Here is a 57,671-nt window from a genome sequence, read left to right as displayed (position 1 = left end):
GCAAACAAACTGAGCAAAATAAACATAAGCCCTCGCATCCAGCACTAAAAGACAAACTCAATAATTTAAAAGTGATGGTCATCGACAACGAAGTACAGATTTTACAAGCCATGGAAAACATTATTGTCAGTTGGGGGAGCCACGCCACCAGCGCCGATTCCACTAAGAAAGCTCTCAAACTTATTCAAGACGGTTACCAACCAGACATTATACTTGCAGATTATAGAATGCCGGGTGACATAAATGGTTGTGAACTGATAAAGCTTATTCAACAACAAGTCGGTGATATTCCTGGGATAATTTTGACCGGCGATACAGGTAACGACGTCATCGCTGAAATCAATGCAGCCAAACAAGTCAGGCTAACCAAACCGATTAAACCCGCACAATTACGCATAGCTATGAGTCATCTTATTCATTAGAAAACGTCTAAATAACACAAATATACAAAATTCAAACCTTACTAAAATTATAATTCTCTACCTCAAAATCATCCTTTCGGTTGATAGGCATTCTTTGAAAAATCAATAAAAATGCCCGTGATTTAATTTCAGTTTTGCGAAAATCGGATAGTGGCTTGATTTTGAAATAGTTATCATCCGCTCAAAACTTACTCTTGAAATCTAAATATTGGTTTGATTGTTGTTGCTATGTCGACAACTGTCATTACAACCTTCAACAATTATCAAGTCCTCAATATATAGGTAAAACGGATGAAAAAAGTACTGCTTGGCTTAGGTTTATTATGCACATGTAGTTTTGCTAATGCTGCATTGGTTACTTACAACGACTATACCCTCGATGAAGCTACTAACATTGTCACCAGCGGCGGTTTGGAATGGTTACAGTGGGATGAAACAAGAGGTCTGTCTATTGATTCCGCATTAGCAATTTATGCCTCACAGGGCTGGGGCGTTGCTTCCAATGTGCACATGGCAGGATTGTTCAATGCCTTTGGTTTTGGCGCAAGCACGCCTTGGGACGACAATGAAAATACATCACAAACCCAAGTGACGCCATGGAACTCGGGAGATGATATCAATAGCGACCCGATTGAACAGTTTTTAACCTTATTCAGCATTAGCTTTTTATATGGGGGCGATCCTTCACTTCCTTCAGATCCTGTCGATGCCACTGGCGCATTTTTTGGACTAGACACAGACTCTGACGGAAAGACTAACGTTGCAGAGCTTCGCAGTGATTATACCGTTGACGATTACCCGGACTATACCAAAGTAAACGGATACGCAAGGTTACTTAGCGATACCCAAGGGGGAGCATTCGGTCCATCAGAATATTATGGCGTTGCATTGGTACGCGCCATTGCCCCGGTAAATGAAGTTTCAGCGCCTGCTAGTGCCTTATTGATGGCATTAGGATTATTTGGGCTAGTGATCCGTCGTAGACATACAACTTGGAATACCAAGCGTTAATAATCATTGTCTGTTTTTTCAGATTAAATTTAGATGATATAACAAATATTTTGCCTCTAAAATTAATTTTGAATTGCAGAAATAGGACTAACTTCAGTTAAACTAAGGAAAATTTAATGAAAAAATTAATAGTAATATGTTTGGGGTTATTTATTACCTCAGCCAATGCCACTCTGATTGATTTTGAATCTACGACGAATCCCTCTAGTTGTAATATAGGTTTTGGGGGAACCGTTGATGGGTTTACATTAAGTAATCGTTCCGGACCAGGCGCAGGCGTTAGTTCTGGCGGGTTTAATAATACTAGCACGTGTTTTTTTACTACACCGACGGCGAATAGCGGTGATAAATTTATGCTGAATGCGCCTGATTCATTTGCTGAATTTACCCGAGATGTAGGTAACTTTTCACTTAACAGTTTGTTTGTTCATGCCGATGCTAGGCTGGGTGACGCTACTGTGCTTTTCCAAGGTTTAGATGGTGTAGGCGGTAATGTGCTTTATTCTCTATCGGTCGACATCACTGCATCTTGGCAACAAGTTGTTTTTGCTGGCTGGGACAATGTGAAAACTTTCTCATGGAATTCAGTCTCCCCCAATGATTCTGCTATTGCTATAGATGATTTTGACTTCGGCGAAGCTTTGATTGTTGATACGCCAGAAGTCTCAGAGCCTGCTAGTGTTTTGTTGATGGCATTAGGTTTATTCGGCCTCGTGATGCGTCGTAAATATAGCGTTTAATATACCGCTCGTCTTAAAAAAGTGCTCATGCTTTACCAGACAGCATGACTCATATAATCAAGGGGGTTTGAAAGCGCCCTTGATACCATTACTCATACAACGACTTAATCCAAACACATTTTAAGTGACAACTAATTTCACCTAGCGTGGTATTCCAAGTAGTTACTTGGAAAAATGCAGCCAACTTTATCCTCGTAACACTCTCCAGCGAACGCTATTCCCTAACCATGTATTTTTACGTCAAATAAAAATGACTGAATACGCTGCAGAATAAATCCAATTCAAGATTAAAGATATTTAACTAGGGTTTGCGAAAATCGGATAGTAGAGCAATTTAAAACTTTCTATAATCACCGAAAATAATATTTTGAAAACAAAATATTAGGCTAAATCGCCACGCAAAAGCACGCTAGATCATGGAGTTTGTAGCTTATTTTATTAACGTTGGCCGTTCAAATAATTGAATTGGTTAAAAAGGAATATCAAATGAAATCTAATTTTCTAAAAACACTATTCGCAGGCATTATTTTATCTACCAGTTGTGTGCTCAATATCGCTAACGCAGGGTTAATAACCAGCATATCCTCAGGGGCTGCCACCCATGAGTTTATTAGCAGTGTTTACTACACAGCTGGGACTATAGCAGAAAGTGGCATCACATATTCATCCACATCCTCATATTCACTATATGGATATGAGGGTGCATATAAGTTCAACCCCAACGGAACTTGGAATTCAATGGATATGATAGGGCTAAATGAATCAATCGGTGATCTGACCATAGAATTTGACTCCGCGGTAAGCGAAGTTTTAGCATTTGTGAATTATAACCCGAAATGGGGCGGGATCCCGATAATGAGTATTTTTGATGAGAGTTTTACTCTGATAGAATCTCACACATTAAACTTCGACACTGGAGCGGCAGATAACTCAGGGTTCGACCTCGGGTTCAACAGCGCATCCAACACCATAAAATACATACAATTTAGCAACGCCTTCATTGGGTTCAATAACTTGCGGTCATTTGCTATTCAAGCACCCACGAGTGATGTTTCTGCTCCTTCTAACACGGCTATTTTTGCATTTGGCTTGATGGGGTTAGGTTTACGTAGGTTTAAAAAACAAGCGTAATTTTAAGGGCGCGTAGCAGCGCTGCGTCCTGATGGTTTTTGGCTAGAATCTCTTCTAGCCAGATACTCTTTTTAAAAAGTAGATCCAGACCTTTACCTAAAGACCAGCTGAAGCTGTTCTATATTTATCCTGTCAATATGGAACAGCAAAAAAGAGTACCCATAAAATGGCTTATTGTGCTCAAACTTTAATTGCGGGAAAGGCAATGGCAAAGCCTCCAGAGGTTTTACTAAAGAGTTAAGAACAGTTCTTTTTTTTCGATGAGAGATTAACATGGCTGTCCTGTTTATTTTGGCTGTCCTGTTTATTTTGGCTGTCCTGTTTATTTCTGTTTATTTTTTCTGATTTTAGTGATCCTAAGCGCAGAGGATCTGCCAACAAGTGTCAGCGCTAAGTTCTATGGCCCCCCTTGAATTGAGTGAGAAGGCCCCAAATTCTTATGGTGAGACATTTATAGTGCAATTGTGCTTGAGCGACTTGAATATTGGTGGCATCCACCTTCGCTATAAATACAACTGACTAAATATGACAGGAGAGAAAATGATTACAGATCAAAAAGTAGTATCTTTGAACTACACAGTGAAAGACACCGAAGGCCAAGTTGTTGATAGCTCAGAAGGGGCTGCACCACTGGTATATTTACATGGCCAAGGCAATATTATTCCCGGTTTAGAAGCTGCACTTGTGGGTAAAGCCCCTGGTGAAGAGTTTGATGTAACCGTTGAACCGGCCGATGCCTACGGTGAATACAATGAAGAAATTCTACAAGTTGTGCCTCGCGAGGTATTTGAAGGCGTTGAAAGCATTGAAACAGGCATGGTTTTTACTGCCCAAGCTCAAAACGGCCCGGTTCAATTGACGATCGCTAAAGTTGACGGTGATGAAATCACAGTCGATCCTAATCACCCGTTATCAGGTAAAATACTGCATTTTTCAGGCTCGGTAATTGAAGTGAGAGAAGCGACTGAAGAAGAACTCACTCATGGCCATGTTCATGGTGAAGGCGGCCATCAACACCAAGAACAAGCAGCAAGTTAAGTTAATAAGACCAGCAAAAATGGCCCGGAGAGAGTTTCATTCCGGAAAAAAGGGGGAGTGAATAGTAATAAAATTCACTCCCCCTTTTGTATTTCGCGGATTGCAAATACCCAGTACAATCCACAATTAAATATTTCAACGTTTACAGAGTAAAGAGTCTTCTTCAGCTCTCTGGAAGAAGAGCCTGATGTTGCTATTTTTGGTGGCAATTGAATCGAGAACTGAATCGAAAAATTGAACCGAAGAAAGCTGAAACACCCATGGAAGTAATAAATGCCTACAGAAACACGCAGCTTTTTAATCACCAATTCCGATAATAGCCTTAAAGATAAAACGGGCAAGGTTTTTACAGTGCCGACAGGTTGGGAAAATTTACCTGCCGGAGATGCCTCGGTTACACGCAAGTTAAAATCCTTAGGGCCGACTTGGACAGTTCAGGAAAAAAAAGGCCGCAAGGCATTTTCTCACGGCGTTTGGGCTGCAAAAGAACAGATTGAAGAAGCGATAACACTTGTCGAAGCGCAACGAGCCGATCCCAAACATCAAAAGAAATTAGCCCAGGCCAAAGTTCACCGCGAAGCAAAGGAAACGGTCTTCGGCGAAGACTTTCAACAAGAGATCATGCAATTTCTCAACTTCGACCCAAAACATCAGCTTTTGGTTGAGCAGTTGTCAAAGTTGGTAAAAGAACATGCGGTGCCCGTGGGCAGCGGTACAGTAGCCCGTAGCTCATCAGTCACCTTGGAAGATAAGGCGGCCATGGCAGTCATGGCCTGGATGCGACATCAAACCAGTGCTTATGATTCAACACCTGTTCCCAGTGTTAAGGGCGCAAGGCGCGAACTAAGGCGACAGATAGCCCGTCAATCGGAACGAATTCTAGCAAAGTACCGCAGTGGAGCTGATGTCGATTTTAAGGCTTGCCCACTTTATACGGTATTACATACAAAATAAGTGAGATGTAACTATGTCAGAAATCTATACCGCCGAGGATGGCAAAGTACGATGTGCTTGGTGTCAGGCAACGCCTCAGTATGTTGCGTATCACGAAAACGAATGGGGCTACCCCGTTACCGATGATCAACGACTCTTCGAAAAGATTTGTTTAGAAGGATTTCAGTCAGGCCTGAGCTGGCTAACTATTTTGGTAAAGCGTGACAATTTCAGAGCCGCCTTTGCTAATTTCGATTTTAATCTTGTGGCTAAATTTACCGATGACGATGTTGAGCGTTTAGTGCTAAACGCAGGCATAGTGCGGCATCGCGGCAAAATCACTGCCACCATAAACAACGCCAAGCGGGCGCAACAAATGATGGCGGAATTTGATTCATTAGCTCATTACTTTTGGCAATTTGAGCCAAAGCGAGATGAAACTATTGCCCCAGGGTTTATGGCCACATGCGAAGAATCTGTCGCGTTATCTAAAGACTTAAAAAAACGCGGTTGGAAATTTGTTGGCCCCACTACTATGTATGCTTTTATGCAAGCCATGGGTATGGTGAATGATCATGCTGATGGTTGCGCTTTGAGGGTAAAGGCGATGCAGCTAAGGGCGGAGTTGGTTCGGCCTTAGCTTGGAGCTTTGCTTAAAATAACGGACCTACTTATTCAGTCCTAAGAATTACAACGCTGCAATATGCGATAAGGTTTCGGGATGAGATTGTACTAATTTCAACTAGGTTACCGCTTGTCCATTGGGCGCACTGCGCCCTTGCTCCCAATTTTCTAAAGTGCGCACTGATGTGTGTAAGTAATTAGCAAATACGCCACGAGACATATTAAATTTTTCACGAATAGACAAAATTTCATTGGGTAAAATTACCAGTTCATCAACAATTTTAACCTCGTGGGTTTTTAAGGTTAGTTTCCCTTCGCTATGTTCTTTTGCCTCATTAAGAGAAGTTGCTAGTTCTGCAAAGGTATTGTTTTAAACATGGGTGGCTTTGTAATTATTGTAATTAGCTGTCAGCCACTTCTCTCCTATTACTCAACTGTTTTCACATAATTCAGAACAAGCGCCTCCCGCTGTTGTGCAAACCAGCTCTGAATATTGCTTATGATGATGAACGGCTTTTATTCAAACAGACTTATCTGTGGCGGTGCTCGACTTTGTCACTGCTTGCTACCCCGCCTCTTTATGCTAAATCCCGTAGAGTTCCTTCAAATGTGCCATAAAACCCGGCCTGTCAGCTGCGGCATCGGCGCGGATGGTTTTGACGTGAGGTCGCTCTTCCATGCGTGCACAGTAGTCGCTCAGGCCGGGCACTGCAGCCAAGGGATCTTTGTTAAAGAACCGGTTGCCCACGTTGCGGACGACGGGCAAGTTCAGGATCGCGGCGATATCGGCCAGCGTAAATTGATCGCCATAAGCAAAGGTTTCAAAGCTGGATAATGTCGGCAGCGCAGCGGCTGCTTTAGTAAGACCTGATTCTACTTCCTTAAGCACCGCCGGATCCGCTTGTCTGCCGCTTAGCAGGTTCGGAATCAATCGGCGTGCCACCAGCTCAAAATACAGCTCTATGAACAGCGAAAACTCCTGTACTTTGGCAACACCAAACGGCGTGTCGGGTAACAGGGAAGGTTCTGGATGCGCCCGCTCGATGTATTCAAGGATCGCCAGGGACTCGCTGATAAAGCCTTCCGGTGTCTCAAGGCAAGGTACTTTGCCCAAAGGGCTCTTCTGCAGATACTCAGGCCTGTATTTCGGACCGACGCCGGTATAGGACACGACCTCTTCAAACGGCAGGCCTTTTTCAAGCAGGGCGAGCTTGGGTACGTTGTAGTAATTACTGGAAGAGAATCCGTGGAGTTTTAGCATCTTTGTTTCCTGTCAAAAAAGACACAGTGTAACAAATTTCTCAGAAACTTCAGGGGCAGTTTACCTATTTACCCCGTAGCGCTGAGGATATCAGCCCCTGTATATTTGAAGTCTTTTACGTTGCAATATTCCCAGCAACCTCCTGCGAAAAAAACCAACAAGAGAGCAGTTTGTGAACCGGATCCCAAGAATCGCCTGCGAAACTGCTTTTGTCAAAGCTCGAAGCGCTGTTAATAGCCAACCCATATTTATAGCCCTGTTCGCCACTATTATCCAACTGCAGCAATCGAAACAGAGCTGCAACTATGTATGTTTTTATGCAAGCAATGGGTATGGTGATGGCTGCGCTTTAAGGGTAAAGGCAATGCAACTAAGGGCGGAGTTGGTTCGCCCCCCTTTTATCTACAGAGCGCTTCGGTGCTTAATAGCACTCGTTCTTTTGATTTATTCATTGAATAGCAAAAATAAGAAACAAGTGGGGAAATATCCTACTTAATGATTTAATAGGTAGTCATAAAGCCTTATTAAACTTACGCACTCACAGCCATGAATGAAGATATTATCATTGCGCTTCCTTCTCTCATTCACCGGATCGGGGGCGAGACCGCTAAACAAGCTAAAGCAATTGCATTACAGTATGAATGCGAATTAAAACGAGTACGTCGCTCAAGAAATTGGAGTGTAACGGGTGATGCGATAAAGATTCAAACTTACGTCGTGCAGCTAAAAGCACATCAAATGATTTCACATAAGTTAAATAAACAAGGTGATGGTGAGTTTCATTACCTTATCAGGAAGATTGAAACTGCTTTATTGGGACATGCTGATAAATTAGAAACATTAGAAGCAAAGTTGATTCGATTGATCACGCAAACCCCAAGTATTACGTTATCAAAATTGGTATTACTTACCCATTGCACCGAGGCAGAGGCAAGAGTTGCTCGCTTTGAGGCTGAAAGCTGGTAATGATATACCCAGCAGTCTTGTTATTAGATAAAACGGCTACTGGCTCATCTATAAATTAATCCATCGGCTTTTTTCTTAACTCAGAAACCGAAACCGTTTTTTCGGCCAAAATTAATTGCACTGACATATACGCACCTAAAGAACATAACAATAGACTTAATTACGTACTAAATTTTGTACTTTACAACTTGAGTTTGGTTGTTAATGGCTTTGATGACGATTGACTGGAACGTGAAAAAGGGGTCGTAGTGCAGAGTTAAGTAGCGTAAGCCTGAACCTAATTATCATGTCTGTCCTGTTTATTGGATTTACGATCCTACTGATTACTTACGTCATTCCGGTGTGCTTTTAGGCCGGAATCCATTCTTTTATAAACAACCACTTTGATGACAGTCCTGTTTATTGATTCAACTTTGTTCTGACCCCGATAGTTTTCCTGCCCAGTTAATTGTAAGTGACCAGAGTATTTTCTAGCCCCATCAGAACAGGCAATGCATTTGCATTACCTGTTCATTCATACTAAAATAAAAACTCTTAATAGAAGTAAAAGATAGAGGTTGTTATGGCTCAAGTTGCTTTAGAAACTGAATCAACACTCACAGACCGTTTTCAAACTACAGTGCCTAGTTCTGTTCGTCAGGCGTTACACTTAGGAAAGAAAGACAAAATAAAATATGCAATTCAGTCTGATGGCAGCGTTGTTATCTCGCGTGCAGCAGCACAACAAAACGACCCGATTATTGGTGAATTCTTAGCATTTATAGCGCGTGATATGCAGGCTAACTCTGGAAAGATTGAACCGTTATCAGCAAGTATGCGCGAAAGTGTCGATGCATTGGTTCAAGGTGTTGATATAGACTTAGATGCTCCGTTATTGGATGAGGACGAGTAAGTTTGCAAAAAACAATACCAATGGTGGTAAATGGTTGGACACTTTACACTCATCCATTGTTTAAAGAGCAGTATTTGAGTCTTAAAACACAAGTTGAGGCTCTACGTAAAAATGACCCTAAAGGTTACATTAAGAAAAATGCCACTAAACGATTAGCCGCTATTCAAAGGTTAATCTTCGAATTAATACCACACGACCCTACCAGTTCTGAATTTCGTCAAGGAAGTACATTAGGTTATGCTAACAAGCATTGGTTTAGGGCAAAGTTCTTCCAACAATACCGTTTGTTTTTCCGCTTCCACTTGGAGTCGAGAGTGATCGTTTATGCTTGGGTAAATGACGATAAAAATAAACGAGCTTATGGTAGTAAGACCGATGCTTACAAAGTATTCGAAAAGATGCTGAAGTCTGGTACTCCACCTGAAAAATGGGATGATCTTTTAAAAGCAGTCAAGGACAAAATACTCACCCCATAAGCACAGCGATCGCTTTTCCCCAAGGAAGTCCTCTGGATCGTATTTCAGATAACTTTGCATTCAGGCGCGAACTAAGGCGACAGATAGCGCGTCAGTCTGAGCTAATTTTAAATAGAGGTTTATGCCCTGACGGGCACCCGCGTCCTTGCGGGTTTTTGACTTGAATCCCTTCAAGCCAGTCACTTTTCTATGTGTTAATTAAAAGCATGTGCTTTGCACACAGGCATCCATGCCTTTCTTCAAACAGCATCCTTGCTGTCTGACTTACTTTCTTGCTACAGCTCAAGAAAGTAAGCAAAGAAAGCCGCTCTCTACTAAAGTTCTTAACCGCACAAAAAGGCTTATTTTAGGGTCGCTACAGAATGTGTCCCTCCAGCTTTCACTCAAATGACTTCCCTGTCATTTGCCCCTAAAATAAGCCTTTTTGTGCTGAAACTTTAAATGCGGGAAAGCTGTGGCGGAGCCACCAAAGATAAAAATCGGCGGAGCCGAAGCTTTAGTTTTTTCTTTGCTTTACCCTCGACTCAAGGCTCGCCGACTATTAGGTGAATTTAGTGGGATAATTTGCAGGGATGCAAATTAAGTTTGTCGTTGCCTGGAGCAAGTACAAACGACCTGCTAAATTTGCCTAATAGTTGGATGAAGAGCATTGCCATCGAGCGGCACTTTTTGCTTACTTTATGCTGCTGCAGGCAAAAAGTAAGTCGTACAGCAAGGATGCTGTGTGAACAAAGCCATGGAGGGCGGTAAGCGCTAGCGCATGTTTTACTCTGTATAAAAAATTAAAAGCACGCTTCGCGCCATCGTCCTGATGGTTTTTGACCCGAATCCCTTCGAGCCAGTTACTCTTTTTTCAGCAGCAAAAAATAGAGTAACCAGAAAAATGCCGCTCGCCAGATATGTTCTTCATCCAATTATTTTTGATATTTCAATACGATCATCCCAAACCGATGTAACCACTTTGATTGAGTCAATCACACATCCCTGATGATCGGCACCCAATCTCGACTTCCTTGTCGAGCTGTTCAACTGGGCGAAGCGGTGCTTCTAAAAAGTCCAGTTTCACCCATGTAAATTGCCCTACAAAATATCAAAAATAATCGGCGAACATACATGCGAGGGGAAATCAAAAGACAAGAGCATCGGCGAGGCCGACTTTAGTCACTATGATGGCTGTCTTAGATAATAATTTTCAACGAACCTGACCCCGCAGGTCCAATTATCTGGTGAATTTCGCAGGGCAATTTACAGGACGTAAATTGAGTCACAGAGTGCCGGGAGCACATTGTGACGACCTGCTAAATTTGCCAGATAATTGGCGAACATACATGCGAGGGGAAATCAAAAGACAAGGGCATCGGCGAGGCCGACTTTAGTCACTATGATGGCTGTCTTAGGAAATGATTTTCAACGAACCTGACCCCGCAGGTCTATGGCTGTCTTAGGAAATGATTTTCAACGAACCTGACCCCGCAGGTCTTATTAGATAAAACGGCTACTGGCTCATCTATAAAATAATCCATCGGCTTTTTTCTTAACTCAGAAACTGAAACCGTTTTTTCGGCCAAAATTAATTGCACTGACATATACGCACCTAAAGAACACAATAATAGACTTTATTACGTACTAAATTTTGTACTTTACAACTTGAGTTTAATTAATTTTCAACGAACCTGACCCCGCAGGTTAAACACTCACAGACCGTTTTCAAACTACAGTGCCTAGTTCTGTTCGTCAGGCGTTACACTTAGAAAAGAAAGACAAAATAAAATATGCAATTCAGTCTGATGGCAGCGTTGTTATCTCGCGTGCAGCATCACAACAAAACGACCCGATTATTGGTGAATTCTTAGCATTTATAGCGCGTGATATGCTGGCTAATCCTGGAAAGGTTGAACCGTTATCAGCAAGTATGCGCGAAAGTGTCGATGCATTGGTTCAAGGTGTTGAGATAGATTTAGATGCTCCGTTATTGGATGAGGACGAGTAAGTTTGCAAAAAACGATACCAATGGTGGTAAATGGTTGGACACTTTACACTCATCCATTGTTTAAAGAGCAGTATTTGAGTCTTAAAACACAAGTTGAGGCTCTACGTAAAAATGACCCTAAAGGTTACATTAAGAAAAATGCCACTAAACGATTAGCTGCTATTCAAAGGTTAATCTTCGAATTAATACCACACGACCCTACCAGTTCTGAATTTCGTCAAGGAAGTACATTAGGTTATGCTAACAAGCATTGGTTTAGGGCAAAGTTCTTCCAACAATACCGTTTGTTTTTCCGCTACCACTTAGAGTCGAAAGTGATCGTTTATGCTTGGGTAAATGACGATAAAAATAAACGAGCTTATGGTAGTAAGACCGATGCTTACAAAGTATTCGAAAAGATGTTGAAGTCTGGTACTCCACCTGAAAAATGGGATGATCTTTTAAAAGCAGTCAAGGACAAAACACTCTCCCCATAAGCACAGCGCTCGCTTTTCCCCAAGGAAGTCCTCTGGATCGTATTTCAAGATAACTTTGTATTCAGGCGCGAGCTAAGGTGGCAGATAGCGCGGCAGTCTGAACGAATTTTGGCGAAGTATCGTAGGGTGTCGGCTTTATAGGGCTTTGTATGGGTAATGGGATTGTTTTAAGGGCGTTGACCACGCAACCCTCTTTATTTTTTAAAATCAAAAGCACGCTGCGCGCCATCGTCCTGATGGTTTTTGACTTGAATCCTTTCAAGCCAGTCACTTTTTCTTCTGCAGCTAAGAATAAAGTAACCAAAAAGAAGCCGCTCGCCAAATTATGTTCTTCATCCAATTATTTGATGAATTTAGCAGGTCGTCACAATGTGCTCCCGGCACTCTGCGACTCAATTTACCTCCTGTAAATTGCCCTACGAAATTCACCAAATAACTGGCGAACATACATGCGAGGGTAGATCAAAAGACAAGGGCATCGGCTGCGCCGATCTCTGATTTAGTGGCTCTGCCACTACTTTTAGTTCTTCTAACTATGGTGACTGTCTTGTTAATTGCTTGTCAGATAGTTTTAAGAACTGGCTGCATACTTTCCCCAACGCTTTTCCCAGTATAGGGGGAACGGCATTTCCAACTTGTGTATATTGCGGCACTTGATACCTTCGCATGTGCCCGCCAGTTGTAACCTTAGAGCGAAAAACAAACCAATCTGGGAATGATTGAAACCTAGCCATTTCTCTGACTGTCATTGTTCTCTGAGTTTCATCATCATAATGGCAAGCATCATCAGGTATTGATAATGCTGCTGGTGCAGGCTTGTCCGCAACTAAGGCTTTTTGGGTTTGTTTTTTAGTTTGTAATGACGCCAATAGTTTGCGCAAAACTTTAGGCGCAGGCCGCTCAACCCGTTCACCAAGTTCAGTTAGCAGCCAGTCTTGATTTGCGAGAATAACTAAGGATTCATTACTAATCAGAATATCGTCGCCAGTTTTAAGGAATGACTTAATCTCTCTTTTTACATTGTTAGACTCCAATTTATTTAGTACCTGATAGAGTCTAAACCGAGCGCGAACTCGATTACTATTACCGCGATGTTCTTGATTTGACGGTTTACCATTTATTGTTAATCGTTTTTCCCATTCTTTATGTCTGTGAGCTTTAGCTTCAGTTGATTTGTAAGCCTGACCGTTGATAGAGTTGACATAATCGCTGGGCTTGCCTACTTCTTTATTCAAATCGTCAATGGCTTCTTTTGTGGTTATCAGTTTATTTGTAGCCGATCTCATAGCTACAATAGATTCAAATATTGTAGAGTTATAGATTGGAGAGCCATTTTCTACATCATGGTACTTAAGGTGGCCATATTCGAGTTCGCCACCTTCTTTAGATACCAATTTAAAGAATTGGTGAGAATTTTCTAGGGCTTCGCTTAATGCGTTATCAGTATTATTTTTAAGTATTTGGGCAAATACATTTTTTCGGAACGCCAGCATAATAAAGCGTGGGCGATTCTGTGCTGCTCCAGCATACTTTGCGTTTACATGCAGGCATAATGGTACATACCCTTCTAAGGCAAAGGCTTTTGCTACTTCGTACCAGGCGTAGTATTTTTCACCATCAATATTAAATGCTCGGAGAATTCCAGTTACATTTTCAAGTAACGCCATTTTGGGTTTAACTTGCCGTACAAACTCGGCAAAAGCCCATGGGAGGGAGTTCCTCTGGTTTGAGTGCTGTCGCATACCAGCCATGCTAAAGCTCTGGCAAGGAGGGCCTCCAGAAACAAGATCGACCTCACCATCACCTAAACCTTCTCTTAAAGCTTTTTTGAATTTAGTTTTTTTCAGTAAAACATTGAGATCTAAAATACTGCCAATCAATAAACTTCCACGCAATTTTTCTGGATGATTTTCTAATCCAACTAAATCGGACTCTCTATTCTTTAGGCCCGCAGCATTGTAGGGGTTCTCCTTTAGTCGAGCTTCTGAATTATCACGGTGATGCTCGCTACTAATCCAATAAACAGGATCGTCGTCTCTAATACCGTTATCTTCAAGGTTTAACCCAAGGTGGTTATAAGCAAAAGTCTCTCCTGCCATAGGGGATAATTCATTTGCCAGTAATAAGTCAAAGCCCTCGGATTCTAGTCCAAGGGATAGACCGCCGCAGCCGGCAAATAGCTCTATGTGGTTCATGTATTGCTAACTCATTATTTAATGCGAAGATGATAAATTATGTCAGGCTAAAAGTCCAGGTAGTTATTTTACAGATAACCTGCCCCTGTATTCCTACCTGGTTACCATTCAGTACTTTAGAATAGCACTGTATATATAAACAGTTAATTTTTATTTAGTCGATAATGATAACATCTTGAAAATTTTAGGAAAATTGTATTTATAGAAAAGTCATATTAGTATCGTTGCCTGTTAAATAAATCATAATTTAAGGGAATTTAATGATTGAGTCTTACCGAAAAGCGGCTGTTGAGTCTGCAATGTCGACAAATAGTGCAAAGAATTCATTTCCGCACTGGGCTAAGTATATTTCCACGATTACTAACGACAGGCTCTCCGGTAGGATTATCTTTGATCTCGGTGATCATCTAAGGGAGATTTTTAACGCCTCATCTCAAGGAAATACTCGAGTAGGTGAAAATACTAATTCAAGCGTATCGGCCGGAGGGGCTGCATGGGAGAGTTTGGTCTGTTGGTATTTGAACCTATGTTTAATTGGTAGCAATGTTGTTGTTATAAAAAGTAAAAAAGATTTATTACCTCGCTTTATAACTGATGCTATTGCCGTCAAATATAATAACTTCAAGTCGAATACCGAAGCAGACTTAATCTATATTGCTTTTCCAAAGGTGCAGGATTGGCCAGAAAAAGGTGAAAAGGAGCTTTTTTCAACATATTTCGACCGTGTTTTGTCAATTGTATTTTCTATGAAAGATATATCAATTGGCGTTATCCAAACAAAGACTAACTGGAATGATAACGCACAGATACCCATGCTCTGGGATATGGTTTATTCAGCAAAAGGATTTGGCAGGAATGTAACTGTTGGTTCAAAGGGCCGCTCTATAGAATCATTTGCCAGTTTTACTTACTCATTTGTCACAGTACCTTCACAAAAAGACATAGATAAAAACTATAAGGTTACTAGTACCTCAGTGAATAGAGTACGGAATATAAGTGGAGGAAATTATTGGGGACTGCCCACTAAAGATGGTGTGGCTGATTCACTAAATGAATTCATCGGTAGAAATTTAAGTGATTATATCCCTGAGGCAGATTTAATTGGTTGGCTTGATAAACAAGTTGCGTTGCTAGAGACCGATTATTCATACTTTGGTTTGCAAAAAGAGCATTCAAAATATTTAATTCAAAGCTAATATTTTAACTAATCATGCGATTGACAAAATAGTCACTATACAATGACGGATCTAATAAACATGAATACACGAAAGCTTACTCAAGTCGAAACTACAAAAACTGAAATTTTAAAAGGTTTATCCATAAATTATGAGCTACTTTTCGTAACAGCAACTGGCCTTACAAAAAATATCTTTGACGCAACAGAATCCATTTCTAATTTACTGAATCAAGAACAAGTGCACAATTTTGACCTTCAGCCTTTTGGAACTAACTATAAGGTGATGTTCCCATGCATCATATTGAGCGGTGGTATACGTGAAGAGACAAAGGTTTCGTTATATCGTGCAAATCAGAGGGGAGATAAACGTTTTTGGCCAGGAAGATTCAAAGACTACGCGGAACCTAACCAGATTTTCGCTCTATTTATTGCAAATAGTACCATCATACTTTTAAACCTATCAGAAGAGCAGAAACTTGACGTAAATGAGGGATCTTATTTATCTGAAATATTAGACAGTATTAATGTTGAACCAAATGAATTCCTAGGTACAGACAATGTCGTGAAAGAGACCGAAGTTGAAGAAGCTATTAGTAGTGAAATTGATGAACCATCTCGATTCGAAGTTTCTAGCTATGGTTGGGATAGCGATGTTGAAGGGCTAGTGAAACGAATGAATCGAGGCGACATCAAACTGCCAGGATTTCAACGTGGATTCGTGTGGAGTAACACTGAGCAATCTAGATTTATTGAATCACTGATTCTTGGCCTACCTGTTCCAAATATCTTTCTAGCAAAAGATGGCGATTCAAAAACAATGAATATCATCGACGGACAACAACGATTAAAAACACTCCAGAGATATTTGGCTGGTAAGTTTCCAATTTCCAACAGTAAGAAAATTCATGAGGATCTCCGTGGATGTTACTTTAACCGTGAAGTAGCTAAAACAATAAAATCTAAAGTACTTGAAGATGCAGATGAAAGGACTTTAACCGATTCTATATTGCACAGCATTGTGATAAAACCGGACCCTTCCTCAGATAGCCCTGATTACGGATATGAGTATAACAAAGCAGTCATACAAATATTCAGAAGGTTAAATACCAGCGGAAAGGCATTGCAGCCGCAAGAAGTTAGATCGTGCATATTCTATGGCCCATTTGATACTCACCTTCATAATATGAATAAATATGATTCATGGCGCAGTTTGTTTGGTGCAGAGCATAGTCGGTATAAAGACGTTGAAACTATTTTGAGGTTTTTGGCTTTGTATGAAAACGTTGAAAATTACAAGGCACCTATGCCCAGTTTTCTTGATAAATATATGGAAGAAAACCGTAATATGATAGCTGACAAGATGTTAGAGCTAAGTGAACTCTTTAATAAAACCACCACCTTACTTCTAAAAGCATGTGGAGAGTCATTATTTAAAACTAGTGGAACTCTTCTTCTATCCAAGTTCGACGCTGTAACTGTAGGTTTTGCTAAGGTTATTGCTTCAGGAAGAACTTTTAATGATACAGAAATAAGATCCAAGATAGAGCAATTACTAGCTGATACCAACTATATTAGCTTTACCAATGAATTCATCAATGACACTGGAAATGTAATCGGTAGAGTTAAAACTGCAATCAAAATATTTGAAGCATAGAGTTATGGCATCTCATTCTCGTCATGCTGGCCATGATAAATATAAATCTAGAATAGATAGTTTGATTAAGTCATATATTGCTGAAGACAGCAGTCCTGAATCTCAGGCACACAGTGCAAAATATCTTGCAGTTTTAGTATCAGGCTATTTAGAACAGGCTATTAAAGAATTATTGCTGCACTATGCTTCTAAGGGGGCCAGACCTCAGATATCGAGATATATAGAAGAAACGTGGCCAAGATCAAGAAATATGAATACTAAAAATATTAATGATATTTTGGCTCAATTCAATTCTAAATGGAGTGAAGAGTTTTCATCTTGGCTGGAGCAAGAAGATAATAGAAAAAGGAATATAAATTCAATTGTGCGTTGGCGTAATGGCATTGCCCACGGGCAGGAATCAAATACAACGGGCGTTACGCTTGTTTCTGTTCGTACAGCTTTTACCACTATTGTTGGCTTGGTTACATTAATTGACGCCATGGTGAAACAGTAGGATTAAATCGAAGCATGCGAGATCAGGTGCGTTGAAAAATAGAATCAGGTGAGGAATTGAATCACCATATTTAAGCGACAATTCCTTTACCCGATTAAACGCAAGGTGTACTAACTACAAATCACTTGCCATAAATATTCATATCCATCGAACGTAAACAGTTGTTTTTAGTGTTTTTATTGAACAACCGAGATTTCTATTTTTACCATAAAAAGCAAAGCAGTTATTTTTTGAAGGTTTTTAATCCCTGTGAGCACAGCTCCTCATCACTTCTCAAAATTAAGATTTTTTGATTAAAACCGTGACCAACTTCTCAAAAAAGTAAATTATTGAGAAGTTGATATTTAAGAAAAATTAACAGAGCAGCCATCATATGACTTGAGCACATAAAATAAAGCTTTCAGTGCGATAAGGTGAAAGCTTTCTACTTTCTCTTCAGCCAATACCCTGGTCGTTTGCTATTGTGCATAATCGCGACGATGTAAATATGTTTTGATTGGATTTGATAAATAACAGAGAAAGGAAATCGTGAAAGTAAAAATCGGTGGTGGTTTGCCCCAAACTTAGGCCAAGTTTGAGGGAGGGATGCTATCGTCTCGAACGCAGATTCTAACTCTGCAATAAAATCATTACCCAACCCTTGTGCTTGAAGTTGGTACCAATCGTATGATGATTGCGTATCATTTTTAATGTCGGGATGGAACGACAGCGTGAACATATTATTTTACGATCTGACTTTTTATCTGCTCCCAACTCACCGCTTTCACTTCACCAGTAACTAGCTCTTTGCTTCGCGCTTGCGATAGAGCTAACCAAGCTGAATCAACATCATCATTTGGTTTTTCTTCAAGTGAAGACAATAAGCAATGTGCGGCTAATGCTTTTTCACTGGATGTCATATGTTCTATATTTTCAAGTACAGACTTCAAAGCTTCAGACATATTTTTACCTCCACTAACAATAAAATAAGTTTATCACTGAATTGCCATTTTTGAATAAAAAAGGTGACTAAAAAAGAACCTGCTGGCTCAAATGAAGAACTTAATATTCATATCCATCAAACGTACATTGTTGTTTTTGATATTTTTATTCTACAACCGAGATAAATACTTTCCCCCAGAAAAGCAACGTAGTTATTTTTAGGGCGTTTTATTCACTATGAGCGCAGCTCATGCTTTGGCGGCAAAGCCGTTACTCTCAAATCTCAAAAACCATCACGGACGATGGCGCGAAGCGTGCTTTTGATTTTCAGTTTTAAAAAAGAATAAATTCCAGTACGCGCAGCGCATGCCTTGGCGGCAAAGCCGTCACTCTCAAATATCGAAAACCATCAGGCGACGATGCCGCGAAGCGTGCTTTTAAACTTCCCCAAAATAGAAATTGTTGTAACAACGCGACATCAATGCATCTAATGATTTGCTAATTCTTGGTACATAGCGGGATTGTCTTTGATTGTAGCCAGAACTTTGGCAGCAAGGCCCGTTGGGTTTCGGCGTTTTTTCTCCCAACTTTTGATAGTGTCAACGCTAGTGCCTAGTACTGCCGCAAACTCTACTTGAGAAACGTTAAGTTGGGCACGAATAGCCTTAACATCAGCAATCTCATAAGATGTCACACGAGAGGCTTTCTTGTTTCCTTGTTCAACTGCCACCGCTTCTTCAAGAGAGGCTTTCAAATCATTAAAAATGCTCATTTACTTTCCCCTTTCAACAATTTCACAAGTTTTTTCAACTCGGCTTTTTCTCCCCTGCTTAAGGTGTCTTTAACATTTTTAGGATAGGCCAAAATCAAATGTATCTTTTCAACATGAGCTAAAAAATAGATCACACGAACACTCCCGCTTTTTCCTTGATTACCTACAGCCATTCGTACTTTTCGTAGACCACCAGTATCTTTAATCAAATCACCTTTTTCTGGCTGTGAAATAAGCTCCACTTGAAGGTTTTTTAGTTCATCGTCTGTAGCAATATCTCTGATCTGCTTAGTAAAGATAGAAGTTTCAACAAAATCAATTGCATGACTCAATAGGTATCCTCCTATCCTGAATCGACAAACACGAGGTGTACACTGTACACTGTACACTGCAAATAAAAAGCATACAACTGATAAGTTCCCAACCTGCGGGTTCAGCTTCGTTGAAAAATAGAAATCAAATGAGGAATCGAATCACCAAGTTTAAGCAACAATCCCTTACCCTAATTAAACGCAAGGTGTACTAACTCCAAATCACTTGCCATAAATATTCATATCCATCGAACGTAAACAGTTGTTTTTAGTGTTTTTATTGAACAACCGAGATTTCTATTTTTACCATAAAAAGCAAAGCAGTTATTTTTTGAAGGTTTTTAATCCCTGTGAGCGCAGCTCATGCCTTGGCGGCAAAGCCGTTACTCTAAAACATCAAAAACCATAATGACGATGGCGCGAAGCGTGCTTTTAAATTATCAGCGATAAGTTTAGCTACGTGAGCATTTGGGCAATGAGATTTCGAATACTATTTAACGATTATGGGTCAGGAGTAACCCTCTTTTATGGGCGTGACTTTAGCCGAAACTGGCAAATCTTTAGTTAGCAGTGGAGTAATGACCAAAGGATGCATAGGCTTACCAAAATAATAGCCTTGTGCAAATTTGCAGCCTAATTCATGAAGTATTTCTGCTTGTTCTGAAGTTTCTATACCTTCGGCAATAACTTCTTTATTTAAATTGACGCAGAGTAATAACATACTTTTTATCACTGCAACGTCGCGGTAGTCTGTGGTGATATTTGTAATAAATGAACGGTCTATTTTAATGAAGTTTACATCCAGTTTTTTCACATATGCGAGCGAGCTCATGCCTGTCCCAAAATCATCGATTGACAATTTCACTCCTACTGCGCGTAACTCAGGAAATACTCTCTGGGCGACGTTTAGATCTAACATGGTTCCACTTTCTGTTAGTTCAATTTCGATGAGTTCAGCAGGAACTTGGTGGCAGCTTAACTGCTCTTTTAAATAAGGAATAAATTCGTCATCTCTAAGATTATACGGAGATAAGTTAACCGCTACGCTGATGCGGACACCTTGGTTCAGCCATAAGCGACATTGTATAATGGCCTGTTTTAAAACGTAGCGGGTAAACTCGTGAATAACAGTGCTTTGTTCAATAATATCGATAAACACACCAGGTGCTAGTAAGCCTTTTTCTGGATGCTCCCATCTAACCAACGCCTCCACCCCAACTATTGTTCCTTGCGGTAAGCTAACTTTGGGTTGGTAAAACAAAACAAATTGATTTTGCTGCAGTGCATTATTTAATTGCCCTCTTAATGATACCCAAAGCGCTGACTTGGAATTAAGGGTTTGATCGAATAATTGATAACCCAGCCGCAGTTCTTTAGCGTGGTACATTGCAATATCTGCTCGCTTTAACAACTCGTCTACTTTAGTCCCGTGTTGCGGATAACAAGCAACGCCTATGCTAGCACCAATTTCAAACTGATTATTATTAACTAATAGAGGTTGGCGGCAAGCAGCAACAATATCTTGGGCTAAAATCTCTGCTTCAACACTGTCGATTTCTTGGTGCCAAATAACAAACTCATCACCTCCGTACCTTACTACTTGCGCCTTAGCTCCGGCTAATTCAGTGAGGCGTTTGCCAATAGACACTAGCAAGTCATCTCCCGCTGCATGGCCCATAGTGTCATTCACGTCCTTAAACTTATCTAGGTCTACTAACAACAATGCGCCTTTACGTTGTTTAAAGGGAATCCTGGAGGCTTCAACTTTACTTAGAAAATCATTTAACATCGATACTAGGTAATATCGGTTAGGTAAACCCGTCAAGTCGTCATGGCTAGCCATATAAGCCAACTTTTTATTATTTTTCTCGAATCGGTTGGTAATTAAGGCGGACATAACAAGTGCTGCCCATACAGCCAGCCAAAAAGTTAAAAACGCGGTAATGGAAAGTCTATTAGCAACATAATCTAAGGCAATATTTAGAGTTTTAGCCTTATGCAGTAACAAAACCGATAGGCCAGTATCAGTATCTGCTTTGTAAACCCACAGCAAACGCTCTTTCTGATACTCAGTGAAGCCGCTGCTATCAACACCAGCCTCTATAGCCAAAGCAATTTCTGCAGGATATGTCCATTCTGGGTAACTTCTAATTTTAACGTGCTGCCCAACAAACCAGATTTCTATACCAACAACTTCTGGATCTAAAGATTGAAATAGGTGACTGTTGTAAAGTTTTTTACTTTGGAGGGGATCTTTAGTTGACTGAGTAGCTAGAAAGGGTATTTGGTAAATTAGCTGCTTCGCCAGCTTATTAGTGTTTTCAAGCTCCATAGACTCGCCTAAATCACAAGCCAATTTATAGGCAACAGAGATAAATATGACAGATACAGCAACAGCTAGCCCAACAGAGCCAAAAAGCAAACGCCTGCGTAAACTTGTATCTAATTTGATAGGCCCGTTAGCTCGCATATCAAAAACAGATGCTTATTTGAAATCTGATTTACAAGTATTGATATTGGCAAGTTGATAAATTGGACACCAGCCAATTGTTGTGGATATTAAATTCAAAATGGAAAAAATCAGAATAATTGATTGTAGGAAAACATCACCTATTGATTCCCAAAAAAACACACAATACAAAAGCAGTGCCACGCTTAATAAAGCTCTAATAATACGATCGACATTACCACAGTTAGCTTTTAGCAAATTCATCATTAACCTTCCTAACTACATCTGAGTTTATTACCTAAATTCAGAATTGGATTATGTAAAATATATTATTAGATTAGCACACCAGAACAATAAGCAACTAAAATTTACTCTTATACTTTAGTATAAACCACTATTTTTCAATTGCTTAGGTAATAAATACACACCGACTCACATGATATTTATTGGTTTACTCCAGTAGATATATGAAGATCTTGGGCAATAGAATAGATAATTAAATTAACTTTATTAAATATTAGGTTTGTTGAAGCAGGGTTTGAACCTACGACCTTTCGCGGATAAGAAAATTAAGACAAATTAACAAGACAGCCATAATAGTGAATCCATTATATCCACAAAACTAAATATTTTTGATTGTGTAGCCACTACTTTTGCCTTCCCATCGCATGTATGTTCTCCGATTACTTTTGGGATTTAGTAGGGTGAAACTGGTTTCTTTAGAAGCACGGCTTCGCCCAGTTGCACAGCTCGACAAGCGACCGCCATGGATATTGGAAGGTAGAATAACGCCGGAGCAGTTATCGAGATGCTGTTTGAAAGAAGACATTGAAGCCGGAGCGCGCAACGCATACTTTTGACTTTATCTACATCGACATTTGAATCAAAAACCATCACGGACGATGGCGCGAAGCGTAAATGATTTTCCTGGGTTGTTTACGCATAAATCGTATCAACTCATTCAATTACGAAACAAATCTAACACTGCAAAAACTAAGTTTAAACCCAAATCCCGCGAAATCCGTTGCTTCCACTTCCCCACCCCGTTTCTAAGCTTTGCTCTAATCATGCATTGATATATTTGATTACTAAAGATTCATAAAAAAATATAGGTATTTCTGCCGATTGGACAATTTTCATGTTAATAATAAAGTTGCTCAATTTAATTGGGTAAAATAAACACCAATCAACTGTGATAATAACAATAATAAGCTCCTTGCTAATAGGCAGCCACAGTGTTGAACACTTCACATAATGATAAGGACAGTAGCCACATGAAAAACACACACAAATTCAAAGCTAAAGAACATTTTCTGAAAGTTGCATTGATGATGAGTGCTTCATCAGCATTGCTGATTGGAACTAACGCCTTTGCACAAGAACAATCAGTAGAGGCTACAGACAGTGCAATCGAAAAAATCAGTGTCATCGGCTCTCGTCGTTTAGGTCGTACAGTAGAAGATAGTCCTGTTCCCATCGATATGATTGGCGCAGACGCATTAAGCAGTACTGGGCAAACTGAAACAAACATGATCCTAGGGAGTTTGTTGCCTAGTTTTAACTTTCCGCAACCGTCATTAACCGATGGAACTGATCATGTTCGTCCTGCGCAGTTACGTGGTTTAGCGCCAGATCACACCTTGGTTTTAGTCAACGGTAAACGTCGTCATTCTAGTGCATTACTTAATTTAAACGGTTCTACCGGTCGAGGTTCGTCGGCTGTCGATCTCAATGCAATCCCAGCTAATGCAATCGAGCGCATTGAAGTATTGCGCGATGGTGCGGCGGCGCAATATGGCTCTGATGCTATTGCGGGTGTGATTAACATAGTGCTTAAAAGTGCCAGTAGCGGCGGTTCTGCTTCGGTGACTTATGGTGCCAACGTCACCACTATGGACGGTGTACCTGATTTAAAAGACGTGGCCATTGGTGAAGACGGTAACTTGGCCTTTACTGAAGGTAGCGACCGAGAGTTAACCGACGGACAAACAGCAACATTGCGCGCCAATATGGGATTTGAGCTAGGTAAAGATGGCTTTATAAATGTATCAGCCGAATTGCGTGATCGTAGTCTTAGTAACCGCTCTGATTATGATCAACGTGAAAACTACGCTCGCTTAGACGATGGTTCAGAAGATGGGTTACTTGATCCTCGTGAGTTAACGTACAACCGTTACAACCACACTTATGGTAATGGCAGCGTTGAAGACATAGCAGTGTTTGTAAACGCAGGCCTAACGTTAACCCCAGAAGCCGAGTTATACGCTTTTGGCTCTTACAGCACTCGTGAAGGTGAAGGTGGTGGCTTTTATCGCCGTGCACAAGATAGTCGTAATATCGAAGCCATCTACCCTGATGGATTTTTACCTACTATCACTTCTGACATAAACGACTATTCCATGGCTATGGGTATCAAAGGTGATTTGAGCGAATGGTATTACGATGCATCAGCAGTATATGGTGAAGATGAGTTTAAATTTGGGGTAAAAGACAGCTTAAACACTTCTCTTGGGCCAACAAGCCAAACGGTATTTGATGCTGGTACTTTAATTTATGACCAACTTACCTTAAACGTAGATTTTAGCCGAGAAATAGATGTGGCTGGTTTAGCCAGTGGCGTTAACATAGCTGTAGGCGCTGAATATCGTCGTGAGGGCTACGAGATACAAGCCGGTGAAACTGCGTCTTATATCCAAGGTGAGTTTGCTGGTGCAGCGGGTTCTCAAGTATTTCCGGGTTTTACACCAGAATCAGCAGGCTCTAATAGCCGTCACAACATTAGTTTGTATACTGACTTAGAAGCCTATATTACCGACAACTGGAATGTCACAGTTGCAGCGCGTTATGAGGATTATTCAGATTTTGGTGATGCAGTAAATGTCAAATTTGCGACACGTTATACCATATCTGATGAGGTAGCTTTGAGAGGCTCTGTTTCAACAGGTTTCCGGGCGCCATCATTACAACAACAGCATTTTACTTCTATTGCTACCGTATTTGTTGATGATGTACCTACCGAAACAGGTACATTTTCACCTGGCAGTGATGTGGCTAAAGCTTTAGGCTCACCGGGCTTAGATGCCGAAGAAGCAGTCAACTATGGCGCGGGTGTAACTTGGTCTCCAGATTCGAACTTTAGCCTTACAGTTGATTATTACAACATCAAAATTGATGATCGTATTGTGCTTTCGAACAACTTATCTGGTCCTGGTATTGAAGCCTTGTTAGCAGGTACGGGAGCCAACCGAGCGCGGTTTTTCTTAAACGCTATCGATAGCAAAACATCGGGTGTTGATATAGTGGCATCCTATAATACTGATATACAAAACATGGGAGAAATAGCCTTTAACGCTGGTTTTAACTACAACAAAAATGAAGTGACTAACGTCATTGACCCACCTGCAATATTGCAAGGGCAAGGAGTTGAACAAGACAATTTATTCAGTTCAGTAGAACTAAGTCGTTTTGAAGTAAGCTCACCAAAAACCAAGCTTAATTTAAGTGCGGTGTGGAACATGGACGAATGGCGTGCCACATTACGCACCACTCGTTACGGTGAGACTCAGGACCCTTCAGATACGCCAGCACTTAATGAAGTATTACCGGAAAAATGGGTAACAGATTTAGATGTAGGTTATGACGTCACTGAAAATATTAGTCTTACTCTTGGCGCAAACAATTTGTTTGATGTGTATCCAGATCCAACACGTGAACTGGTAGAAAGTGCATCAACCTTCTCACGTTTGTTCCCTTACTCTGGCTTCTCACCCTTTGGTTTTACTGGTCGCTTTGTTTACGGCAAGGTAGCTGTGACTTTCTAAGCTGCTTTTAATACGCTTTTCTAATCCACTTAGATAAGCCGCTTATTAAAGCTAATGCCGTTCACCTAAGGTGAACGGCATTTTTGTTTTTGGCGAAAGAAATTTGCAATTACATAGACACCCTTAATTGCAATTACATAGACACCCTTAATTACAGTTCCTTAGTAACAGCAAAAAATCAGTTTCATTTTCAGCATTGTGACTAGTTTCGAGCAGCAGAAAAGTCCGACAAGCGACCGCAGCAAGTAGAGCAATGCAGGGTTGATTGTCGAGAAACTAAGTATGATAAAAATGACTATTTAACTGGCACTAATTATGTCGGCTACAAAGTCAAAATGTATTTCGAATGGGACGGGTAATTAATCGTTAAAGTGTGTTCTGCCCTTTTTCTAATATCAATTATTTCATTTCAGCGATTAAGTTTATTCTTTGCTCTAAACCTATTTTTACCTGCAACATTTAGTATCCGTAAAAATTTGGGGCATGTGAAATGACTAGCTGAATCACACGCAGCCGCATGCCGAAGCCCATCTCGCATAGACAATAACTCGGCAATTTTTTTATCTAACTCATCAGCCTTTTGCGACAGCATCTCTCTATTAATTTCAGGACCATTGGCGGTAAACACAGTTGCAATTTCATCGAGGGAAAAACCAACTTTGCGTCCTAAAGAAATTAAGGAAAGTTGATCTAATACATGGCTATCAAAGAATCGTCGCAAACCAACGCGACCAACTGATTTTATTAGACCTTTATCTTCATAATACCGTAATGTTGAAGGCGGTAAATTTGTGATCTTTGATACTTCACCTATATCCATTTTTGCTTCCTAAATTACCTGTTGACCTCAAGTCAACTTTAAGTTGTATTATACCTGCCCTTCACACATTAGGAACGAAAATGAAAGAAAGCTATTGGCACCAAAAATGGGCAGATAATGATATTGCTTTTCATGAAAATGACGGCAACCCTTTACTAAAAAAGCACGTTTCACTACTAAATTTGGCGATAAGTAGCCGTGTATTTATACCCTTGTGCGGTAAAACCTTGGATATAGCCTGGTTGCTGTCAAAAGGGTACCAAGTTGTAGGAGCTGAATTAAGCCAGTTTGCGGTGCAGGAATTATTTAAAAACCTTGGTATTGAACCAAACGTTTCAAAAAATGGAAAATTTGACCATTATCAGGCGGTAAATTTGGATATATTTGTTGGCGACATTTTCAATTTGTCTACGGATATTATTGGCTCAGTCGATGCCATATATGATAGAGCTGCTTTAGTAGCCTTACCTGTAGAACTAAGAAATAAATATACGCATCACTTGATAGAAATTACGAATAAAGCGCCACAACTCTTGATTTGTTTTGAATATGACCAAAGTGTTATGGCGGGGCCTCCTTTTTCAATAAAACATGAAAATATACAGCAATATTATAGTCCGGATTACGCCATAAAATTCATTGAGCGTAAAAACGTCACGGGAGGAATAAAAGGCCAAACGCCTGGTAATGAAGCCGTCTGGTTGCTGCAATAAGGTGTACTAATCAAACGGCCACCGCAGGGTATTTCAGTGCGTGCAACCCATGTTTTAATTGTAAGGCCGTTGCTTACTCCGCGATGGCGCGAAGCGTACTTTTTATACGCTGCTGAGAACTAGTTTACTAACCCACGCCTTTCAATTGCTGTTCCTCTAAACGTTCAAGTAAATTAACATTATTTGATATCAACGATTTTCGTTTTTCGTTTTCTACTGTGCGCTTTTCAGCTTCTTCGAGTATGATTTCTTTTTGCTGTTGTAAAGCCTTAATTAATTGCTTTTTTTGCTTACTGTCCAAATTGGGATTATTTTCAACGGCTTTGATTTTTTCTTCTATTTCTTCCAGTTTTTTACGGTCAATGCCCATACGGGCGTCGAGTAAAAGTTGCATCATCTGAGAATAGGTTGAGTTGCTTTCATCTTCGACAACCTGTTTTTCCTGATCACTCATGAGTTCAGACTGAGTAGTGTTACTCGTGGAGTTAGCTGCAGATTGTGTGCTTGATATAACAGAGGTCGAGGGTTGCTTAAGGGCAGATCCAAAACGATCATAAAAACCTTTTAACATCAGATTATGATCTGTCCATCCTTCCATATTGACTCTAAATTCAAGATTACCACTTAGGTCTTTGAATAATTTTTCAATGCCTTGCTCGCTCCATTGCTGGTATGGGCTGAGAGCTTGTTTGCCTTCCACTCCTTCGATGTTAACCCCAAAAACGGCCATGTGCATTCTTAACTCGAGCATCATTTTATTCGATTCACTCATGTCGGAAGTGGCACTTTCCCAGGCAGATTTAACATGTGCGGGAGCATTTACGGGAGGAAAAATAAGCGTTTTCGCGGCACCAACCTCTACAATCCCATCGTTATTTAAATCAACCTTATCGGAGTGGTCTGGCTGACTTAACAGATTGGTGGCACCTTCTTCAGAAAGGCTTGTTACGTTTATGCTGTGTGCTAACGAGTTCGCTTTTTGCACTAACGCCAGTTCATTGGCAGTCATGGCGAGTAAGGTGTCTTTTGCTGAGCCTTGCTGGTTTTTGGCTTCGCTCAGTATGTCAGAGAATTGTTGTATCTCATCATTGCTGAGTTGCCTAAGGCTGAGTAGATTATGTGACTTTTCGCTAAATTGAATGTTGTTGATCATCTTTTGTCCTTAAAAAAGAGACGGCACTTTTTTGCCGTTTTGCCCTACTCAATGGAAAATACGTGCCCAAGATCCTAACAATCCTCAATAACAAGCATCATTTTTACGACTATGGATAGGACTACATATCCCTTAGTCCTTTAGCAAACAAACGCAAACGTAAATTAAGACAACCAGTTAGAATGCATTAGGGTCAAATATATAGGGCAATTTTTAAGCCATCTTTAATAGCTGAGGACAGAAGGGAATAATTATAAGAGCATTAGCTAGCCGCAGCAGGATTTGAACCTACGACCTTTCGTGGATAATAAGAATGAGCCCGAGGGCGACTTTATTATCGAACTTGAAGAATAGGCTGGTTGCGGCAGCAAGATTTGAATCTATGACCTTTCGCGGATTATAAAGGGGAGCCTAAGGCGAATATTTTTTGAATTTTTGAAAATACAGAAGAATCGGTTGGTTCCGGGAGCAGGATTTGAACCTACGACCTTTCGCGGATAATAAGAGCTAGCCCGAGGGCTTAGAATATTCTGAGAAATATGCTGATACTTTTGAAGAATCGGTTGGTTGCGGGAGCAGGATTTGAACCTACGACCTTCGGGTTATGAGCCCGACGAGCTACCAGACTGCTCCATCCCGCGTCCGATTCGAGCGGCAAGATAGCGGCTATGGAGCAACTACGCAAGCTTAGTTTACTAAAATGCTTCTGACTGCTTATAAAAACAACAAAGCGGCGTTTTTAAGGCTAATAAACCTAAACTCGGGATAACAAACTCAAAAAAATGCCACTCATTTTAGTGAGCGACATTGTTATCAAACATAGGTTTTGTGAATACTAAGATTAGGGTGACTAGTTACCCTTGATACTTTTGCATCACCAAAGTGGCGTTGGTGCCACCAAAACCAAAACTATTTGACATGACTGTGGTTAATTTACTCTCACGAGTGGTAGTGACCACGTCCATACCTTTGGCTTGTTCATCTAAATTTTCAATATTGATTGATGGTGCGATAAAGTCGTTTTCCATCATCAAAATACTGTAAATGGCTTCGTTAACACCCGCGGCTCCAAGCGCATGACCTGTCATGGCTTTAGTTGCGCTAAGTGGTGGCGTTGTATCACCAAAGACTTCACGAATTGCCCATAGCTCTTTTACATCGCCTACTGGGGTAGAAGTACCGTGAGTATTGATATAATCGATTGGTTTATCTAAACCTTGCATAGCTTGTTGCATACAACGTACCGCACCTTCACCAGATGGAGCCACCATATCTGCACCGTCTGACGTAGCGCCATAACCCACAATTTCAGCATAAATTTTGGCACCACGAGCTAAAGCATGTTCAAGCTCTTCAACTACCACCATGCCACCACCGCCAGCACCAACAAATCCATCACGATCTGTATCATAGGTACGGGATGCTTTTGTTGGATCGTCGTTGTACTTAGTTGACATGGCACCCATAGCATCAAATTCAGCAGATAAAGTGTAATGTAATTCTTCACCACCACCAGCAAAAACAATATCTTGTTTGCCTAATTGAATTTGCTCTAATGCATTTCCAATACAATGGGCGCTAGTTGAACAGGCCGAACTAATTGAATAGTTCACACCTTTTATTTTAAACGGTGTGGCAAGGCAAGCTGAGACTGTGCTGCCCATACAACGGGTGACCATATATGGCCCAATACGTTTAACGCCTTTTTCACGCAAAATATCGATGGCTTCGACTTGGTTTTTTGATGATGCACCGCCAGAACCGGCAATAATACCTGTTCTTACGTTTGACACCATATCATCGCTCAAGCCAGAATCATCAATGGCTTGTTGCATCGCGATATAAGCATAACCTGCCGCTTCGCCCATAAAGCGTAATATTTTACGGTCAATATGATCTTTAATATCTAAATCTACTTTGCCCCAAATTTGGCTGCGCATACCCGCTTGCTCAAATTCTTCCGAAAAAGTAATACCCGAACGACCTTCTCTTAGAGAGGTTGTGACTTCATCTTTATTGTTTCCAATACTGGATACTATACCTAGTCCAGTAATTACCGCTCTTCTCATGATTAACCCTTCAGGAAAAATTTGCCATATTCTAATGAATTTACTCAGCCAACTGGTCTGCTTTCAGCGTACACGTGTTAGCTTAAATATAAAATCTTATGCTTGCAAATTATAACTGCGATTGAAATGAAAAAGAATATGTATAATCACCTTGGTTTCAAACACAACAATTTAGAGCTTTTTAAATTTGACTATTACTAATGCAAACATTCGATTCAATGAAAATGGCACCCCTTATGCCACGGAATTTGAAGATTTATACTTTTCTGATGCCCAAGGCATTGATGAAACTACCCACGTGTTTGTTAAAAACAATAAATTGTTAGAACGTTGGAAAGAGTACTCAGAGCCACTATTTACAATCGCGGAAACTGGATTTGGTACAGGTCTCAACGTCTTAGTCACTATATTGTACTTCGAAAAGTTTATGCAACAAGTTGGCAACCCAGCTTTTAGATTACATTTTATTTCTATCGAAAAATTTCCAATCAGCCATGTAGATCTAGCTCAAGCGCTATCCCTGTACCCGCAGTTAGAGCAATATTCGCAACCTTTGCTTGAGCAATACCCGATCCCAGTGGAGGGATGTCACCGCCTTAGCTTTCTTGGCGGCAAGGTAATTTTAGACTTGTGGTTAGGCGATGTGCACAATGTTTTACCTAAAATAGAAAACAAACCTCAAGGTTTAGTCGACACTTGGTTTCTTGATGGCTTTGCGCCTAGTAAAAACCCTGAAATGTGGACCCAAAGTTTATTTGAGAACATGGCGTTACTTGCCAAAGATCAATGTCACTTTGCGACTTTCACCGCAGCAGGCCATGTTAAACGCGGCTTAAGAGAAGCTGGGTTTACAGTAGAAAAACAACCAGGCCATGGACGCAAGCGGGATATGTTAGCGGGGTCAATTGATAAGTCCGCAGAAAACCTAAGTCGCCTCCCCTATTTTACTCGTATACCCGCCACCATGAATAAAACACCAAAAATTGCCATTATTGGTGGTGGTCTTGCGGGAGCAAATTGTGCCTATGCCCTAAGTAAAAGAGGTTTACAAGCCACACTTTATTGCCAAGACGACGATCTAGCCCAGGGGGCCTCAGGTAATGCTCAAGGCGGTTTTTACCCGCAGCTTAATGCAGAAGCAGGACATGCCAGTCAAATTCATGCCTTGGCATTCAATTATGCTAGCAAGCTCTATAAACAGTTATTCAATCAAGGGATCCATTATAGTCATCAGTGGTGCGGCACTATCCAGCTAGCCTTTAATGACAAAGTGGCCAGCCGTTATCATAAATTGATCAACAACCAAACATGGCCAGAGTCTTTGGTACATTGGATTGACGCAAAACAAGCCACCACACTGGCCAACTTGGATTTACCCTATCCGGGTTTATATATTCCACAAGGTGGCTGGATTAACTTACCTGAGTTGGTGTCGGGGCTGGTCAAAGCGGCAGACTCAAAGGTAGAAACGAATAAACAGTTAACGTCTTTAGAGCGGTTCAATGGCGCTTGGCAACTTAATTGGCAAGATGGTGGCCACACAGATGCTGATATTGTGATCATGGCAACGGGTAGCGATAGCGCTGACTGTGAGCAGATGTCGCAGTTGCCTTTTCGTTTAGTCAGAGGTCAAGTAGAAAACATTAACAGTCAAAACCAGCTAGCCGACCTAGCAACAGTGTTATGCCATAAAGGTTATTTAACCCCAGCATGGCAAGGATCTCACGCTTTGGGTTCAACTTATATTAAGGATGATAAAAGCTGTGATTATCGATTAACAGAACAACACACTAATCTAGCTATGCATCAGCAAGCCCTGACAAAATGTGACTGGATTCATGATATACAAGCCACAACTAAGGGTCGAGCCGCAATACGATGCAGCACACCTGACCATTTGCCTATGGTGGGAGCGGTACCTGAAAGCAGTATACAAACACAGAAATATCATGACTTGTATAAAGCTTTGCCTGCCAAACATTACCCGCAACCTATTAACCACACTAACTTATTTATGCTCTGTGGTTTAGGCTCTAGAGGGTTAACCACTGCGCCGCTTTGCGCCGAAATATTAGTAAGCCAGATATTGGACGAACCATTGCCGTTAGCCAACCAGTTGTTAGATGCTTTAAACCCCAATCGATTTTTGGTCAGGGGGCTTATTCGCAGACAGGGATGATATTTGCAGCAGACATTTTCAGTTTTCGAACTTGGGTCTATACTTTTTAATCAGAGAATACTGATAAACCACCTCTGATAATGGATCTACTTGTTATGAGCGAACCCCAAAAGTCGTTTTTTCAAACCTTTACTGGTGTAATTACCGCCATTACCTCATTAATCATTGCAGTAACGGGGTTATATGCGGCAACTGGAGGGTTTAATTTCAACAATGGACCCAAACCTGCCGCAAAACTAGTGGGCAATCTATCCGAGCAAGATCACCAAAAGCAACTTCAAGCATTAAAACGCCAAAAAGAGCTTGATGATTTACGCATTAATCAAGAAAAACAAAAACTCTTAGCCGAACAAGAATTAGCGGCACTTAGGGCAAAAAACAACCAAGCTGACACTTTTGCAGAAACTATCAATGGAAATAATTATACCCAACACAATATCACCAGCAATATTAATGGTCGCTGGAACTATTCCAATCAAGTGGGCACTTATGTTTTTGTATTTGAGCAAAATGGCAATGAAGTATTTTTACAGGAATATGACAGTTACGGTAACAACGTTGGTAACGGCAGTGGCGTTGTTCAAGGCACAAATGTGTTATTAAACTGGGTAGAACCTTATTTATTTGTAATGAGTTTACAAATTGAGGCTGAGTTAACTATTGGCTCACAAGGCAATGTATTAAACGGCTATATGTATGCAGAGGGGAATACGCTACCCATTACGTTATTCAGGCAATGAAGCTTAATGTTTTTTGGGTGAACTAGCCCCAATTCCAGTTAACTAGCGAGAAGCTTTTGCCATAAACTTAACACTTGTTGCTGATCATCAGCGGCTAACTCATTATTATCAAAAGCCGCCACTAAACTTGTATTCATTAACTCAGCTAATTGTTCTATTTGTGTCATATGCAAAACTTGGCTTTTACCCGCAGCTACAGCAAAGTGTCCCTGCAGATAGCTGGCAATAAATAATTCTTGATCATTTCCGTGTCCAACTACCTGATCTAAATACTCTTCGGTTTTTTGGATAAAAGATGTGAGTTCGTTGGGTTGTTGATTAGATGATGTCATACTGGATCCTTGGATTGTAAATTGGCTATGGGGTATAACACTTGATCATGGTAACCGGTGATAATGCTGATTAATCCTGACAATTGCTGATCTACAGTTAGATCGCCAGAATCTACAATCAGAGCGCGACCAGACAAATGACTGATTTTAGTTTTAGTGGCGACTAACAAAATATTATCTTTACCTAGTTTCTTTAGAAAATCAGCGCTGAGTTGCTGATTGCCGCGGCCTATTATATGCCCTTGTCCACCAATTAACGTCAGCACCAACTTGCAGCTTTTATTGGTGGTCAGTGCCAATAACTCTTTAGCGGTTACATCACTGGCAATCAGTTGTTTATTTTGGATCACATCGACACCTAACAAGGTATTTTTGATGCCTAGTTCTTGCATGATAAAATCAACAGTAGAGCCTGAGCCCATTACAAATATCTGTTCAGGGTTATCCTCGATGATTTCAATAATATGTGCAGCTATATCTGCCAAGACTAATTCATCCGACTCTTTACCACCCATTTTAACGGCTTGAATGTATCTCAGTTCAGTAGGCACTTGCATTTCACCGAATTGACGGGCATTAACTTTACCTTGTCTAAACAAAGCTTCATCAATGTCCATGACTTGTGCGTCACTAACACTAACAATTTCACCATTTATCACTTGTTTTAAGACTCTACCTGCTGCAGCTGGCGTAATAGCATAAACAGCTGAATGAATTTTACAGCCTGCTGGCACACCCAGAACCGGCACTGAGCTGCCAACCACCTGACAGACATTACGGGCCGTGCCGTCACCACCAGCAAAGAGGATTAAATCGACTTGTTGAGCAAGTAAGGCTTGTGCAGTAGCCTCTGAATCATGACTTTCTGTTTGTGTGTTTGTTGGCTGATACACCAGACTATAACTAAAGCCCATTTCCTTCGCTAAGACTTCGCCCATATCACCTGATGCAACATACAGCTGCACTTGATCTTTGATAGACACTATATGTTCAAGGGCTATACGAGTTTTATCTAGGGCTTTTTTTTCTGCTCCCATGGCTAAGGCTTTTTCGCGGATTTCAACACCATCGCTACCCTTAAGTGCGAGTGCGCCGCCAATTCCTGCGTAAGGATTAACTAACAAACCTAACTTAAACAATCGACTAGGCTTAGGTGTAAGTTTAGGCTGATGCAACATCGAACATTTCCTTCTCTAGATTTTTGGTTTCATAAAACCCTAGTAACACATCAATAAACTCAGTGGCGCGAGGTGGAAAGCCATGTTCGAGGTAAAACAACACTTGTTGTTTTACTGCTTCTTGAAAACCCTGAAGATCCACTGGGGCACCATTTAAATTATCGGTACTCACCCTAAAAGGTTTGCCTGCTGCACATGAAAAAGCCCATTCGATAGCTTGGGGTTTAACTTCTACCTTTTCAAACTCAGCCTGCTGCTGAACATTTCTGCCATCAGGGCTATACCAATAACCATAATCTTCCAACAATCGTCTTTGTTTACCGGCAATACACCAATGAGATATTTCATGCAGTGCACTGGCAAAGTAGCCGTGGGCAAACACAATCCGGTGATTTTGATGGTTGCTGTTAGCAGGAATATAGATAGGCTCATCGCCTCCTTTAACCAAAACTGTATTTTCAGTGTCGGTAAAAGTTGCGTTGAACAATACAATCAAATCTTGATAGTTGTGCACACTTGCCTCAGCTGCTGACAACGAGGAAAATGTTTGTTCAAAGGCTAGGTTGGAGTTTGCATTCATAAGGGCGGCATTTTATACATAAAAAGTCTTCAGGTGCAGCTTTAGTCCTAAATTACCCCAACATTTTGTCTATGTGTTTGGGCTTAGCTATTGTTTTCGCTCAAAAATTGAGCCAAGCTATAAAAAATAACTTTAGCTATCATACAGTGTAAGTTTTTTGCTTCGAACGTTCCTATTTTGTGCACACATTAATGCAACACTGAACAAAAATGGAAACATTAACCCTGGATGGATAATTGCCAACCAATTTGGCAGTGTAAGCTTAAAAATATGATCGACAGCACCAAACAAATTATTCGACATTTACACGGTATCAGCACCATGCAAGAAATTGCAGACAAAGCTGGCTTAATGCCGACAATACGAGCAGTGCAGGCTTGGCAGTGCAAACGTTTGTTGGCCACTCATCAGCAAATGTATCAACAAAAACGTTTCAAACCTGCGGTTGAATTTTTTATTAACGAACTTTATGGACCCAATGATTTTAGCCAGCGCGATCAAGACATTGCGCGTATTGTGCCAAAGATGTCGAAATTTCTACCTGAAAGCGCACTGCACTCATTAGCCTCGGCGTTACACTTAAATACTTTATCTTTTGAATTAGATTTTGATTTAGCCAAAAATTTAATAGATACCACGATAAATCGAGATACTTATGCCAAGGCTTATATCAGCTGTAACAACCTTGCCACCAGACAACAACAAATCGACTATATCCGGACTTTGGGTAACGACTTGGCTGATGTAGTCAAAATGAAGGGGATTTCTACTTTATTGTTTATTTCCCGAAAACCGGCAAAAATGGCAGGAGTATTAGCTTTACATGAGTTTCTTGAAAAAGGTTTTAAATCTTTCAAAAACCTCGGTAATGTAGAAGAATTTATTACTCCTGTAGTCAATAAAGAACAACAAATTATGCAGCAACTCGCTAACCCCAACTTACCTAACCCACTACCAAATGTTTGATTATTAAATGTCTTGGATGTTTCCTAATCCGTATTTATGCAGTTGGCAGGTCTTACCCGAACAGATAGACCATTATCAACATGCGAATAATGTCGCTTACGTTAGTCAGTTAGAAGTCACCTCATGGGCACACTCCAATCATTTGGGGTTATCGATTGAGCAATATCAGGCTTTAGATAGAGGCATGGCAATTAGTCGCCATAATATTAATTATTTAGCTGCAGCTCATGTTAATGACCTGATTGATTGCGCTACTTGGATTGTAGAGTGCGACAACAAACTAAAACTAGCTCGTCAATTCCAGTTTATTCGCCGCAGCGATCAACAGACGTTATTAACAGCACGAACAGAATTTGTGTGTATTGCTTTATCTACAGGTAAACCTAAACGTATGCCGAAAGAATTTTCCAATGTTTATGGCCCGGCCACCTTATCCCCCATTAAATTTGATTAAAATAATATGAGTAAATGGATAGGCGCATTATTGCTGTTACTTAGTGTTTCTTTGGCACTAAACCTCTATTTATTGTTAGCCCCGTCGCAGCAAGATCTATTCGGGCTCTCTGAAAATAAAAATAACAAACCTTCAAAAACGAGTGTATCCGAACCACTATTAAACGGGTCATTTACCGAAGAGTCTGCTGACCAATTAGAGCAAACAACAGACACTTTATATTCAGACTATAACAGTAAAAACAAAGCCCTAAACCAATCCATAACAAACAGATCTGAACTACTAGCTAAAGCAAATTTGTGGTTGCAACAGAAAAACTTAGTAACTTTAGGTGAGTTTTTACAAGAATATTTGAAGCAATACCCACAAGACATGGACTTTTTGCTGTTAGAAGCAAAGCTAAAAGTGGAAACCTCTCTTTTAAGTGATGCCATAGCCCACTATTACGTTTTATTAAGAAACCCAATGACAGCAGTTCAGCAAGAAGAAATTGAACAACAAATAGAACGCTTGAGCAATAACACCATTGAGCAACTAAAACGTAACTATTCTTGGGATATTTTGGCCATGTTTGTCGAGCCGCTATTGCAACTTGAACCTAGTAACAGATTATATATATTGTCACTGGCGCAGGCGTACGCAGAGCTTTTTCAAGAAGGACTGATGGAAAATGTGCTGGCTTCTCTAGCGTCTGACGACCCTGATGCCCAAAGCATTAGGGATATCCTAGTGGCACGTCAACAAGCCCCTCTTAACAGTGGTGAGGATGAGTTCGAAATAGATAAAGTAACAGCCAATCTAGGGCCAGCTGTTCCACTTAAAAAATTTGGTAATCATTATGTTGTCGAAGCACAACTAAGCAATAACCCGGTGGCATTATTAATTGATACTGGCGCATCGGTAACTGCAATATCAGAGCAGTATTTTGATAGTTTAAGCAGCAGATACCAAGGCAACTACCTAGGAAGTTTTAATATTGGTACAGCAGGTGGCAACATTATGGCGAAAATGTATCAATTTAAAGAATTAACCATCAACCATGTCACTGTAGAAAACTTACCTGTGGTGATATTACCCATGCAAAGCATAGAAAATGCCGATGGTTTATTAGGCATGAATTTTCTACGAGAATTCGATTTCAAAATAGACCAAAGACAATCTGTGATGTTTATTAAGTAACTAAAGCTCAAAGATAAAGAAAAGTCGATTTTTGTTGTGCCTGTTGATTGTAGTTATTGGAAATGACAAAACTAAAATCAGCCACAACTGCACCAATGTCTGCAACATCTCGCGCCACAGTTATTGGGTGCCTGACTAACTCGTTAGCCTTAACATCAATGCTTTTTACACCAATTATATTTGCCCCTTCAAGTCCTTGTATTGCAATCGTAAAAGTTTGCGCATATTGGCTTTTATTCATTAAAACCAAAGTATAAGTATTTTCGATATTGCCGTGGGTGCCTTCTCTAAAAAGCGATGCTCTATCTCTCACCACATCTAAATCAAGTAAAGGACGTGTATAAATTTCAAAACTAAGAAATCCAAATATAACAATAAATACTGTAAAATAACCCACAACTTTAGGACGCCAAAAACGTGCTTTTTGACCAGTTAAGGATGACTCGGAAACATAATCAATTAAGCCTTTGGCATAGTCCATTTTTTCCATTACTCCATTACAGGCATCTACGCAGGCCCCACAGTTTATACACTCATACTGCAAACCGTTTCTAATATCGATACCTGTAGGGCAAACTTGCACACAAAGGTTGCAGTCAATACAGTCACCCAAACCTTTGGCTTGGTATTCAATACTGTTTAGTTTTTGTGAACGCGGGCCTCGCTTCTCTCCTCGCGCTTTATTATAGGTGACAGTGACAGTGTCCTTGTCGAACATTGATGACTGAAAACGCGAATATGGGCACATGTGGGTGCACATGATTTCACGCATCCATCCCGCATTTGCATAGGTGCAAATAGTAAAAAGTAATACGTAAAATAACGGCCAGAAATGAAGATTAAAAGAGAAAAAAAACACAAACAACTCTTTAACGGGATAAAAATAAGCAACAAACGTAAGAGCTGTTATCAACGAAATAGCCAACCAAATACTATGTTTAAGAAATTTTCGAATAAACTTATTGCTACTTAATGACTGCTTATCTAAATGAATTCGCTTGTTTCTGCTACCTTCAACTTTTTCTTCAACCCACACAAATAAAAAAGTAAAGACTGTTTGCGGGCAAATGAAACCACACCAAACGCGTCCCCATATAGCCGTGATTAAAAACAGACCAAAAGCAGCAACTATCAATAGCCAAGCTAACAGTGTCAGATCTTGTGGCCACAAGGTTGTGCCAAAAATGTGGAACCGCTGCGCGACAAAATCAAATAATACAGCTTGGTTACCATTGTAAGTTAACCAAGGAATTAACATAAACACAGCTAAAAATAGACCTCCAAATCCCCTTCTATAGTTCTCAATAACCCCTTTTACCGCACGAACATAAATTTTGTGGGGTATTCCTTGCTGTATTTTTACACTTGTGGGCTCACGATTAGCCACTTTAACAAAGCGAATAGGGATATGATTAGGGTTTTGCATCCTTTGTTTTAACTCTTTTGCGTAGATTATACTTTGCAGTCATTTTAAAATTTCCACATAATAGTTACAGATACACATTTTTAAATATTAATGGGTACAGATTAAAAGGAGCAACACATAAAACAACCTCTGTATGCAGTGCTTGCCACTCGTTTAAAACATCAGATAGAAGAAAAATACTGGATAGTCGGTGAAAGATTGCCTTCTATCCGTGTATTGTGTGTCACATATGGGCATTCAAAAAATACTGTCATAAAAGCGCTACACATACTTGAGTCGGAAAATGTAATTGAGGCAAGAGCCAGAAGTGGATTCTATGTATCTTTACAGGCAGCGAACATTGCTCCAACTCATCAAAAAATTAAATTTTTACGGCCAATTAAAGTGAATGTTCCGGAAATTTTTCAGGACATTATGGATCGTAGTGCAGCATTTGATATCCTCCCAAACGAACCATTAGCACCGCCGTCTTCGTCACTTATTACCCTGCATCGACACATTAATAACGCGATGCGTTTTCAAGCGAACAAAAAAGCGATGTATTACGATGAGCCCCAAGGCTCATTAGTTTTACGAAACCAACTTCAAGATGATTATCGCCACAACGGACTGAGTTTATCTAGCGAAGAATATTGCATTACCTCTGGTTGCCAACAAAGTTTGTTTCTTGCCTTAATGGTAACCTGTCAGCCAGGAGACAATGTGGCGGTTGAAAGTCCGGGATTTTATGGTGTGTTGCAGCTTCTTCAACAACTGCAATTAAATGCCATAGAAATTCCTTCTTCACCTACAACAGGGGTAGATATTGATATTTTCGAGTCAGCACTTAAAAAATGGAATATTAAGGCCTTAGTAGTGACACCCGCATTTGCAACACCTACAGGTGCCACTATGCCTACAGAACATAAAAAAAACTTAATTAGCCTAGCCAATCAATATGATATTGCTCTCATCGAAGATGATATCTATGCAGATTTAGGATTTATGGAACGCCCATTTCCATTAAAATCATTGGATACTGAAAACAGGGTAATACTCTGCAGCTCTTTTTCAAAATCACTGTCTCGAGATATAAGAGTTGGTTGGATCATAGGTGGGCGTTGGCAAAAAGATATAGTCAAACTAAAATTGGTGACTAGCTTAGCAAACAGTCAAGCAACTCAAATAGGTTTGGCGAGTTTTTTAAAAAATGGCCATTATAAAAGGCACATCAATCAAAAAAGATTAATACTAAAACAACAGCGAGATCAGTTGATAACCAATATTCAACGATACTGGTCGAACTCTGTGCATTTCTCCATCCCTAATGGTGGGTTGGCACTTTGGATTAAACTCGATAGCAAAATTAACACCCAAACGTTGTACTACCAAGCCTTAGAAAGGAAAATAATACTGACACCGGGAAGCTTATTTAGTGTTGAAGATAGGTTTCACAACTTTATTAGATTGAGCTTCAATCATCCAAGCATAGGAAATCGGAAAAATGCTCTCAAAATATTGTCTAATTTGTGTGTAGATAGGTGACTCGCGAACTTGCGGTCCCTCATAAGTCAGCTGTCTCTGGTGCAAAGTTGGCATTTTATTAGTTCTGCTCACCTTGTTTTGTAACTAACTTTAAGGATAATATTTTTCCGAGAAATTTGTCATTTTAGTTTAATGTCACTAACTCATAATTTAAAACAATCCACTATTGATTGGGATTGAGAAAGAGCTCTATGATAGTGCAAGGAGGGGATTTTCTGGTGCAGTTTTATGTTCAAATTTCATTAAATAAAACACAGAAAAATCCATAATAATAAAGACTTAGGGGTTGGCCTCACTCCTGCATATATATTTAGCACCGAGACCTTACATACTCTAACAACACAGTAAGCTTGAATGTCAGCTTAGATTAAATACTAACGAACAAACTTATAGTGTTTAGATCTGTGTAAAGGAAACGTTTTTTACTTAAGGAATTATGACAATGAGTGATCCTAACCGTATCCCCCGTAACACTATGAATGATCATAGCAATGAATGGGCCGAAAAAAGACGGCAGTTTTTAACCGAAAAAACCGGTGCCACATTAAACAACACCGGACACTATTCAGTGGATCCAAGTCTGCTGCCTGGTAATGTGGAGAACTTTATAGGTGTAGTGCAGTTGCCGGTAGGCATAGCAGGGCCAATTCAAGTAAACGGCGAATATGCCCAGGGATTATTTTATGTCCCACTTGCGACCACCGAGGGTACTTTGGTGGCCAGTTACAGCCGAGGAATGCGGGTAATAAACGAATGTGGTGGCGTAAAAACCACAGTAGTAGAGCAATTTATGCAAAGGGCGCCGGCCTTTATATTTGAAGATGCCCGAGAAGCCAGAGATTTTGGTCACTGGATCACTGCGCACTTTGACGAAATCAAAACCGTGGCTGAAACCACCACCCGCATAGGGCAGTTGGAACATATTCAACAATGGTCAGTATCGAAAACCAAGTATCTGAGGTTCAACTATACAACAGGTGATGCAGCTGGGCAGAACATGGTCGGAAAAGCCACACTGGCCGCCTGTGAGTGGATCTGTGCAAACTATCCTCACAAATGCGAATATTTACTGTCGGGCAATATGGACACAGACAAAAAGCATTCTCATCTGAACATGTTACATTCCCGCGGCAAACGTGTGATCGCTGAAGTGGTACTTAAAAAATCCGTACTTAAAAAAATCATGAAAGTTGATACTAAAACTCTGGCGCGGGCGACTGTGTTAGCGAATACCGGTGCCATGATGGCCGGTGCTGCGTACAATGGCCCCCACTCTGCCAATGGCATTGCCTCAATGTTTATTGCCACAGGCCAAGACGAAGCTAACGTGGTGGAATCTCATGCAGGCATTTTAGCCCATGAATTATTAGACAATGGCGACATCTATATGTCGGTGACCCTACCCTCTTTGATCGTGGCGACATACGGCGGTGGAACAGGACTTCCCACCCAAAAAGAATGCCTAGAATTATTGGGTTGTTATGGTCAAGGCAAGGCTAACAAACTGGCGGAAATTGTCGCTGCCACAGTTTTGGCTGGAGACATTTCCTTGGGATGTGCGGTTATTGGAGGCCACTGGGTTAGTAGCCACGATAAGTTGGGTCGCAACCGCGACTAATAACTTAACAAGACCTTCATCCCCGAACCCCACGTCATTCCCGCGAAAGCGGGAACCCCTACAAAAACTGAGAAATCGCTAAAGAATCTTGTTTTCATCATCTTAAAAAATTAGTGAGAATTTAACTTTGTTATGGTGTTCTTATAAGATCTTAAGTGAGGTTACGGTAGCTATTAATAGGTTCCCGCCTTCGCGGGAATGACGTGTAATATCTTGGATATCCTCAGTGGCTGTAATCTACTAATTAAAGCGGTTCGTTGGCTTCTTTTACTCTTTCTTGGCGTTCCTGCTCTTCGGCGAATGCCGCTTTGATTTCTTCTAATACTGAGTCTACGTCTGCGTCATCTTCAGGTAGATCATAGTGACCTGTTAATTCGGTATCAACTGTTAGTTCACCCGCTTCAAACAAAGTCCACATTTCTTCAGCATAAAAAGTTTTCGTCAGTTCTGGGGCATATTGGCCGTAATATTCACTCATATTGCGTACATCACGCTGTAACATGCTGAAAGCATTGTTATTCGCTGCGGCATCTACTACTTGAGGTAAATCAATAATGACAGGACCATAGTCGTCAACCAACACATTAAATTCAGATAAATCACCGTGTATCAAACCCACACATAACATACGCATCACATAAATCATCACCAATGCATGGTCTTCAATGGCTTGCTCTGCAGACATAGATACATCGTTGAGTCTTGGTGCCACTTCGCCGTTGTCATCGGTGACCAACTCCATCAGTAACACACCTTCATAACAACCGTAAGGCTCAGGCACTCTGACTCCAGCTTTGGCTAATTTAAATAAAGCGTCGACTTCAGTATTTTGCCAGGCATCTTCTTGTTGCTTACGACCAAACTTAGAGCCTTTTTCCATAGCACGGGCACGACGAGTATTACGTACTTTACGTCCTTCCTGATATTGCGCAGCCTTTTTAAAACTGCGTTTCATTGCCTCTTTATACACTTTGGCACAACGTACTTCAGTGCCGCACTGCACAGCATACACTGTGGCTTCTTTGCCACTCATAAGCTGATAAAGTACATCATCTATCAGACCATCATCTACAAGTGGTTGTAATCTTTTTGGTATTTTCATTAAAACCTAAGGCCAACAGTTCTTGCTGTTGGTTCAATTATCATGTTGTTCAAATCAGCTAGATTTGAACCCCTAAAAAAACGACTAGTATGATATCAAGTTTATTCAACATAATGATATCTAAGTACCTACAAATTTTACCACAGCGTAAGAATGTCTGAAAAACAAATAAATGATGCTTAGACCAAACAGGTATAGATAGAAGGCAACGCCCGCTATTATTGTCAGATGTAATCATAAAGACAAATAACTACCTCAGGGTCATTTCAGTAGAAATAATAGAGAAAACGGCGAGAAAACGAGTGATGATTGAGGTACAGTCGACACATAAATATTGAAGCAGAATTATCTATGATAACCGCACAATTTCGACAATTGACTATCGCTTTACTTTTCAGCCTAGTAGCACTTCTCTCCAGCTGTGCTGAAGTATCGAAACAACAATCAGACGCCTCTAATGTGCTTAATCAAGCCGCTGAGCAATATGTAAAGCTTGGACTGGAACTAGGCGAATATGATAAAGATTATGTTGATGCCTACCTTGGCCCAGATGAGTGGAAAAAACAGGCAAAGGCTCAATTGCGTTCCAAACAACAGTTGGCGAGTGATATTAGTCAACTTCTGCAAAAATTAGAAAACCTAGAAGTAGCTAAACCAGACCTAAAATTGCGCCACAAAGCGCTATTCCGTAATGTTCGGGCTATGGATGTGCGAGCGCGGATGTTAGTCGGCGAATCATTTACTTTTGCTGAAGAAGCGCGACTTATTTACGACACTAACATTCCTCAATATGACTTCGCAAAATTTGACCAGGCTTTAAATGAAATAGACAAACTTGTGCCAGGCGAGGGTGATTTAGCTGAGCGAGTCGATACATTTAGGAGTCGTTTTGCAATAGCTGAAGAAAAAGTGAGTGAAGTGGTGAACCTAGCCATTGCTGAATGTAAAAAGCGTTCAGATAACTACATCTTTCTACCCAACAATGAAAGGTTTGAATTGGAATACGTCACAGACAAAAGTTGGTCTGGATATAACTGGTATCAAGGTGATAACAAAAGTTTGATGCAAATTAATCAAGACTTTCCTATGCAAATCGATCGCGCCATTGGTCTAGGCTGCCATGAAGGTTACCCTGGTCACCACGTGTGGAATGTATTAATTGAAAATAATTTGCTCGGCAAAAATGGCTGGGTTGAATACTCTATTTTCCCGTTATTTAGTCCTTATGCATTGATTGCTGAAGGTAGCGCCAATTATGGGGTTGATTTAGCTTTTCCTGAGGATCAAAAAGTGATCTTTGAACGAGATGTTTTATTTCCTATTGCGGGTTTAGATCCTGCTACAGCAGAAACATTGGAGCAACTCAACAAATTAACAGCGCAATTATCTCACGCCATTACCGCTACAGCTCAACTTTATCTCAATGCTGAAATTAGCCGAGAACAAGCCATTGAACAACGCCGTAAGTATTCTTTAGTGTCGCAACAAAGAGCTGAACAAAGTGTAAGATTTATTGAACAATATCGCGCTTACGTACTGAATTATAATTTAGGCAAAGACATAGTCTCAGCTTATATATCTAAACAAAGTAAAGATGAGGCAGGAAAGTGGCAAGCCTTTGAACGTATGTTAACTGAACTATCTACCGCGTCAGATATGATGAACTAGTATTGTTTCAAAAAGATAATGCTGGTACTAAATACGAGCATTATCCGTGAAGTTTGGCGTTTAATTCGCCATTAACACAACCACACGCTTTAAAAGTTCAGGGCTATCTGCCCGACCATAATGTAATACTATGTCTGTTTTACTGTCTCCATTGAGATCTTCAGTAGCCGCATTAAAGGGATTTTTAGGCATTGAAATTTTCTGCCGTAGTGAGTTTTTGGAGTAAGGTTTTTTCTGATTAGGTGTGGCTAACAAAGCTCGGATCAAATCCTCGCCATCTGAATATACTATATCTTTAACGCCATCGCCATTGACGTCAATCATTTTAACTAAAGGTTGACCCTGAGTACCTGATGACAGGCTAAAGGTCATTTCCACTTCCTGACTAACAAGAGGCTCTTTAGCAAATTGATGATTTTCATCCATAGAAAAAACTAACACATCTTGATCGATACTGCCGGATAACAATGCCCCTATTATCTGGGAAATTCCAATATCAAATGACGACACTAGTACCTCTTGTTTACCGTCCATATCTCTGTCTAAAAACGTTAGGTCAGACAAGGTTTCTTCAGACGTAATTCTAGTATTGGCCTTTTCGGAATAGCTCAGTTTCCCTTCGTTTAGGGCACCATAAAAAAATTCAAAATCGATAATTTTATCTAATACACCAGAACTTTTAGTAAACTGAACGGCTATATCTGGGATACCATCATCGTTAAAATCATCGATTTTTCTTACGACTCGGTGTTGTATATTACTTTGATCCATTCCCTGTCCATTTACACCTTTGATATCCCACCAATCCAAAGCATAAATGGATTTATTAATGTTTATCTTTGTAGGTGTAACTGAAAACTGCATATTTTCATTTTGCAAAAAAACACTCAGTTGACCTTGATCTACTATCACTAAGTCGGTTTTCCCATTAGCATTCATATCTTGAAAATATAGTTCTTGGTCGTCATAACTAACGCTGCTTTTGTCCATTTCAATCCGCGCAGCAATAGGTAATTGTTGAAAATGTCGCGCGCCACAACAATCGGACAACCATAAATTCAACTGTTCAAAGTGCGGCAATATAATGTCATCAAGGCCGTCGTTATTTATATCTTGAATAAAGTCCATTTTTCTTAATGAATCGGCCTGCTCGCCAAGATACATAGACGAAACCAACTCAGCCTGCACCCAAACCGCTTTATGTGATAAATGGGCTGGTACATATCGATGCACCATTGTTTTGTCTAAAAGGTACAAACTTTGTAAACCACTCTGTTGAGGTTCACCCACATCATAGGCAAAAACATTGTTGGCAATTTTTATCTTGTCTTGTTCAATATAAGTTTTACTTTGGGGATCGAAAAAATAAATGGCTAGAAACCGTTGCTGCTTATCATCAACACCAACCACCACTAGCTCTTTGCCGGCTTGAGGCAAAAGATCCGCAATTAATACAGGTTGATTAACGTTAAAATTAAGGTCAATCTGCTGCGGCGTGAAAATTTCTGTGTATTTAGCATTTACCGAAAATGCCAGTAAACTGAAACTCAACAGTACTATGCTTACAGACAAAAAAGTGTGACGAAAAAAATGACTCATTAAGTAACGTAACTCCAAATAGATTTAAGATACATGGTATACATTAGCAAAATAAACCGTACTAAAAGTGTAAAAAATGTAAGGGCTTACGTATTCATGTTTCATTCGCTCCAATAGAGTAGACTTAATCATTATTTAATACAGGATGGTATGATAAAATTACAATATTTGAACAAGCAGGAGTCAAGAAAAGTGGCTAAACGTTTAGCGTTAATAAGTTGTTTGCTAACAGCCTTGGCAACAAACTCAGTATGGGCTCAATCTCACCCTTTTGAAACATTACGCGGTCTTGAGCGCTTTGATAAATCAAACACTTTAACTATGCATAATGCCAATCAACCAACTGATACTTTACTCTCAATTAAAGGAGTGAAAATCGGAGATAACGTATTGCAGCAAGCAATACAATTGGCGGATCAAGGTGGTAAGTTAGGACGAATTCGTGGTGGTACTCGCAGCGACAAAATAAAATTTAGTTTTTATCAGCCATATGAAGGTACTCGCCTAGAGCAAAAAGTAGAGTTGTACTTCGATAAGTACAATGGTTTTATCCAACAAGTCACTGCCACGTATTTTTTACAAGATGCCTATTTGAGCATAGTACCAATACGCGAACAAAGTCTGAGCGCCGCAGTTAAAAAGTTTGGTGAACCAATGACCATGGAACAGGCTTATGATTACAGTGGACAAAAAGATGGAGAAATAGGATTAGATCAATTTGTTAAAGGGCTGCAAGTTCACAATAAATTACACCCTTTAGCACTAGAGTATTTCAAAAAACGTAATGTCTCTAGAAGTAGTAAATGGGTAAAGGGCGAACAAGATTATGCCCTCATGCATAGTGGGTTTGACCGTTGTTATTTATGGCACAGCAATACATTCAGTCAAATACTCACTTTTTGCTTCTTTGATAAAGCCGGCGCTAACCCAAATAGTAGAGGCATAGAGTTAGACTTACATGACTTCCCAATTAACCAACAAGTCATAGAGCTCGGCAATCCCCACGTTAAACCAGATATCTCATTGTAACTAGGAAATTTGGCATAACCTATAAACAAATACTGGCTGTGATTTAGCGTAATTCACGCGATAATCTGTGCATACTCAAAATCCCTATTTAGGACCTAATAATGACAATTACCCGCAATGGTCACCGATATATTGATGTCGAAAGTGGCAAGACCTTAGATGTATGGTTTCCCCGAAGTAATAAACACATTGAGCGTAACTGCTTAGCTAGCAAAGTTGGCTTGATTAAAGGCGAGTTTGTAGAAATTAGCCTTGATATAGACGCAACACCAAAATCTGCTGAAGACGCTTATTTACGTCTGCACTTATTATCAGAATGTGCGGTGCTACCCAATCAAATCAATCTTGAAGGCGTGTTTGGTTTATTAACTAATGTCGCTTGGACTTCAGCTGGTCCAGTTTTACCCAATAAGGTGGAAGAATTAAGAGAATTGATTGCCACTGAAGATCATCATTTAGCTGTCACTTCTATCGACAAATTTCCAAGAATGACCGATTACGTTATCCCAGAAGGTGTACGTATTGGTGATGCTGATCGTGTACGTATGGGGGCTCATCTAGCATCTGGCACCACTGTGATGCACGAAGGTTTTGTTAACTTCAACGCTGGTACTTTGGGTAGCTCAATGGTTGAAGGGCGTATTTCACAAGGTGTGGTAGTGGGTGATGGTTCAGACATTGGTGGTGGCGCTTCTACTATGGGTACTTTGTCCGGTGGTGGTAAGTCTATCAATGCTATAGGTAAAAACAGCATGGTAGGCGCCAATGCGGGTATCGGAATTTCTTTGGGTGATGACTGTATTGTTGAAGCAGGCTTGTATGTAACAGCTGGTACTAAGATCACTACCCCAGATGGCAAAGTAGTCGCTGCTCGTCAATTATCGGGTATGAATGGCTTATTGTTCCGCCGTAACAGCCAAACAGGTGTGGTTGAAGCTGTAGTTGCAGACTCATCTAAATGGGGCGGTTTAAACGCCAGTTTGCATAGCAACGATTAACAGTAGTGTATTATTAGCAAAAGCAGGCTCGCTTCTTTGTAAGAGAGCCTGCTTTTTTAGTTTCTAAGCAGTTTTTTTGAAAGCTTATATAAAAAATGACAGAAAATTAAGGTATGGAGCCAGAGTTATAAATTACTTTTCTGTATTAAGTTCGTTAAATTGACTGCGGATCTGTTCAATACGTTTTCGATTTGCACTAAAGTCTGAATAACCAATTCTAGACGCTGAGCGCACTTGAATGTTGGTATTGGCTGATTTTGTATCTGGAAAATAAAATTCTACGTCATCAACAAAACCAAATACTGAAGACGTGAACTCAGCGCGAATATAACTATCTTCAATTACAGTGGCCTTGGCATTTTGCGATTCACTCAGTATTTTCAATAAATCGTTTTTAATTTGTAATGACGTGCCAGTATACAAAATAGGTTCAACATATTGGCTTTTATCTGTCGCTAAACTACTAACACAATTCGGTTTCTCAGGGCATGGAGTCAGTTGTCCATTGTTAACTCCCAAGTCAGGTGGAATGGATGTACACCCGGTTAAAAGTATTAAGCTTATACAAATAATCTTCGTTAGTTTGCTCATTGGTTATATACCTTAAAATTAGCTACTTATGCAAAATGTTCAGTCGTCAGATGTTATCAACTTTTTCTGACCAATTTGCGTTTACCGATGCCCAACGTTCATGATCTTTCCATTCTACCGCGCCCACTTTCAAATAATTACGTGAAAACCCTTCTTTTATAAATCCGTTATTTGCAACAAGCTTTATCGACGCAATGTTGTCAGGTTGAATATTGGCTTCTAGCCGATGTAAATTCAAATTATCAAAAGCTTTTACTTAAGAACTTGTTAAAAGCAGGCACAAACAACGCAGGATCCAAAGCCAAGCTCCTAGTATTATCATTTTCTTTATTCAAGCCTGAGATACTGCACATTATTGCCTGATGATTGCAGCACAAAGTACCATGTTAAATCATTAGTCCCAGCGTTGCTTATCTTGGTCTGAAGCGCTTTCAACACACTCTCCTATTATTTCAGTATTATCAGGCATTTGCGAAAAATTCAATTCAATATATCCAGCTCTACAATAACCAGTTTCAGCTATTTTTTCGTCTAGCAATCTAATAATAGCCTCACGTTTTTCATCGTCTGAAATGTACTCACTGTTTTGCGGTAAACTCTCTTGCTTATCATCTCGTTTTTTACCTGATTGCCCGCGGCCGCCCTTACCTTTGCCTGAACGTTCGCCACCCTCACCTTTTTTACCAGAGCGTTTGTTTCCACCTCGACCACCTTTAGGTTTGTCGGTTGGATATGCCATAGACAATACAAAACGCTTTGAACCATCGGAATGGATCTCGGTGCTGAATTGATTACGCGCCGCTTTGTCGAACTCTGGTTTACTAGAACAAGCGGTTAACCATAATGATAAAAGTAGGATTATTAAATTAAAACGCAGCAGCATGATGGAATTCCAAGGTGAATAAGATGTGATTGAAAATCAAGGTCTAAAACTCTAAATGTAAAATGGCTAGCAGCAGCTGGCATTGTGGGTTGTATACGTCCAAACTAGCACCGAATTACCCACAGCAGTTCTGAAACAAACAACTTTAAATGGAGCATAACGTTTTTTTGAGGGGAAATTTTAGCCTATACATAAACTTTACAATCCAACTAGGAGATCATGTATTGGATATGATGGTATTTGCATTTTTATACCACTAAAGAAGGGTTCACTCGGACGTCATTTCTTTATTGGGATTGGTATCCCCCTTAATTGATTAAATCTAAATTTAGGCAGTTTTAAGGTTTGCAGTAATAAACAAACTAAGATTAACCCCATCCCTATCCACCCAACAAACATAAACCCTTCACCTAAAACAACCACAGCCAAAATTGTCGCCACTATGGGCTCTAACATGGTTAACAAAGTGGCAGTACTCGCCTCTACTTGCTTTAAACCATAACCAAACATTAAGTACCCAAGAAACATAGGCACTAGTGCCATATAAATAGCCACAAAAGCATTATTAGCAGAAGAAAATAAGTGACCGCCAGTAAAGGCTAATGAAGGTAATAGTAGGATTGCGGCAAAACCAAACATGCCCGCCATAGCTGATTTTGCATTGACACCTCGGTTAATCATATTCCTTGCCGACCAAGAATAAATAGCGTAAGTCAAACCTGCTACTAGCCCCAACAAGATCCCTGCATATTGTTCAATAGCGGTGTTATTAGCGAGAGGCTCTTGAACCTTGCCCAAAGTTAGAAGCACGATCCCTAAGATCCCAATTGCAAAACTAAGCATCCACTTTAAAGAAACCAGCTTATTGCTGATCAGGCGCTCTATGAGTGCCGCAAAAAAAGGCGCACTAGCAAGGGAAATAACAGTACCAATAGCCACACCAGACAAACGCATAGAAGTGTAAAAAGCCAAGGGATACAAGGCCACAGACAGTCCACCAAAAACAAACACCTTGGCACTGCCTCTCAAAAGCCGCCAATCTAAAGATAACTCTTTAAGCGAGTTTAATACTAGAAATACCCCACCCACCCCCATTGCAAAGGCACCAATTGCTAATGGACTGATTTCGGGTGCAAAGCTAGCCACAGTACCTGTTGTCCCCCAAAACAGGCTAGCAATTAAAATTAATATTATGCCTTTATGGTGGTTAAATTTATCTAACACTGAATAATACCTAGCGACTTAAAATGATGCTAAATATACTAAACTATAAATATTTAAACATTATGCAGATAGGACGCTTTTATAGTTTCAGAAGCCGTAAGTTAATGACAAAACTGAGTAGGCGTTAAGCCAAAATGAGTGGAGAAACGTCGACTAAACGCAGAGATATCGGTATAGCCCACATGTTCTGCAATCATTTGTATTGAATAGTCGGTGTGTTGTAACAGTGCCTTGGCTTTTTCCATTCTTTTTTGGGTGACATATTGTATGGCAGTTTGCCCTATTTGCTCTCGAAACACTTTTTTAAACTGTGTCTCACTCAAGCAAGCTATTTGCGCTAAATCTGAGATAGTAATATTTTCTGCTAGCCTGTGCTCAAGAAACACCAACACCGCGCCAATACGTTTATCTAGACGCGGTAATATCTGTTGTTCTGCCAATAACAAAAAAAAGGTATGGAACATAGCGCGCTCCATAACAGGATTAATTTGATACCCCAGTTGTTGTTCTATAAATTCAAGGTAACTTATCAGTGGCAGGTTAATAGCAAACACTAGCTGACCAGAGTCCGTTAGGTTTGGTGGTAAAAACTCCATATCAGCCACCACAAAACGCGCCTCACTATTGGCAGTAAAGTGATGCATCTGGTGCTTATTGATCCACACACATTCACCGGGTGCCACTTTGCCACTAAATTTTGCAACGTCGATATTAATAACCCCTTTAAGAGGCAGCACTAGCTGATAAAAGTCATGAGAATGACTTCTACGATCACGATTATACGAACGAATAGATAACTTATTTTGCATATTAAAAATTCCTGAGCATCAACGATTTGTGCAATAGTTATAGCAACCATGTACTAACCTAAGCTCTGCCGGCTATTTCCCTATTCGCGAAAAATTCTCAACACTCATAAAACGATTAACTGTCAATGTTTTTGGCCTAACAGCCGAGTCAAAAGTAGCCTCCAACAATTCACCTTGTTGATAAAAGCTGTGCTCTGCACTAGCCAAAAGTGGATGCTTTTTAGTGGCAATTTGAAGGTTTAGTTGCCCATGTTCAAGCGACACATTGACTAGGGAGTTAGATGTATTGCTTCGGTACTGCCCAACAAACTTCATCAGGTGTTGCTCGCTCAAATTCAACTTGGGTTTAGCAAACACATAATGTAATCCCCAAGTATTGCCAGCGCTTTTAAGACTGGCGTGACCTAAACCTGGTAGCCGTTCGAACTTAAAAGACAGGTCTTTGAAATTATGCTTTTCAAAAAATTCAGATAAGTCATCAAAGGCTGGCATTAAACCATCAAACTCGCCTATGGCTGAATAAAGTCTGATGGGTCGAGTCAGTTTCTTTTCGGTAAAAGCCTTAGCGTAAGTAAAAAGCAGCTTGTTGTCCCAAGCAGATGCTGAAGATGTGGGAATGTAACCATTAAATAAATTAGGTTCATTAAATAGTGCATATAAGGTAAATAAGCCACCATATGAGCTGCCCATTAAAACTCTATTGTTATTGGTGCGGTATTCACGGCCTACAAAGGGGAGCAGCTCTTGTTTGATGAATTGCAAAAAATTAGCCGCGCCACCAGAATTACTGACTTCAACCATTGGGCTTGGGGTGAAGTCACGTTCTCGCAATACATTAGGGTCAGGGTTTTCACCACCCCATTGGATACCCACTAAAATAGCTTCTGGAATAAAACCATCATAATAAGATTGTCCGTAAGTTGAGATCATCAAAGGAAAATCCCACTGGGCATCGAGAAAATAAATAACAGGGTAAGTTTTATCTGACTGCCCATAACCATCAGGCAACTTAATTAATAATTGGTATTCTTGATTAACGATTTCAGATTGCAAAAGCCGTATCTGTGAACCAGCAATAGTCATTTCTGCAAAATTGTTATTAGCTTGAGCGGTGAACGTATTCAATAACAAAAAAACAAAACCAAACAAAAAAATCCTCATGGGCGATTCCAAACAACGATAGTGACTTTGAAGTCTACCTTTGCTGACTAGGGTTTGTCAGTTAGATCTTACCACTCAATTATTTGCTACATAACTGTAGTACCAGACATATATTTAATACTCACGGTTAATAGCGGTCTTGTCGACTTCATAACACTCTCATTTCATATAACGCTTGAGCCATTTTCGGGTTAAACGGGAAACTCTCAGCAGTGAATATCCCACAGACTCTGCGAAAGCCGCTGTTCCTAAAGATCAAAACGCAAAACAACAACAAAGAGATTGGTATTTCATGATTATTTAGCTTTTATTACAATAGGCAAAGGCAACCCAATATCAGTAGCAAAATCTTTATATTCAAGATCAAGCAAATCTATAGCTGTAGCAGCGACTTGATCCAAGGAAAAATCCGCTGTGTTTTGCATTTCTCCTAAACTTATAACATTTGGCCCCATGGCTGCTAACCAAACCTGGTCGGCGCCTGGTATGCCGTCCTTATATTCATTTAATCCATTTAAATAGCCTTTAACAGCCTTAGGACTGGCATGGTGTTGCCATGACTGTGCTGAATTTCCACGACCGTGATCAACCGTAATAATCAGATTAGTATTACCTTGGTATTGCTTTATTGATTGTAATAACGTCCATAACTGAGCAATAAATTGGTCAGCTCGATTGGCACCTCGTAAATACTCGGGATAATTACCTTGATGGGCAAAGTCATCAGTTTCACCTAGCGCCAGATATATCACTTTAGGTTGATTCGCCAAAATGTATTCTTCGGCGAATCCCGAAGTAATAGCGTCAAAACGCACATTATGCCAAGGGCTAGGGATTTTTTTTTGCAATTCATTTAACCACTTAGCTTTATCTGATAAGTCGGACCAATCGGCAGATTCAAACCCAGCATTAATAATCACTTGGCTGCGAGCGCGGTTGATAATCGCGGGGAAAACATCCCAACTTGCAAACGCTGCGACCTGATGCTGATAACGTTGTTGAGAGTTTAACCACTCCAAAAAGGTTATGTTTGGATTATCGTTCGCATGGTTAGAATCAATACTTGGATCAGCCTTGCCGCTTAATAATTCGTTATAACCGGGGTACGAAAACCACAGATCATTAGCGAGATGCATCAAGGAACTTTTATCTCTATTGCCAATTAAGAGGCCCTGTTTAGAGACTACTTGCCATAAAAAAGGCATGAGTTTCTGACGTTTTTCTTGGATGTTTTTTCCAGAAAATTGTTTCTCCAAGGCGACCTTCTGCGTTTTAAAGTTATCCAAATTAAGAACGTCGTCCTGATAACCTCGAAATACCTCTTGCCAACGCAGCCCATCAATACTGACCAACAATAAATTATCTGCCGCTTTTAAATGCCCGCTAAAACATCCCAAACATAACAAAAAACAAAAATAGAACTGTTTCATCTTTACGCATCCTGATTAAATAAAAAAAAGGGACGAACATAAAGTCCGTCCCAAAAGTGACACACAGGGAAAACTAGTGTCTAGCGCGCATTAAAATTTCAATGTAGCGTTAAATGCTGCAGTGCGAGGTGCCCCAATCCAAGCTGATTGTCCGGCAATACCGCCTAAATAACTTTCGTCAAACAAGTTGTTTACCGTAAAACGAAGTTCTAGATCGCCTAGGCCGTTAGCTAAAGATGGAATGGTTACACCAGCATACAAATCTGTTACTAAGTAAGCGTCAGCGACAGCTGTGTTGGCAGCATCGATAAAACGGTCATCTACCCATTTACTAGATAAACCCGCAAAACGGTTATCTTTTTCCCAATCGAGAGATACAACGAACATGTTTTCAACTGAACCGAATACAGTGTTACCGGCGGGGTAACCTATAGAACCTTCTGTATATTCAGAATTGTTATTAGTATAAGCACCATAAATAGAAATTGTATCTGTCAGATTCACAGATACAGACGCCTCGATACCACTTGATTCGACACCACCCACATTTACGTAGCTGCCGTTAGTACCAATTAAGTAATCAATTCCATCTGGCGAATCTGGCGCGATAAAAGTTAAACGATCATCAAACTTAATACTGTAATAGGTCAAACTTGCATTAATATCTTGGGATACATAACGCAAACCTAAGTCTAGATTTTCTGCCGATTCTGGTGTGACTAAATCTAATGTAGATGCGTCACGCTCAAGCACAGTATCTTTAATGGCTGCAAAGTTTTCTGCATAACCCGCAAATAACTCTAAGCCGTCAATAGGCATTGGCACTACAACACCGGCACTGATTAATACATCAGAGTCAGATGAAATAGCTGCGCCATTAGTTGCGTCAAAATTATCTACGCGCTCTAAATCCACTAAGAACTTTTTGACACCTAGACGAACAGTAGCAAAGTCCATATCAAGTTCATTTTCTAGGTAAAACATTGTGGTTTCTACAGGGAATGTGCGCTCGTACTCTAACCAATATGGAGTATGATCGAATTCTGCACTAGTACGTGAGTCAATGATTTTATGCCAATCACGAGACTCATCACGACTATAATCTTCGTACCAAATGCCTCCTCGTAAGCTGTTATCCATATCGCCAATTTTACTAAACCAAGTAAAGTCAGCATTAAAGCCAAGACGCTCTTTTTTGTAATGAGTATGACGATATGAACCTACTGGCACTGCACCAGCAGTATAACATGCAGGATCATATACGGCACCTGCACCACCATAAGGGAAAGTGATTGAACTTTCACAATTAGCATCCGGACTAAGGGCATTTCCCGCTTTATCTACAAAGAAAAGTTGACCTAAGGCAGAACCACCATTTACGGTTTGCCCAGAAATCAATTCAGAATGAGGTGCATTATCGCCATCAGCTTTGACGTCCACTATGTATTGCGGCACCCAATCACCACGACCTTCATTTTGGTGGTAATAGACATTGGCATTTAATTCAATGTTGTCGCCTTTGTATTCAGCCGACACATAACCAAATAAGTTTTCACGTAAAGTAGACCAAGCTTGACGATAAACTTGATCAACATAAGGAATACCAGTCCACTCAGCTATTAGGCCATCTGATTCGGGATTTTGATTAAAACCAGCTAAACTTACCCGTTGATAATTATCTTCATGAGTATCATCCCAAGATGCATAAGCAGTTACTTCAACCTCTCCTAATAAGCTCACCACTTTAGCTGCTATATGGTCACGGGCATTTTCGGCTGTACCTGTGATCCAATCACTATTACGACTATTAGAAACACTAAGCCAGGCAAAGGTATCTTTAGCGATTTCGCCAGTATCGTAACGAACAAAGAATTTTTGTGCGTCGAAGTTACCTTGAGACCAACTTAAAGTGGTTTGTGCAGTATCATTAGGTGCAATAGTGGTGAAATTAAGGGTGCCACCTAAGGCTTCATTTGAACGAGACGCAATGTCGCCGGTACCTTGTGATACTTCAACGGCTGCTAGGTTTTCAGTATCGATATAACGGTTAGCTTTAGCACCACCACCATAGTTAGAGTTACCATTAGCAATACCATCAATTGTGATACCAATTTGTTGTTCATCTAGGCTTAACTGGAAACCACGAATAGACACAGTTGTCGACCAATCATCAGAACCGAAAGTATCCCCTTCATTAATTAAAACACCAGGTAGGTTATCTATAATTGCCAAAACACTGGTTAAATTACTCTGCTGTTTTGCCATTTCGTCAGTCGTTTGGTTATTAGCGTAAGATACACTTTTACCAACTACCGTGATTGACTCCATATTTTCGTCAGGCTCTTCTGCTCCAAAGGCAGGAGTCATAACAGCGTATGCACTTAGTGCAAAAGATATGGATAAGGCCAATTTTGATAATGTGCTGCCACTCATTTTTATGTCGTCTCAATAGATTTTTATTGTGAACGACAATGTGCATGAGCAATGTGA

At 40.3% G+C, this 57,671-nt stretch carries 52 protein-coding genes, 1 tRNA gene and 2 pseudogenes (1 of these 55 only partly in view); 27 read left to right on the top strand and 28 right to left on the bottom strand.

Annotated elements, in window-relative coordinates:
• From GARC_RS02540 to GARC_RS02510, 7 genes are all read left to right on the top strand, one after another.
• Nucleotides 1-422: the end of an ATP-binding response regulator gene (locus tag GARC_RS02540; protein WP_007616366.1), read on the top strand. The gene continues 1,243 nt to the left of window position 1, outside the view; 422 of the gene's 1,665 nt are visible here — the last part of the coding sequence; its start codon lies off the left edge, out of view; the stop codon is at nt 420-422.
• Between the two features lie 291 nt (nt 423-713).
• Nucleotides 714-1,433: a PEP-CTERM sorting domain-containing protein gene (locus GARC_RS25795; RefSeq protein ID WP_007616365.1), complete on the top strand. Its 720-nt coding sequence runs from the start codon at nt 714-716 to the stop codon at nt 1,431-1,433.
• Between the two features lie 116 nt (nt 1,434-1,549).
• Nucleotides 1,550-2,173 carry a PEP-CTERM sorting domain-containing protein gene (locus tag GARC_RS02530; RefSeq protein WP_007616364.1) on the top strand — a complete coding sequence of 208 codons (624 nt, stop codon included), beginning with the start codon at nt 1,550-1,552 and terminating at the stop codon, nt 2,171-2,173.
• A gap of 486 nt (nt 2,174-2,659) precedes the next feature.
• Nucleotides 2,660-3,304 carry a hypothetical protein gene (locus GARC_RS02525; RefSeq protein WP_007616363.1) on the top strand — a complete coding sequence of 215 codons (645 nt, stop codon included), beginning with the start codon at nt 2,660-2,662 and terminating at the stop codon, nt 3,302-3,304.
• 540 nt (nt 3,305-3,844) lie between these two features.
• A complete protein-coding gene (slyD, locus tag GARC_RS02520; RefSeq protein WP_007616361.1) occupies nt 3,845-4,342 on the top strand; it encodes a peptidylprolyl isomerase in 498 nt (165 codons plus the stop codon).
• A 273-nt stretch (nt 4,343-4,615) separates the two neighbouring features.
• On the top strand, nt 4,616-5,296 hold the full coding sequence (locus GARC_RS02515) for a DUF2293 domain-containing protein (RefSeq protein ID WP_007616360.1): 681 nt from the start codon (nt 4,616-4,618) through the stop codon (nt 5,294-5,296).
• A 13-nt stretch (nt 5,297-5,309) separates the two neighbouring features.
• Nucleotides 5,310-5,915, top strand: coding sequence for a DNA-3-methyladenine glycosylase I (locus GARC_RS02510; protein WP_007616359.1), 606 nt, complete (start codon nt 5,310-5,312; stop codon nt 5,913-5,915).
• A gap of 102 nt (nt 5,916-6,017) precedes the next feature.
• Here the strand turns inward: GARC_RS02510 and GARC_RS27645 are convergent.
• Together GARC_RS27645 and GARC_RS02500 are read right to left on the bottom strand one after the other, a co-directional pair.
• A pseudogene (locus tag GARC_RS27645) lies at nt 6,018-6,260 on the bottom strand (helix-turn-helix domain-containing protein); the annotation flags it as partial.
• Nucleotides 6,261-6,482: 222 nt separating this feature from the next.
• Entirely contained in the window at nt 6,483-7,160 is a 678-nt protein-coding gene (locus GARC_RS02500; protein WP_007616357.1) for a glutathione S-transferase family protein, read from the bottom strand.
• Nucleotides 7,161-7,706: 546 nt separating this feature from the next.
• Here GARC_RS02500 and GARC_RS02490 point away from each other — a divergent pair.
• From GARC_RS02490 to GARC_RS02465, 5 genes and pseudogenes are all read left to right on the top strand, one after another.
• Nucleotides 7,707-8,126 carry a ribosome recycling factor family protein gene (locus GARC_RS02490; RefSeq protein WP_007616356.1) on the top strand — a complete coding sequence of 140 codons (420 nt, stop codon included), beginning with the start codon at nt 7,707-7,709 and terminating at the stop codon, nt 8,124-8,126.
• Nucleotides 8,127-8,688: 562 nt separating this feature from the next.
• Entirely contained in the window at nt 8,689-9,018 is a 330-nt protein-coding gene (locus tag GARC_RS02485) for a type II toxin-antitoxin system PrlF family antitoxin (protein WP_007616354.1), read from the top strand.
• Between the two features lie 20 nt (nt 9,019-9,038).
• Nucleotides 9,039-9,494 carry a type II toxin-antitoxin system YhaV family toxin gene (locus GARC_RS02480; protein WP_007616351.1) on the top strand — a complete coding sequence of 152 codons (456 nt, stop codon included), beginning with the start codon at nt 9,039-9,041 and terminating at the stop codon, nt 9,492-9,494.
• 1,690 nt (nt 9,495-11,184) lie between these two features.
• Nucleotides 11,185-11,484: pseudogene (locus GARC_RS02470) on the top strand (type II toxin-antitoxin system PrlF family antitoxin); the annotation flags it as partial.
• 20 nt (nt 11,485-11,504) lie between these two features.
• Nucleotides 11,505-11,960: a type II toxin-antitoxin system YhaV family toxin gene (locus GARC_RS02465; protein WP_007616344.1), complete on the top strand. Its 456-nt coding sequence runs from the start codon at nt 11,505-11,507 to the stop codon at nt 11,958-11,960.
• Nucleotides 11,961-12,021: 61 nt separating this feature from the next.
• On the opposite strand, the gene GARC_RS02460 is transcribed toward GARC_RS02465, so the two are convergent.
• Entirely contained in the window at nt 12,022-12,300 is a 279-nt protein-coding gene (locus GARC_RS02460) for a hypothetical protein (protein WP_039988457.1), read from the bottom strand.
• Nucleotides 12,301-12,493: 193 nt separating this feature from the next.
• Nucleotides 12,494-14,155 (bottom strand): DNA cytosine methyltransferase, encoded by a 1,662-nt coding sequence (locus GARC_RS02455; RefSeq protein ID WP_007616337.1) that lies wholly within the window; start codon nt 14,153-14,155, stop codon nt 12,494-12,496.
• 260 nt (nt 14,156-14,415) lie between these two features.
• Here GARC_RS02455 and GARC_RS02450 point away from each other — a divergent pair, with 260 nt between their 5' ends.
• The 3 genes from GARC_RS02450 to GARC_RS02440 are packed head-to-tail and all read left to right on the top strand — an operon-like array spanning nt 14,416 to nt 17,482.
• Entirely contained in the window at nt 14,416-15,351 is a 936-nt protein-coding gene (locus GARC_RS02450) for a hypothetical protein (protein ID WP_007616335.1), read from the top strand.
• A 60-nt stretch (nt 15,352-15,411) separates the two neighbouring features.
• Nucleotides 15,412-16,986, top strand: a complete 1,575-nt coding sequence (locus GARC_RS25790; protein WP_007616333.1) for a DUF262 domain-containing protein — start codon at nt 15,412-15,414, stop codon at nt 16,984-16,986.
• A gap of 4 nt (nt 16,987-16,990) precedes the next feature.
• Nucleotides 16,991-17,482, top strand: coding sequence for a HEPN domain-containing protein (locus tag GARC_RS02440; protein ID WP_007616331.1), 492 nt, complete (start codon nt 16,991-16,993; stop codon nt 17,480-17,482).
• A 424-nt stretch (nt 17,483-17,906) separates the two neighbouring features.
• Here GARC_RS02440 and GARC_RS02435 read toward each other — a convergent pair whose 3' ends face one another.
• From GARC_RS02435 to GARC_RS02410, 6 genes are all read right to left on the bottom strand, one after another.
• On the bottom strand, nt 17,907-18,200 hold the full coding sequence (locus tag GARC_RS02435; protein WP_039988455.1) for a type II toxin-antitoxin system RelE/ParE family toxin: 294 nt from the start codon (nt 18,198-18,200) through the stop codon (nt 17,907-17,909).
• Nucleotide 18,201: 1 nt separating this feature from the next.
• Nucleotides 18,202-18,423: an addiction module protein gene (locus tag GARC_RS02430; RefSeq protein WP_007616329.1), complete on the bottom strand. Its 222-nt coding sequence runs from the start codon at nt 18,421-18,423 to the stop codon at nt 18,202-18,204.
• Between the two features lie 467 nt (nt 18,424-18,890).
• Entirely contained in the window at nt 18,891-19,175 is a 285-nt protein-coding gene (gene nadS / locus GARC_RS02425) for a NadS family protein (protein WP_007616327.1), read from the bottom strand.
• Nucleotides 19,172-19,507, bottom strand: coding sequence for a type II toxin-antitoxin system RelE/ParE family toxin (locus GARC_RS02420; protein ID WP_007616324.1), 336 nt, complete (start codon nt 19,505-19,507; stop codon nt 19,172-19,174). Before GARC_RS02420 ends, nadS begins: the two co-directional genes overlap by 4 nt.
• Nucleotides 19,508-19,994: 487 nt before the next feature.
• Nucleotides 19,995-21,956 (bottom strand): putative bifunctional diguanylate cyclase/phosphodiesterase, encoded by a 1,962-nt coding sequence (locus GARC_RS02415; protein ID WP_007616321.1) that lies wholly within the window; start codon nt 21,954-21,956, stop codon nt 19,995-19,997.
• A gap of 15 nt (nt 21,957-21,971) precedes the next feature.
• Nucleotides 21,972-22,199, bottom strand: a complete 228-nt coding sequence (locus GARC_RS02410) for a YgaP family membrane protein (RefSeq protein ID WP_153810848.1) — start codon at nt 22,197-22,199, stop codon at nt 21,972-21,974.
• A gap of 1,010 nt (nt 22,200-23,209) precedes the next feature.
• Here GARC_RS02410 and GARC_RS02405 point away from each other — a divergent pair.
• On the top strand, nt 23,210-25,756 hold the full coding sequence (locus GARC_RS02405; protein ID WP_007616317.1) for a TonB-dependent receptor plug domain-containing protein: 2,547 nt from the start codon (nt 23,210-23,212) through the stop codon (nt 25,754-25,756).
• 409 nt (nt 25,757-26,165) lie between these two features.
• Here the strand turns inward: GARC_RS02405 and GARC_RS02400 are convergent, their stop codons facing one another.
• Entirely contained in the window at nt 26,166-26,576 is a 411-nt protein-coding gene (locus tag GARC_RS02400) for a helix-turn-helix domain-containing protein (protein ID WP_007616316.1), read from the bottom strand.
• 80 nt (nt 26,577-26,656) lie between these two features.
• Between GARC_RS02400 and tmpT the strand changes: the two genes are divergently transcribed.
• Nucleotides 26,657-27,289 carry a thiopurine S-methyltransferase gene (gene tmpT / locus GARC_RS02395; RefSeq protein ID WP_007616315.1) on the top strand — a complete coding sequence of 211 codons (633 nt, stop codon included), beginning with the start codon at nt 26,657-26,659 and terminating at the stop codon, nt 27,287-27,289.
• Nucleotides 27,290-27,416: 127 nt separating this feature from the next.
• Here tmpT and GARC_RS25785 read toward each other — a convergent pair whose 3' ends face one another.
• The 3 genes from GARC_RS25785 to fabB all read right to left on the bottom strand — a co-directional run bounded on the left by GARC_RS25785 (nt 27,417) and on the right by fabB (nt 30,511).
• On the bottom strand, nt 27,417-28,442 hold the full coding sequence (locus GARC_RS25785; protein ID WP_007616314.1) for a hypothetical protein: 1,026 nt from the start codon (nt 28,440-28,442) through the stop codon (nt 27,417-27,419).
• A gap of 564 nt (nt 28,443-29,006) precedes the next feature.
• Nucleotides 29,007-29,083, bottom strand: a tRNA-Met gene (locus GARC_RS02380).
• 213 nt (nt 29,084-29,296) lie between these two features.
• Nucleotides 29,297-30,511 (bottom strand): beta-ketoacyl-ACP synthase I, encoded by a 1,215-nt coding sequence (gene fabB / locus GARC_RS02375; RefSeq protein WP_007616313.1) that lies wholly within the window; start codon nt 30,509-30,511, stop codon nt 29,297-29,299.
• 187 nt (nt 30,512-30,698) lie between these two features.
• Here fabB and mnmC point away from each other — a divergent pair, with 187 nt between their 5' ends.
• Entirely contained in the window at nt 30,699-32,690 is a 1,992-nt protein-coding gene (mnmC, locus tag GARC_RS02370) for a bifunctional tRNA (5-methylaminomethyl-2-thiouridine)(34)-methyltransferase MnmD/FAD-dependent 5-carboxymethylaminomethyl-2-thiouridine(34) oxidoreductase MnmC (protein ID WP_007616312.1), read from the top strand.
• 95 nt (nt 32,691-32,785) lie between these two features.
• Nucleotides 32,786-33,430: a hypothetical protein gene (locus GARC_RS02365; protein ID WP_007616311.1), complete on the top strand. Its 645-nt coding sequence runs from the start codon at nt 32,786-32,788 to the stop codon at nt 33,428-33,430.
• A gap of 38 nt (nt 33,431-33,468) precedes the next feature.
• Here the strand turns inward: GARC_RS02365 and GARC_RS02360 are convergent, their stop codons facing one another.
• The 3 genes from GARC_RS02360 to GARC_RS02350 are packed head-to-tail and all read right to left on the bottom strand — an operon-like array spanning nt 33,469 to nt 35,520.
• Entirely contained in the window at nt 33,469-33,762 is a 294-nt protein-coding gene (locus tag GARC_RS02360) for a YfcL family protein (protein WP_007616310.1), read from the bottom strand.
• The gene (locus GARC_RS02355) at nt 33,759-34,940 is read right to left on the bottom strand and encodes an ATP-NAD kinase family protein (protein ID WP_007616309.1); all 1,182 of its coding nucleotides are present in this window, start codon (nt 34,938-34,940) and stop codon (nt 33,759-33,761) included. Before GARC_RS02355 ends, GARC_RS02360 begins: the two co-directional genes overlap by 4 nt.
• Nucleotides 34,924-35,520, bottom strand: coding sequence for an elongation factor P hydroxylase (locus tag GARC_RS02350; RefSeq protein WP_007616308.1), 597 nt, complete (start codon nt 35,518-35,520; stop codon nt 34,924-34,926). The genes GARC_RS02355 and GARC_RS02350 overlap by 17 nt, the downstream gene beginning before the upstream one ends.
• A gap of 270 nt (nt 35,521-35,790) precedes the next feature.
• On the opposite strand from GARC_RS02350, the gene GARC_RS02345 reads away from it, so the two are divergent.
• The 3 genes from GARC_RS02345 to GARC_RS02335 are packed head-to-tail and all read left to right on the top strand — an operon-like array spanning nt 35,791 to nt 38,119.
• Complete coding sequence (locus GARC_RS02345) at nt 35,791-36,486, top strand: FFLEELY motif protein (protein WP_039988503.1); 696 nt, start codon at nt 35,791-35,793, stop codon at nt 36,484-36,486.
• A 7-nt stretch (nt 36,487-36,493) separates the two neighbouring features.
• Nucleotides 36,494-36,940 carry an acyl-CoA thioesterase gene (locus tag GARC_RS02340; RefSeq protein ID WP_007616306.1) on the top strand — a complete coding sequence of 149 codons (447 nt, stop codon included), beginning with the start codon at nt 36,494-36,496 and terminating at the stop codon, nt 36,938-36,940.
• Between the two features lie 6 nt (nt 36,941-36,946).
• Nucleotides 36,947-38,119, top strand: coding sequence for a retropepsin-like aspartic protease family protein (locus tag GARC_RS02335; RefSeq protein WP_007616304.1), 1,173 nt, complete (start codon nt 36,947-36,949; stop codon nt 38,117-38,119).
• A gap of 7 nt (nt 38,120-38,126) precedes the next feature.
• On the opposite strand, the gene ccoG is transcribed toward GARC_RS02335, so the two are convergent.
• Nucleotides 38,127-39,545, bottom strand: a complete 1,419-nt coding sequence (ccoG, locus tag GARC_RS02330; RefSeq protein ID WP_007616302.1) for a cytochrome c oxidase accessory protein CcoG — start codon at nt 39,543-39,545, stop codon at nt 38,127-38,129.
• 138 nt (nt 39,546-39,683) lie between these two features.
• Between ccoG and GARC_RS02325 the strand changes: the two genes are divergently transcribed.
• Nucleotides 39,684-41,069: an aminotransferase-like domain-containing protein gene (locus tag GARC_RS02325; protein ID WP_007616300.1), complete on the top strand. Its 1,386-nt coding sequence runs from the start codon at nt 39,684-39,686 to the stop codon at nt 41,067-41,069.
• A 442-nt stretch (nt 41,070-41,511) separates the two neighbouring features.
• Nucleotides 41,512-42,687, top strand: a complete 1,176-nt coding sequence (locus GARC_RS02320) for a hydroxymethylglutaryl-CoA reductase (protein WP_007616298.1) — start codon at nt 41,512-41,514, stop codon at nt 42,685-42,687.
• 244 nt (nt 42,688-42,931) lie between these two features.
• Here GARC_RS02320 and GARC_RS02315 read toward each other — a convergent pair whose 3' ends face one another.
• A complete protein-coding gene (locus GARC_RS02315) occupies nt 42,932-43,789 on the bottom strand; it encodes a PA4780 family RIO1-like protein kinase (protein ID WP_007616296.1) in 858 nt (285 codons plus the stop codon).
• A gap of 351 nt (nt 43,790-44,140) precedes the next feature.
• Here GARC_RS02315 and GARC_RS02310 point away from each other — a divergent pair, with 351 nt between their 5' ends.
• A complete protein-coding gene (locus GARC_RS02310) occupies nt 44,141-45,457 on the top strand; it encodes a hypothetical protein (protein ID WP_007616292.1) in 1,317 nt (438 codons plus the stop codon).
• A gap of 60 nt (nt 45,458-45,517) precedes the next feature.
• Here the strand turns inward: GARC_RS02310 and GARC_RS02305 are convergent, their stop codons facing one another.
• Complete coding sequence (locus GARC_RS02305) at nt 45,518-47,056, bottom strand: FG-GAP repeat domain-containing protein (RefSeq protein WP_007616290.1); 1,539 nt, start codon at nt 47,054-47,056, stop codon at nt 45,518-45,520.
• Nucleotides 47,057-47,248: 192 nt separating this feature from the next.
• Here GARC_RS02305 and GARC_RS02300 point away from each other — a divergent pair, with 192 nt between their 5' ends.
• A complete protein-coding gene (locus tag GARC_RS02300) occupies nt 47,249-48,085 on the top strand; it encodes a hypothetical protein (RefSeq protein WP_007616289.1) in 837 nt (278 codons plus the stop codon).
• A gap of 101 nt (nt 48,086-48,186) precedes the next feature.
• Complete coding sequence (locus tag GARC_RS02295) at nt 48,187-49,083, top strand: DapH/DapD/GlmU-related protein (RefSeq protein WP_007616286.1); 897 nt, start codon at nt 48,187-48,189, stop codon at nt 49,081-49,083.
• Nucleotides 49,084-49,215: 132 nt separating this feature from the next.
• On the opposite strand, the gene GARC_RS02290 is transcribed toward GARC_RS02295, so the two are convergent.
• The 8 genes from GARC_RS02290 to GARC_RS02255 all read right to left on the bottom strand — a co-directional run bounded on the left by GARC_RS02290 (nt 49,216) and on the right by GARC_RS02255 (nt 57,614).
• A complete protein-coding gene (locus tag GARC_RS02290) occupies nt 49,216-49,674 on the bottom strand; it encodes a DUF1499 domain-containing protein (protein ID WP_007616284.1) in 459 nt (152 codons plus the stop codon).
• Nucleotides 49,675-49,720: 46 nt separating this feature from the next.
• On the bottom strand, nt 49,721-49,912 hold the full coding sequence (locus GARC_RS02285) for a GNAT family N-acetyltransferase (protein ID WP_007616282.1): 192 nt from the start codon (nt 49,910-49,912) through the stop codon (nt 49,721-49,723).
• A gap of 156 nt (nt 49,913-50,068) precedes the next feature.
• Nucleotides 50,069-50,557 carry a hypothetical protein gene (locus GARC_RS02280; RefSeq protein ID WP_007616280.1) on the bottom strand — a complete coding sequence of 163 codons (489 nt, stop codon included), beginning with the start codon at nt 50,555-50,557 and terminating at the stop codon, nt 50,069-50,071.
• A gap of 279 nt (nt 50,558-50,836) precedes the next feature.
• Nucleotides 50,837-51,781, bottom strand: coding sequence for a DMT family transporter (locus GARC_RS02275; protein WP_007616278.1), 945 nt, complete (start codon nt 51,779-51,781; stop codon nt 50,837-50,839).
• A 101-nt stretch (nt 51,782-51,882) separates the two neighbouring features.
• Nucleotides 51,883-52,590, bottom strand: a complete 708-nt coding sequence (locus tag GARC_RS02270; protein WP_007616277.1) for a helix-turn-helix domain-containing protein — start codon at nt 52,588-52,590, stop codon at nt 51,883-51,885.
• A 72-nt stretch (nt 52,591-52,662) separates the two neighbouring features.
• On the bottom strand, nt 52,663-53,751 hold the full coding sequence (locus GARC_RS02265) for an alpha/beta hydrolase (RefSeq protein ID WP_007616275.1): 1,089 nt from the start codon (nt 53,749-53,751) through the stop codon (nt 52,663-52,665).
• Between the two features lie 296 nt (nt 53,752-54,047).
• On the bottom strand, nt 54,048-55,181 hold the full coding sequence (locus GARC_RS02260) for an alkaline phosphatase family protein (RefSeq protein ID WP_007616272.1): 1,134 nt from the start codon (nt 55,179-55,181) through the stop codon (nt 54,048-54,050).
• Between the two features lie 90 nt (nt 55,182-55,271).
• The gene (locus GARC_RS02255; RefSeq protein WP_007616270.1) at nt 55,272-57,614 is read right to left on the bottom strand and encodes a TonB-dependent receptor domain-containing protein; all 2,343 of its coding nucleotides are present in this window, start codon (nt 57,612-57,614) and stop codon (nt 55,272-55,274) included.
• Nucleotides 57,615-57,671: the final 57 nt, after the last annotated feature.

It is taken from the genome of Paraglaciecola arctica BSs20135 (genome assembly GCF_000314995.1).
GTDB lineage: Bacteria > Pseudomonadota > Gammaproteobacteria > Enterobacterales > Alteromonadaceae > Paraglaciecola > Paraglaciecola arctica.
The sequence above is the reverse complement of the archived record's forward strand: the minus strand, read 5'-3'. Positions and strand labels throughout refer to the sequence as shown.

Bases quoted from the DNA above. Each gene is read 5' to 3' on its own strand.
- GARC_RS25795 (WP_007616365.1), top strand. From the start codon at position 714: ATGAAAAAAGTACTGCTTGGCTTAGGTTTATTATGCACATGTAGTTTT.
- GARC_RS02530 (WP_007616364.1), top strand. From the start codon at position 1,550: ATGAAAAAATTAATAGTAATATGTTTGGGGTTATTTATTACCTCAGCC.
- GARC_RS02525 (WP_007616363.1), top strand. From the start codon at position 2,660: ATGAAATCTAATTTTCTAAAAACACTATTCGCAGGCATTATTTTATCT.
- slyD (WP_007616361.1), top strand. From the start codon at position 3,845: ATGATTACAGATCAAAAAGTAGTATCTTTGAACTACACAGTGAAAGAC.
- GARC_RS02515 (WP_007616360.1), top strand. From the start codon at position 4,616: ATGCCTACAGAAACACGCAGCTTTTTAATCACCAATTCCGATAATAGC.
- GARC_RS02510 (WP_007616359.1), top strand. From the start codon at position 5,310: ATGTCAGAAATCTATACCGCCGAGGATGGCAAAGTACGATGTGCTTGG.
- GARC_RS02500 (WP_007616357.1), bottom strand. From the start codon at position 7,160: ATGCTAAAACTCCACGGATTCTCTTCCAGTAATTACTACAACGTACCC.
- GARC_RS02490 (WP_007616356.1), top strand. From the start codon at position 7,707: ATGAATGAAGATATTATCATTGCGCTTCCTTCTCTCATTCACCGGATC.
- GARC_RS02485 (WP_007616354.1), top strand. From the start codon at position 8,689: ATGGCTCAAGTTGCTTTAGAAACTGAATCAACACTCACAGACCGTTTT.
- GARC_RS02480 (WP_007616351.1), top strand. From the start codon at position 9,039: ATGGTGGTAAATGGTTGGACACTTTACACTCATCCATTGTTTAAAGAG.
- GARC_RS02465 (WP_007616344.1), top strand. From the start codon at position 11,505: ATGGTGGTAAATGGTTGGACACTTTACACTCATCCATTGTTTAAAGAG.
- GARC_RS02455 (WP_007616337.1), bottom strand. From the start codon at position 14,155: ATGAACCACATAGAGCTATTTGCCGGCTGCGGCGGTCTATCCCTTGGA.
- GARC_RS02450 (WP_007616335.1), top strand. From the start codon at position 14,416: ATGATTGAGTCTTACCGAAAAGCGGCTGTTGAGTCTGCAATGTCGACA.
- GARC_RS25790 (WP_007616333.1), top strand. From the start codon at position 15,412: ATGAATACACGAAAGCTTACTCAAGTCGAAACTACAAAAACTGAAATT.
- GARC_RS02440 (WP_007616331.1), top strand. From the start codon at position 16,991: ATGGCATCTCATTCTCGTCATGCTGGCCATGATAAATATAAATCTAGA.
- GARC_RS02435 (WP_039988455.1), bottom strand. From the start codon at position 18,200: ATGTTCACGCTGTCGTTCCATCCCGACATTAAAAATGATACGCAATCA.
- GARC_RS02430 (WP_007616329.1), bottom strand. From the start codon at position 18,423: ATGTCTGAAGCTTTGAAGTCTGTACTTGAAAATATAGAACATATGACA.
- nadS (WP_007616327.1), bottom strand. From the start codon at position 19,175: ATGAGCATTTTTAATGATTTGAAAGCCTCTCTTGAAGAAGCGGTGGCA.
- GARC_RS02415 (WP_007616321.1), bottom strand. From the start codon at position 21,956: ATGCGAGCTAACGGGCCTATCAAATTAGATACAAGTTTACGCAGGCGT.
- GARC_RS02410 (WP_153810848.1), bottom strand. From the start codon at position 22,199: ATGAATTTGCTAAAAGCTAACTGTGGTAATGTCGATCGTATTATTAGA.
- GARC_RS02405 (WP_007616317.1), top strand. From the start codon at position 23,210: ATGAAAAACACACACAAATTCAAAGCTAAAGAACATTTTCTGAAAGTT.
- GARC_RS02400 (WP_007616316.1), bottom strand. From the start codon at position 26,576: ATGGATATAGGTGAAGTATCAAAGATCACAAATTTACCGCCTTCAACA.
- tmpT (WP_007616315.1), top strand. From the start codon at position 26,657: ATGAAAGAAAGCTATTGGCACCAAAAATGGGCAGATAATGATATTGCT.
- GARC_RS25785 (WP_007616314.1), bottom strand. From the start codon at position 28,442: ATGATCAACAACATTCAATTTAGCGAAAAGTCACATAATCTACTCAGC.
- fabB (WP_007616313.1), bottom strand. From the start codon at position 30,511: ATGAGAAGAGCGGTAATTACTGGACTAGGTATAGTATCCAGTATTGGA.
- GARC_RS02365 (WP_007616311.1), top strand. From the start codon at position 32,786: ATGAGCGAACCCCAAAAGTCGTTTTTTCAAACCTTTACTGGTGTAATT.
- GARC_RS02360 (WP_007616310.1), bottom strand. From the start codon at position 33,762: ATGACATCATCTAATCAACAACCCAACGAACTCACATCTTTTATCCAA.
- GARC_RS02355 (WP_007616309.1), bottom strand. From the start codon at position 34,940: ATGTTGCATCAGCCTAAACTTACACCTAAGCCTAGTCGATTGTTTAAG.
- GARC_RS02350 (WP_007616308.1), bottom strand. From the start codon at position 35,520: ATGAATGCAAACTCCAACCTAGCCTTTGAACAAACATTTTCCTCGTTG.
- GARC_RS02345 (WP_039988503.1), top strand. From the start codon at position 35,791: ATGATCGACAGCACCAAACAAATTATTCGACATTTACACGGTATCAGC.
- GARC_RS02340 (WP_007616306.1), top strand. From the start codon at position 36,494: ATGTCTTGGATGTTTCCTAATCCGTATTTATGCAGTTGGCAGGTCTTA.
- GARC_RS02335 (WP_007616304.1), top strand. From the start codon at position 36,947: ATGAGTAAATGGATAGGCGCATTATTGCTGTTACTTAGTGTTTCTTTG.
- ccoG (WP_007616302.1), bottom strand. From the start codon at position 39,545: ATGCAAAACCCTAATCATATCCCTATTCGCTTTGTTAAAGTGGCTAAT.
- GARC_RS02320 (WP_007616298.1), top strand. From the start codon at position 41,512: ATGAGTGATCCTAACCGTATCCCCCGTAACACTATGAATGATCATAGC.
- GARC_RS02315 (WP_007616296.1), bottom strand. From the start codon at position 43,789: ATGAAAATACCAAAAAGATTACAACCACTTGTAGATGATGGTCTGATA.
- GARC_RS02310 (WP_007616292.1), top strand. From the start codon at position 44,141: ATGATAACCGCACAATTTCGACAATTGACTATCGCTTTACTTTTCAGC.
- GARC_RS02305 (WP_007616290.1), bottom strand. From the start codon at position 47,056: ATGAGTCATTTTTTTCGTCACACTTTTTTGTCTGTAAGCATAGTACTG.
- GARC_RS02295 (WP_007616286.1), top strand. From the start codon at position 48,187: ATGACAATTACCCGCAATGGTCACCGATATATTGATGTCGAAAGTGGC.
- GARC_RS02290 (WP_007616284.1), bottom strand. From the start codon at position 49,674: ATGAGCAAACTAACGAAGATTATTTGTATAAGCTTAATACTTTTAACC.
- GARC_RS02280 (WP_007616280.1), bottom strand. From the start codon at position 50,557: ATGCTGCTGCGTTTTAATTTAATAATCCTACTTTTATCATTATGGTTA.
- GARC_RS02270 (WP_007616277.1), bottom strand. From the start codon at position 52,590: ATGCAAAATAAGTTATCTATTCGTTCGTATAATCGTGATCGTAGAAGT.
- GARC_RS02265 (WP_007616275.1), bottom strand. From the start codon at position 53,751: ATGAGGATTTTTTTGTTTGGTTTTGTTTTTTTGTTATTGAATACGTTC.
- GARC_RS02260 (WP_007616272.1), bottom strand. From the start codon at position 55,181: ATGAAACAGTTCTATTTTTGTTTTTTGTTATGTTTGGGATGTTTTAGC.
- GARC_RS02255 (WP_007616270.1), bottom strand. From the start codon at position 57,614: ATGAGTGGCAGCACATTATCAAAATTGGCCTTATCCATATCTTTTGCA.